General features: G+C 69.5%; 47 protein-coding genes (1 of these 47 running past the window's edge). 25 read left to right on the top strand and 22 right to left on the bottom strand.

Features of this window, described 5'->3' with window-relative positions:
• Nucleotides 1-238: 238 nt before the first annotated feature.
• The 5 genes from QHF85_RS04985 to QHF85_RS04965 are packed head-to-tail and all read left to right on the top strand — an operon-like array spanning nt 239 to nt 3,445.
• On the top strand, nt 239-1,252 hold the full coding sequence (locus QHF85_RS04985) for a hypothetical protein (RefSeq protein ID WP_281325887.1): 1,014 nt from the start codon (nt 239-241) through the stop codon (nt 1,250-1,252).
• Nucleotides 1,249-1,518 (top strand): hypothetical protein, encoded by a 270-nt coding sequence (locus QHF85_RS04980; RefSeq protein WP_281325886.1) that lies wholly within the window; start codon nt 1,249-1,251, stop codon nt 1,516-1,518. The genes QHF85_RS04985 and QHF85_RS04980 overlap by 4 nt, the downstream gene beginning before the upstream one ends.
• Nucleotides 1,502-2,689, top strand: coding sequence for a radical SAM protein (locus tag QHF85_RS04975; RefSeq protein WP_281325885.1), 1,188 nt, complete (start codon nt 1,502-1,504; stop codon nt 2,687-2,689). The genes QHF85_RS04980 and QHF85_RS04975 overlap by 17 nt, the downstream gene beginning before the upstream one ends.
• A complete protein-coding gene (locus QHF85_RS04970; protein WP_281325884.1) occupies nt 2,673-2,981 on the top strand; it encodes a hypothetical protein in 309 nt (102 codons plus the stop codon). The genes QHF85_RS04975 and QHF85_RS04970 overlap by 17 nt, the downstream gene beginning before the upstream one ends.
• A complete protein-coding gene (locus tag QHF85_RS04965) occupies nt 2,978-3,445 on the top strand; it encodes a hypothetical protein (RefSeq protein WP_281325883.1) in 468 nt (155 codons plus the stop codon). Before QHF85_RS04970 ends, QHF85_RS04965 begins: the two co-directional genes overlap by 4 nt.
• On the opposite strand, the gene QHF85_RS04960 is transcribed toward QHF85_RS04965, so the two are convergent.
• From QHF85_RS04960 to QHF85_RS04950, 3 genes are all read right to left on the bottom strand, one after another.
• Entirely contained in the window at nt 3,446-4,237 is a 792-nt protein-coding gene (locus tag QHF85_RS04960) for an RMD1 family protein (RefSeq protein WP_281325882.1), read from the bottom strand.
• A gap of 105 nt (nt 4,238-4,342) precedes the next feature.
• A complete protein-coding gene (locus QHF85_RS04955; RefSeq protein WP_281325881.1) occupies nt 4,343-4,954 on the bottom strand; it encodes a hypothetical protein in 612 nt (203 codons plus the stop codon).
• Nucleotides 4,955-5,075: 121 nt separating this feature from the next.
• Complete coding sequence (locus tag QHF85_RS04950; protein ID WP_281325880.1) at nt 5,076-5,312, bottom strand: hypothetical protein; 237 nt, start codon at nt 5,310-5,312, stop codon at nt 5,076-5,078.
• A gap of 267 nt (nt 5,313-5,579) precedes the next feature.
• Between QHF85_RS04950 and dapA the strand changes: the two genes are divergently transcribed.
• Together dapA and dapB are read left to right on the top strand one after the other, a co-directional pair.
• Nucleotides 5,580-6,500: a 4-hydroxy-tetrahydrodipicolinate synthase gene (gene dapA / locus QHF85_RS04945; RefSeq protein ID WP_281325879.1), complete on the top strand. Its 921-nt coding sequence runs from the start codon at nt 5,580-5,582 to the stop codon at nt 6,498-6,500.
• Between the two features lie 29 nt (nt 6,501-6,529).
• On the top strand, nt 6,530-7,279 hold the full coding sequence (dapB, locus tag QHF85_RS04940; protein ID WP_348652717.1) for a 4-hydroxy-tetrahydrodipicolinate reductase: 750 nt from the start codon (nt 6,530-6,532) through the stop codon (nt 7,277-7,279).
• Here the strand turns inward: dapB and QHF85_RS04935 are convergent, their stop codons facing one another.
• Complete coding sequence (locus QHF85_RS04935; RefSeq protein ID WP_281325877.1) at nt 7,280-7,987, bottom strand: TetR/AcrR family transcriptional regulator; 708 nt, start codon at nt 7,985-7,987, stop codon at nt 7,280-7,282.
• Nucleotides 7,988-8,022: 35 nt separating this feature from the next.
• Here QHF85_RS04935 and QHF85_RS04930 point away from each other — a divergent pair, with 35 nt between their 5' ends.
• The 8 genes from QHF85_RS04930 to QHF85_RS04895 all read left to right on the top strand — a co-directional run bounded on the left by QHF85_RS04930 (nt 8,023) and on the right by QHF85_RS04895 (nt 16,690).
• Entirely contained in the window at nt 8,023-9,243 is a 1,221-nt protein-coding gene (locus tag QHF85_RS04930; RefSeq protein WP_281325876.1) for an oxygenase MpaB family protein, read from the top strand.
• Nucleotides 9,244-9,449: 206 nt separating this feature from the next.
• Nucleotides 9,450-10,574, top strand: coding sequence for a hypothetical protein (locus tag QHF85_RS04925; protein WP_281325875.1), 1,125 nt, complete (start codon nt 9,450-9,452; stop codon nt 10,572-10,574).
• A 100-nt stretch (nt 10,575-10,674) separates the two neighbouring features.
• On the top strand, nt 10,675-11,523 hold the full coding sequence (locus tag QHF85_RS04920) for an ankyrin repeat domain-containing protein (protein ID WP_281325874.1): 849 nt from the start codon (nt 10,675-10,677) through the stop codon (nt 11,521-11,523).
• A 339-nt stretch (nt 11,524-11,862) separates the two neighbouring features.
• Complete coding sequence (locus QHF85_RS04915; protein WP_281325873.1) at nt 11,863-12,540, top strand: hypothetical protein; 678 nt, start codon at nt 11,863-11,865, stop codon at nt 12,538-12,540.
• 46 nt (nt 12,541-12,586) lie between these two features.
• On the top strand, nt 12,587-13,012 hold the full coding sequence (locus QHF85_RS04910; RefSeq protein ID WP_281325872.1) for a hypothetical protein: 426 nt from the start codon (nt 12,587-12,589) through the stop codon (nt 13,010-13,012).
• 130 nt (nt 13,013-13,142) lie between these two features.
• Entirely contained in the window at nt 13,143-15,227 is a 2,085-nt protein-coding gene (gene glyS, locus QHF85_RS04905; protein WP_281325871.1) for a glycine--tRNA ligase subunit beta, read from the top strand.
• A 53-nt stretch (nt 15,228-15,280) separates the two neighbouring features.
• Entirely contained in the window at nt 15,281-16,366 is a 1,086-nt protein-coding gene (gene rsgA / locus QHF85_RS04900) for a ribosome small subunit-dependent GTPase A (protein ID WP_281325870.1), read from the top strand.
• Between the two features lie 54 nt (nt 16,367-16,420).
• Nucleotides 16,421-16,690 (top strand): hypothetical protein, encoded by a 270-nt coding sequence (locus QHF85_RS04895; protein WP_281325869.1) that lies wholly within the window; start codon nt 16,421-16,423, stop codon nt 16,688-16,690.
• Between the two features lie 6 nt (nt 16,691-16,696).
• Here the strand turns inward: QHF85_RS04895 and QHF85_RS04890 are convergent, their stop codons facing one another.
• Genes QHF85_RS04890 through QHF85_RS04880 form a run of 3 tightly spaced genes read right to left on the bottom strand, consistent with a single transcriptional unit; the run spans nt 16,697 to nt 19,602 of the window.
• The gene (locus QHF85_RS04890; protein ID WP_281325868.1) at nt 16,697-17,578 is read right to left on the bottom strand and encodes an alpha/beta fold hydrolase; all 882 of its coding nucleotides are present in this window, start codon (nt 17,576-17,578) and stop codon (nt 16,697-16,699) included.
• The gene (rsmI, locus tag QHF85_RS04885; RefSeq protein ID WP_281325867.1) at nt 17,578-18,435 is read right to left on the bottom strand and encodes a 16S rRNA (cytidine(1402)-2'-O)-methyltransferase; all 858 of its coding nucleotides are present in this window, start codon (nt 18,433-18,435) and stop codon (nt 17,578-17,580) included. The genes QHF85_RS04890 and rsmI overlap by 1 nt, the downstream gene beginning before the upstream one ends.
• A gap of 3 nt (nt 18,436-18,438) precedes the next feature.
• Entirely contained in the window at nt 18,439-19,602 is a 1,164-nt protein-coding gene (locus tag QHF85_RS04880; RefSeq protein ID WP_281325866.1) for an RNA polymerase factor sigma-32, read from the bottom strand.
• A 96-nt stretch (nt 19,603-19,698) separates the two neighbouring features.
• Between QHF85_RS04880 and QHF85_RS04875 the strand changes: the two genes are divergently transcribed.
• The 5 genes from QHF85_RS04875 (at nt 19,699) to QHF85_RS04855 (ending at nt 25,040) form a co-directional block, all read left to right on the top strand.
• Nucleotides 19,699-20,385 (top strand): hypothetical protein, encoded by a 687-nt coding sequence (locus QHF85_RS04875; RefSeq protein ID WP_281325865.1) that lies wholly within the window; start codon nt 19,699-19,701, stop codon nt 20,383-20,385.
• On the top strand, nt 20,382-22,403 hold the full coding sequence (gene mutL / locus QHF85_RS04870) for a DNA mismatch repair endonuclease MutL (protein ID WP_281325864.1): 2,022 nt from the start codon (nt 20,382-20,384) through the stop codon (nt 22,401-22,403). The genes QHF85_RS04875 and mutL overlap by 4 nt, the downstream gene beginning before the upstream one ends.
• A gap of 104 nt (nt 22,404-22,507) precedes the next feature.
• Entirely contained in the window at nt 22,508-23,134 is a 627-nt protein-coding gene (locus QHF85_RS04865) for an RNA polymerase sigma factor (RefSeq protein ID WP_281325863.1), read from the top strand.
• Between the two features lie 5 nt (nt 23,135-23,139).
• A complete protein-coding gene (locus tag QHF85_RS04860; RefSeq protein ID WP_281325862.1) occupies nt 23,140-24,129 on the top strand; it encodes an energy transducer TonB in 990 nt (329 codons plus the stop codon).
• 38 nt (nt 24,130-24,167) lie between these two features.
• Nucleotides 24,168-25,040, top strand: a complete 873-nt coding sequence (locus tag QHF85_RS04855; protein WP_281325861.1) for a hypothetical protein — start codon at nt 24,168-24,170, stop codon at nt 25,038-25,040.
• 7 nt (nt 25,041-25,047) lie between these two features.
• Here the strand turns inward: QHF85_RS04855 and QHF85_RS04850 are convergent, their stop codons facing one another.
• From QHF85_RS04850 to QHF85_RS04815, 8 genes are all read right to left on the bottom strand, one after another.
• The gene (locus QHF85_RS04850; protein ID WP_281325860.1) at nt 25,048-25,905 is read right to left on the bottom strand and encodes a S1-like domain-containing RNA-binding protein; all 858 of its coding nucleotides are present in this window, start codon (nt 25,903-25,905) and stop codon (nt 25,048-25,050) included.
• 21 nt (nt 25,906-25,926) lie between these two features.
• Nucleotides 25,927-26,982, bottom strand: coding sequence for a hypothetical protein (locus QHF85_RS04845; protein ID WP_281325859.1), 1,056 nt, complete (start codon nt 26,980-26,982; stop codon nt 25,927-25,929).
• A 64-nt stretch (nt 26,983-27,046) separates the two neighbouring features.
• Complete coding sequence (locus QHF85_RS04840) at nt 27,047-28,048, bottom strand: NAD-dependent epimerase/dehydratase family protein (RefSeq protein WP_281325858.1); 1,002 nt, start codon at nt 28,046-28,048, stop codon at nt 27,047-27,049.
• A complete protein-coding gene (locus QHF85_RS04835; protein ID WP_281325857.1) occupies nt 28,045-32,838 on the bottom strand; it encodes an AMP-binding protein in 4,794 nt (1,597 codons plus the stop codon). The genes QHF85_RS04840 and QHF85_RS04835 overlap by 4 nt, the downstream gene beginning before the upstream one ends.
• 110 nt (nt 32,839-32,948) lie before the next feature.
• The gene (locus tag QHF85_RS04830; protein ID WP_281325856.1) at nt 32,949-35,159 is read right to left on the bottom strand and encodes a prolyl oligopeptidase family serine peptidase; all 2,211 of its coding nucleotides are present in this window, start codon (nt 35,157-35,159) and stop codon (nt 32,949-32,951) included.
• A 13-nt stretch (nt 35,160-35,172) separates the two neighbouring features.
• Nucleotides 35,173-35,598 carry a hypothetical protein gene (locus QHF85_RS04825; protein WP_281325855.1) on the bottom strand — a complete coding sequence of 142 codons (426 nt, stop codon included), beginning with the start codon at nt 35,596-35,598 and terminating at the stop codon, nt 35,173-35,175.
• Nucleotides 35,599-35,605: 7 nt separating this feature from the next.
• Nucleotides 35,606-37,285, bottom strand: coding sequence for a urocanate hydratase (gene hutU / locus QHF85_RS04820; RefSeq protein ID WP_281325854.1), 1,680 nt, complete (start codon nt 37,283-37,285; stop codon nt 35,606-35,608).
• 62 nt (nt 37,286-37,347) lie between these two features.
• Complete coding sequence (locus QHF85_RS04815; RefSeq protein WP_281325853.1) at nt 37,348-38,316, bottom strand: quinone oxidoreductase; 969 nt, start codon at nt 38,314-38,316, stop codon at nt 37,348-37,350.
• Between the two features lie 107 nt (nt 38,317-38,423).
• Here QHF85_RS04815 and QHF85_RS04810 point away from each other — a divergent pair, with 107 nt between their 5' ends.
• Nucleotides 38,424-38,849, top strand: coding sequence for a hypothetical protein (locus QHF85_RS04810; RefSeq protein ID WP_281325852.1), 426 nt, complete (start codon nt 38,424-38,426; stop codon nt 38,847-38,849).
• 75 nt (nt 38,850-38,924) lie between these two features.
• On the opposite strand, the gene QHF85_RS04805 is transcribed toward QHF85_RS04810, so the two are convergent.
• Genes QHF85_RS04805 through QHF85_RS04795 form a run of 3 tightly spaced genes read right to left on the bottom strand, consistent with a single transcriptional unit; the run spans nt 38,925 to nt 40,783 of the window.
• Entirely contained in the window at nt 38,925-39,239 is a 315-nt protein-coding gene (locus QHF85_RS04805) for a hypothetical protein (protein ID WP_281325851.1), read from the bottom strand.
• 10 nt (nt 39,240-39,249) lie between these two features.
• Complete coding sequence (gene mce, locus QHF85_RS04800) at nt 39,250-39,663, bottom strand: methylmalonyl-CoA epimerase (RefSeq protein ID WP_281325850.1); 414 nt, start codon at nt 39,661-39,663, stop codon at nt 39,250-39,252.
• Nucleotides 39,664-39,694: 31 nt separating this feature from the next.
• Nucleotides 39,695-40,783 carry a MaoC family dehydratase gene (locus QHF85_RS04795; protein ID WP_281325849.1) on the bottom strand — a complete coding sequence of 363 codons (1,089 nt, stop codon included), beginning with the start codon at nt 40,781-40,783 and terminating at the stop codon, nt 39,695-39,697.
• 230 nt (nt 40,784-41,013) lie between these two features.
• Here QHF85_RS04795 and QHF85_RS04790 point away from each other — a divergent pair, with 230 nt between their 5' ends.
• The 3 genes from QHF85_RS04790 (at nt 41,014) to QHF85_RS04780 (ending at nt 44,865) form a co-directional block, all read left to right on the top strand.
• On the top strand, nt 41,014-41,469 hold the full coding sequence (locus tag QHF85_RS04790) for a hypothetical protein (protein WP_281325848.1): 456 nt from the start codon (nt 41,014-41,016) through the stop codon (nt 41,467-41,469).
• Between the two features lie 58 nt (nt 41,470-41,527).
• A complete protein-coding gene (locus QHF85_RS04785; RefSeq protein WP_281325847.1) occupies nt 41,528-42,493 on the top strand; it encodes a hypothetical protein in 966 nt (321 codons plus the stop codon).
• Nucleotides 42,494-42,624: 131 nt separating this feature from the next.
• Nucleotides 42,625-44,865 carry a hypothetical protein gene (locus tag QHF85_RS04780; RefSeq protein WP_281325846.1) on the top strand — a complete coding sequence of 747 codons (2,241 nt, stop codon included), beginning with the start codon at nt 42,625-42,627 and terminating at the stop codon, nt 44,863-44,865.
• Nucleotides 44,866-44,957: 92 nt separating this feature from the next.
• Here QHF85_RS04780 and QHF85_RS04775 read toward each other — a convergent pair whose 3' ends face one another.
• Nucleotides 44,958-45,515 carry a protease complex subunit PrcB family protein gene (locus QHF85_RS04775; RefSeq protein ID WP_281325845.1) on the bottom strand — a complete coding sequence of 186 codons (558 nt, stop codon included), beginning with the start codon at nt 45,513-45,515 and terminating at the stop codon, nt 44,958-44,960.
• 211 nt (nt 45,516-45,726) lie between these two features.
• Here QHF85_RS04775 and QHF85_RS04770 point away from each other — a divergent pair, with 211 nt between their 5' ends.
• A complete protein-coding gene (locus QHF85_RS04770) occupies nt 45,727-47,901 on the top strand; it encodes a hypothetical protein (protein ID WP_281325844.1) in 2,175 nt (724 codons plus the stop codon).
• 3 nt (nt 47,902-47,904) lie between these two features.
• Here QHF85_RS04770 and QHF85_RS04765 read toward each other — a convergent pair whose 3' ends face one another.
• The 3 genes in view from QHF85_RS04765 to QHF85_RS04755 are tightly spaced (at most 46 nt apart) and all read right to left on the bottom strand, a layout consistent with a single transcriptional unit that may run on beyond the window.
• A complete protein-coding gene (locus tag QHF85_RS04765; protein WP_281325843.1) occupies nt 47,905-49,131 on the bottom strand; it encodes a cytochrome P450 in 1,227 nt (408 codons plus the stop codon).
• 46 nt (nt 49,132-49,177) lie between these two features.
• Nucleotides 49,178-51,214, bottom strand: coding sequence for an alpha-amylase family glycosyl hydrolase (locus tag QHF85_RS04760; protein WP_281325842.1), 2,037 nt, complete (start codon nt 51,212-51,214; stop codon nt 49,178-49,180).
• Between the two features lie 23 nt (nt 51,215-51,237).
• Nucleotides 51,238-51,900 carry the 3' end of an alpha-amylase family glycosyl hydrolase gene (locus QHF85_RS04755; protein WP_281325841.1) on the bottom strand. It continues 1,479 nt past the right edge of the window, so the window shows 663 of its 2,142 coding nt (coding positions 1,480-2,142); its start codon lies beyond the right edge, outside the window — the gene reads right to left on this strand; its stop codon occupies nt 51,238-51,240.

Genomic DNA, 51,900 nt, shown 5'->3' with positions numbered 1-51,900 from the left:
GCGGCGCGGGCACCGGCGGCGCGGGCGGCGCGGGCACCGGCGGCGCGGGTGGCATGATGGGCTCCGGCGGCGCGGGTGGCGCGATGACCTCCGCGAGCGCGGGCACGGGCGGCGCGGGCGGCGTGCCCTGATTCGCCAGAAAAACCCGACCTGATCGGCTCGTCGGCCTCCGGACGCCTCGTGCGTTCGGAGGCCGATGCGTTTTTCCAGAAGCACGAACCGCGCTAGGCTGCGCGTCGTGATGACGCGCCACGCGGGGGTGCTCGCCTTCGTGCTCGGGCTCGCCTCCGTGGCCTCCGCCGAGCCGGCCGCGCCGGACCCGCGCGCGAAGGCCAGGGCCACGTACGAGCAAGCCGAACGAGCGGCCACCGAGCTCAGGTTCGGTGAGGCGCTCGCGGGGTACGAGTCGGTCCTGTCGATCGATCCCTCCGCGCCCTTCGCCAAGACGGCCCGCGCGCGCGCCGCAGACCTCCGCGCCCACGCCGAGGGCGACTTCGCGCCCCTCGCCCGCCTCGAAGCCGTGCGCCGAGCCCCGGCGCCCGACCAAGCCACGATCGAGGCGCTCGAGCGCGACGCCGCGACCTTCCCGCCCGGCCGCGTGCGCGCCGAGGCGCGGCTCATCGTGGCCGAGGCGTTCTGGCATCGCTTCGGCGATCCGAGCCGGGCCGCAACCGCGCTCGGCGAGGTGATCGCGGATCCCTCGGCCGACAAGCTCACGCGCGCGCTCGCGATGAACGAGATCGTGGCGCTCGAGCGCGAGCGGGGCGATCTCGCGGCGGCCTACCGCGCGGTGTCGCAGGCTCCGGAGCTCGTCCCGAGCCTGTACGCCGAGATCGGGCGGCTCGTGCGTCGCGCCTTCCTCGCGCGGGTCGCGGCGGGCGTGCTCGGCGCGCTCGGGCTCGTCGGGGCGCTGTCGATCGCGCGGCTCTTCCGGAAGCCGGGCGCTGATCCCGAGGCGATCGTGCGCGCCGTGATCCGACCTTCGTCCGTGGCCTTCGCGCTCTACCTCGGGGGCGCGGCGTCGATCCTCGTGCGACATCACGGCGAGGGCGACGTGCGGCCGTTTTTGTGGCTCGGGTTCGGCGTGCTCGGCGTGGACATCGTGGCGCGGGCGTGGCGGCTCGGGTCGCGCGACGGGCGCGCGGCCGCGCGGGTCGGTCGAGCGGTCGTGTGCATGATCGGCGTGCTCGCGGCGGCGTTCCTGTCGCTCGAGGGCGCGGACGCGGGCTACCTGGAGAGTTTTGGGCTGTGAAGGACGAACGCGATCCGGAAGGCGCGGTGGAGATCGGGCCGGGGCCGATCGAGGCGGACGAGATCCTCGTTCTGCGCAGGGGCCCGGGGGCGAACTGCTCGTCGGTGGGGAGCGCGCTCGATCTCTTGTTCCTCTCGGCCGTGGCCGCGGGCGTGGTGATGGCGGGGGTCGCGGCGGCGTTCGGGACCGGCGCGGAGAAGGGCAAAGAAAAGGGGCGCGAACGCGACGGTACACGCGACGAGGGTGGTGATGCGGGCGCGCGTTGAACCGTTCGGCGCGTGGGTGCGGCTCGACGACGGCACGCTCGTGGCGATCGGTCGCGGCGCGGCCGAGCGGCTCGGGCTCGCGGGCGGCGCGCTCTGGCAAGACGCGGAGACGACACGCCGGGCGAGGCCGCTCGAAGCCCACGTGGCCGTGACGTCGCGGTGCGGGGCCGGGTGCAAGGGGTGCTACCTCGACGCGCGGCCCGACGGCGAGAGCCCGCCGTTCGAGGTGATCACGGCGCGGCTCGCGGCGCTCGCGGAGGCCGGCGTGTTCACGGTGGCGTTCGGGGGCGGCGAGCCGCTCGCCCGGCCCGACCTCGGCGAGCTCGGCCGCGCGGCGCGGCGCCTCGGGCTCGTCCCCGTGCTCACCACGAGCGGCATCGGCATGACGGGCGAGCGGGCGGAGGAGCTCGCGAGCTTCGCGCAGGTGAACGTGAGCTACGACGGCGAGGGCGCGGCCTACGGCGAGGTGCGCGGCTGGGACGGCGCGCGCGTCGCGGAGCGGGCGATGCGGCTGCTCGCGGAGGCGGGCGTGCCGTTCGGGATCAACGTGGTGCTCACGCGAAAGACGTTCGACGCGCTGGCCGAGACGGCGCAGCAGGCGGCGTCGCTCGGCGCGCGTGAGCTTCAGCTTCTTCGCTACAAACCCGCCGGGCGCGCGGCGGACGTCTCGTACCTGGCGACGCGGCTCTCGCCCGCGCAGGTGGACGCGCTCGGGTCCACGCTCGAAGCGCTCTTCGCCGCGACGAACCTCTCGATCCGCGTCGACTGCTCGCTCGTACCGCTCCTCTCGAACCACGTGCGCGACGCGGCGGCGCTCGCGCGGTTCGGCGTGCTCGGCTGCGAGGCGGGGCGTTACCTCGCGGCCGTACGGATCGACGGAGCGCTCGCGCCGTGTAGCTTCGCGCCGGCCGCGGGCGCGCGGGCCGAGGACGCGTGGAAAGGCGGCGCCGGCGCGGCCTGGGCGACGGACACGACGCTCGAGGCCTGGCGCGCGCCGCACGACGCCGAGCCCTGCCGTTCCTGCCCGATCCGCTCGGTGTGTCGGGGCGGATGCCGCGTCGTCGCGACGCACCTCGGCGGCGCGCTCGGCCCGGATCCCGAGTGCCCGCGCGTCCGCGCCCACCACGCGCGGGAGCGGGCAGAGGAGCACGCGCGTGTCGGCGACGCGTAGACGCCTCTTCGTGGCGCTCGCGTTCGGCTTCGCGGGGGCGACGCTCGCCTACGTCGCGCTCCGGCTGATCGAGTCCCTGTGGTTCCCCGAGCCCGACCCGGCGATCGTCATCTGGTCGGATCGAAGCCGCTTCGTGTGGCGCGGGCTCATCGCGGCGTATGCCGGCGGCGCGGCGATCTTCGGCGGCCACGCGCTCGCCTCACGATCGTTCGAGGCCGCCGCCGTCTGGCTCGGTCGCGTCGCCTTCGCCGCCGCGATCGCGCTTGCCCTTCAAGGAGCACTCGTCCCGTGACGCCCGAGCTCCTCCGCCGCGTCGCGCTCGTTCATGGCGTCCTCGCCTGGATCTCGGCCGTCGCCCTCGTCGCGCTCGCCGTCATCCTCGTACGCCTCCGCAAGGACGCGCGCCTCTCGCGCGGGATCCACCTCGCGGCCCTGGCGACGACCACCCTCGTCACGGCCGCCTTCGCGACGGGCGCCTGGCTCGATCTCCCGTACCGCGTCCACCTCCGCCAGCGCCTCTTCCTCGCCTCGCGTGCGCTCGGCTGGCTCTTCGAGCGCAAGTTGCACCTCTCCTTCGGCGCGCTCGTCTTTGCTGGCCTCGCGCTCGTGGCCCTCTTCGCGGCCGGCCCCGACGGCCACGACGAGAGCTCCCGCGCCTTGCGCCGCGCCTCGCGCCTCGGCTACGTCGCCTCCGCGATCTTCGCGCTCGCCGCGTGCGTCATCGGCACCGTCGTCGCCACGCGTGCCCGGTTCTGATCAGTTCAGCTTCCACAAACTGAGCAGGATCTCGAACACGATGAGCACCACGATCGAGCCTTCGAGGAAGAGCATGCGGCGCGTCTGGCTGAACTCGATCAGCGTCCCGAGCGTCTCGCGGATCGTCGACAGCTTGATCTCGAGCGCCTTGTGCCGCTCCTGGATCTCGAGGTTGCTCCGCAGCTTGTCGTGCAGCCGATCGGCGGCCTCGTTCTCCCAGGTGAGGTCGGGTTTGTCGAGGAGCGAGATCGCCGTGATGATCTCGACCTGCGAGGCCATCGCCGTGCCCACGAACCGCACGAAGTCCCGCGTCCTTCCGAGCGGCCGCCCTTGCCGCCCGACCTCGCCGGCCACCGCGCCCACGCGATCCAGGATCGCCTGCACGTCTTCGTCGTAGTAGTCGATCGCCACGGACTGGGCGAGCACCGTGGCGATGACGTCGAGCGTGGTCGAGTCGACGTCCGGCACGACGACCCGATCGAAGCGGACCTCGACGGCCGAGCCGGGACGCACCTCGATGAGAAAGCTCTCGCGCAGCGGCGGATGCGGCTCGTGCGGCAAGAGCTTCTTGTTGAACGTGTCGACGATGCGCTCGCGCTCGGCGTCGGGGACGTTGACGAACACGATCGCGCCGAAGTCGAAGAGGTAGGCGAGCCGGTCCCCGTCGAGCGTCACGACGAGCTGCGTCTTCGTCGAGCGGATGCTGCCATCGGGCGGCAGCCAGGCTTCGACCTCGCGCAGGTTGAAGCGCGACGCGTACGAGTAGCCTTCGACGGGATAGATGCGGGACATGGCGGTTTCGGGCCCGCGCCGCGCGCGCCCGCCTGCCTCAGTGTCCCCGTCCCGACGCTCCCGCGCAACGTGCCATCGAGGCACGTCGCGGACGCCCGGACACGCTCAGAAGCTCGCCTGAAAGACCGGGATTTTCACCTCGCGCGCCTGCGCGACCCCGAACTTCGCCATCTCTTCCTGACTGTACACCGGGCGGATCTCCACCGCGGGCACGCCGAGCGCGAGCCGCCCTTCGTGCATGTCCACGAACGACATCGGCACGTGCACCGGCCGCTTGCTCGTCCGTGGCAGGGCGGGCTCGCCTGCGGGCTGGTTCTGCACTGGCTCGTTCGGGTAGTTCTCCGGCGCCTTGTAGAGCGTGGCGTTCAGCGTGACGATGATCGTCGGGATCACGAGCGCCATGCCACCGGCCAGCATGTAGAGCGGCACCTCGGCCGGCGGCGCAGCCTGCTCGATGAAGTAGCCGCCGATCCCGCCGCCCACCGCGGCGAGCGGGGGGAACACGAGGTACGGCCAGCCCTTGCTCACGCCGAACGCGCCCATCCCGATCGCGACGATCTCGCCGCCGAGCAAGGCGCCGCCCACGATCCCCTTCCCCGTGCCGACGACCGGCTCGGCCGCGGCTTCGCTTGGCTGCCCCGTGAGCGCCGCGATCCCGAGCGCCGTCGCAGAGGCCCACGCTCCGATCCTGGTCCGACCGTGGGGCAGACGCCCCACACCATTTCGTGCCGTTCGACCCAAAGCCATGCTCTCCCGCGCCCGTCCGCCGGAGGGCCGGGCAGCTAGCTCATCCGGTGCGCGAGCCTAGCATGGTATTCGAAACGCTCGTGCCCCCTCGTTAGTTGAGCAGCTTTCGCGACAGCTGGCGCACGGCCTCCCGCGCCGCCCGCTGCATGGCCCGCTCGACCTGCTTCGACGTCGCGTCGCCTCGCACGACGATGGCGCAAGAATCGCCCTCCATCTCGAACTTCGCGGCAGGCTCTGCCGAGGAGGCCTCCCCAGCCGCGCGGATCGGGATCTCGACCTTGAGCGAGCCCACCTGGAGCTCGACGTATCCCATCAGAGCTTTGTCCATGAGCGACTGCATGGTCGGAACGTGCGTCCATGTCCCCCGCTTGGCAAGGTCGCGTCCGCGCCGCGGAGCAGGCTCCGTTCCAGCGCGCCGGCTCGTACGGCCAAAGGGCCCTCGACCTGCGCATGCTCGATCCGACGCGCGATCCTTCGCCGACCCTGCTTCCCCGTCCTTGTTTCTCCGCGTTCCTCCGTCCGTCCTCGCCGCGACGTGCGGCCAGGACCGCGGAAACTTGACGAGCCTCGCGAAGCCATCCAAGGTCGCGCGCTGATGCAAGCCCTCACGTTCACAGGCACGTTCACAGCGCTCGTCACGCCGTTCACGGCCGATGGCGACGCCGTTGATCTCGCGGCGCTCGACGCGCTCGTCGAGGCGCAGATCGCGGGTGGCGTCTCGGGCCTCGTGCCTTGCGGCACCACGGGGGAGTCGCCGACGCTCTCGGACGAAGAGCAGGTCCTCGTGATCAAGCGCGTCGTCGAGGTCGCGAAGGGACGCGTGCCCGTCGTGGCCGGAACGGGAACGTTCTCCACGAAGAAGACGATCAGCGCGTCGAAGGCGGCGCTCGCCGCGGGCGCCGACGCCGTGATGGTCGTGATGCCGTACTACAACAAGCCCTCGCAGGACGGCATGCGCGAGCACGTCCTCTCGATCGCGCGGGCGGTCCCCTGCCCCGTCGTGCTCTACAACATCCCGGGCCGCTGCGTCGTGGATCTCTCGGCGGAGACGACGGCGCAGATCTGCGAGCGCGCGCCGAACGTGGTCGCGCTGAAGGACGCGACGGGCAACGTGCTCCGCTGCCAGGAGCTCAAGCGCAAGCTCGGCGACCGGCTCACGGTGCTCTCGGGCGACGACGCGCTCACGCTGGCGTTCGGCGCCGTGGGCGCGAGCGGGGTCATCAGCGTCAGCTCGAACGTGAGGCCGCGCGAGGTCAGCGAGGTGACGCGCGCGCTCCTCGCGAACGATTTTGCGCGGGCGCAGGCCTGCCATTTCGCGCTCCTCGATCTGCACAACGCGATGTTCGTCGAACCAAACCCGGCGCCCGCGAAGGCGGCGCTCGCGGCGATGGGGCGCATGACGCCCGCGGTGCGGCAGCCGCTCCTTCCGGCGAGCGACGCGACCCAGCGCAAGGTGGCCGACGCGCTTGCTTCTCTCGATGCGTTTTTCCCGAAAGCGGGGGCTTCCGCGTCGTGAAGCTCGCGATCGCGGGCGCCACGGGGCGCATGGGGCAAAGCATCGTGCGCCTCGCGGCCCAGGAGGGATTCTCGATTGTCGGGGCCATTGCGTCGCCGCAATCACGCCACCTCGGCCGCGACGTCGGTGAGGTGGCCGGCGCGGGCACCCTCGGCGTGGCGATCGGCGACGACGTTTCGTCGGGGCTCCTCGGCGCGGACGTCGTGATCGACTTTTCGCGCCCCGAGGCGCTCTCCCGCGTGCTCACGGTGGCGCGGCGGCAGAATGTCGCCGTCGTGAGCGGAACGACGCGGCTCGACGCGGACACCGAAAAGAAGCTCGACGAGGCGGCGCGGTCGGTCCCGGTGCTCTGGGCCCCGAACACGAGCATGGGCGTGCAGGTGCTCGCCGAGATCGTGGCGGAAGCGGTGCGCCGGCTCGGCCCTGGATTCGACGTGGAGATTGTCGAGACGCACCACAAGGCGAAGGTGGATTCGCCGAGCGGGACGGCGACGCGGCTCGCGGACGCGGTGCGCGACGCCCGAAAAGGATTGCGGACCGTGACCGGGCGCGAGGGCAACGTGGGGCCGCGCGCGGAGGATGAAATCGGCGTCTTCGCGGTGCGCGGCGGCGACGTGATCGGCGATCACACGGTGCACATCCTCGGCCCGGGCGAGCGGCTCGAGCTCACGCACCGGGCGACGAACCGGGACCTGTTTGCCCGGGGGGCCTTGCGCGCGGCGCGGTATCTCTTCGGAAAACCGGCGGGGCGGTATTCGATGGCGGACGTGCTCGGCTGATCATTCCCTCGCGGAGGCGGCGCCCGGCGCGCGGAGCATCCGCATCACGAACACCGTCAGGTCATCGAGCTGGGTCGCGCGGGACAGGCCCTCCGGCGGCGCGAGCAGCATCGCGAGATACGCGCCGCGCAGCATGTTCGCCAGGAGGAAGAAGGCCGAAGGCAGATCGTCGAGCGCGATCTCCTCGCGCCGATGGCTCCCGCCCGTGGCGGCAATGGCGACGAGCCGCGCCGGAAACTCCTTCGCGATCGGCAGACGGCCCAGGAACGGCACGCCCGTCAGCAGCACGGCCACGAGGGCCCGGCGTGATTCGAGCTCCGCGAACATCGCCTCGAGCCAGATCCGCATCGCCACTTCGAGCGGAAGATCATGCAGGCCGGCCATGCTCGCCTCCAGCGCCGCGAGCACCCGGCGCGCTTCGCGTTCGACGAGGACGGCGACCAGCGTCTCGCGGTCGGGGAAATACTCGTAGAGCGTCCCGATGCTCGCGCCGGCGCGCGCCGCGACCCCGTTCGTCGTCAGCTCCTCGTAGCCGCGGTCTTCGAGAATCCGAGCGGTCGCGTCGAGCAGCGCATCGAAGGTGGCCCGCGACCGCCCCTGCCGGGGCCACTTTCGCGGCCTTGGATCAAAGACTTTTTGGGACATGTCGAGCGCGCCGCGGATGCGTGGCGAGAAATCCGAGCGGATCCGAATGATCGCTCGGATCATGATCCCGAGCAACCACGAGCTCGAGGAGACTCTGCATGAAGACCGCCCTCGCGGGCGCCCGCGCCGTCCCGACCCGATTTCAGGACCCTCGCGTGAAAGAAAGCATGCGCTTCGCGCTCTTCCGCAGGGCGTTCCGGCTCCCGCCGCCGAGCGAGGAGCACATCGCGCGCTTCCGAGACCCCCTGCTCGACGGCGATCCGCTTGCGGACGACGTGGTTCGGCTCTTCGCAGAGCTCCCGCGCGGCGAGGGTCATCAGCTGCTCGCGCGCGCCATCGATCATGGCATCGACAGCATTCCCGAGGCGCCCGCGCCGCTCGTCGCCCTCTTCGCCGAGCTCGACGCTCGGCCGGATTGGGTCGACGACGCCAAGCTCGAGCTCGCGGCGCGCACGGCGGATCGCGTGGGGATGAGCGGGGAGCGGGTGCTGAGCTGTGTTTGCCTGACCGGCGGCTATCGCTCGTCGGCCGCGAACAAGCCGATTGCGCTCACGGGCGCCCTGGAGTCGATGGCGTACCGTCGGCTCGCCGAGACCTCGAAATTCGTCTTCGACCTCTACGACGCGCGGACGCTGGCGCGCGACTCGGCCGGGTTTCGCGGCGCGGTCATGGTCCGCCTCATGCACGCCATGGTCCGCGTGCGGCTCGCGGACGATCCGCGCTGGCGCATGGAGGATTGGGGCCTGCCGGTGAACCAGGCCGACCTACTCGCCACGAACCTCCTCTTCTCGACGGTCTTCGTCATTGGCCTCCGCGCATTGGGGCACATCGTCACGCGACGCGAGGCCGACGCGCTCGTGCACTTCTGGCGTTACGTCGGGTATCTGATGGGAATCCGCCTCGACATCCTCCCGCACGATTTCGAGGAGGCGTGCAGGCTCGTGTATCTGTCGGGCGCCACGCAACCGCCGGGGGACGAGGACAGCCGAAAGCTCGCCGCGGCTCTGCTCGCCGTGCCGGTGACGCCGGATCTGCCGCGCCCGCTCGTCTACATCGACGCGCAATGGCGCGCGGGATTCTCGCGCCTCGTCCTCGGCAACGCGTGGGGGGACGAGCTCGGATTGCCGAACAACCCGTGGAAATGGCTGGTCCTCGGGAGCGCGGCCTGGAACCTCGCGACCGAGGCCCTGAGGCTCGTCCCTGGAGGCGAAGCGCTCCTCGTGCGCATCCGCCGAGCGCGGGTCCGGCGCAACGTCGAACGCGCGCTCGAAGGCAAGCCCCCCGCATACCGACCTTACCCGCCTCGAAGCGAGGCGTAGGCGGCCGACGCCTGGTTTGGCGCGACATCATCGGACATTGTTCGTCCCTCACGAGAGGAAGACGCCTTGACGCCGAGGGGGAATTTCCTATTCTCCCGGCGCGCTGAAGGAGCCGCCCCTCGCCTGCGTTCGTTCTTCGAGAATGGGCGCCGAAGCTCGCGTTCGGCGAGCAGCGCGAGGGAGCAAAGACGCGCAAGGAGTCTCTCATGAACGGTGTTCGAATGGTCGCCGCCTGCCTCACGACCTTTTTCCTCGCTGGCTGCGGAGCCGACGGCGCGCACGAGCAAACGCAGGAGGAGGACCTCGCCCAGTTCGAGTCCATGCGCGAAGAGCTCGAAGGAAAACGCACGGTCTTCATCGAGACGCCGGCACAGGACTTCCTCGCCACGGGGAGCACGCTCTACTGGGTCGAGGTCGGGAGCGGAAACCCGCTCCTCCGCAGCTTCGACGACAGCAAGAAGCAGCGCACCGATTACACCTTCAAGGTCTACCTCACGGGCGTCTCGAACCCGAATCCGGTGGACAACATCAATTTCGCCGCGTCGAGCACCATGGTCGCATCGATGAACCAGCTCGACGGCGCGAACACCTACGCCGCCGGTTCGCCCGAGACGCCGCGCGACAAGTTCGTCCTGCCCGCCCCGCCCTTCGGCCAGAAATGGTGGGCCTATTCGGTGACGGGCGACGATCTCTACGTCACGGTGATCGACGCCGCCGGCAAGTTCGTGCTTCAAAAGTGGGCGCCCGGTCAGGCGAGCCCGACGGACGTGGCCGTGCTCGACGACCTCATCGCGCCGAACGTGATGGGCGAATTCACCAATTTCTCCGTCGACGGCACGACGCTCATGTTCGCCGAAGGTGGCCGCCTCTGGCTCGCGGAGCTCACCGATGCGAAGGCGAAATGGGTGCAAAACGACGTGCGCGTCGGCGGCGCCGACTTCTATCCCGGCGGGGCCGTCTACTCGCAGGAGCGCGAGTTCTTCCGCTACGACAAGGCCACGGACACCCGCGAGAACATCACGGACAAGATCAAGGCCGCCTACTCGATGAACAAGACGTTCACCGAGGCGCATCACCCGGGCCACGACATGACGTGGTGCAAGTACAAGAACAAGATCGTCTACGAGGGCAACTTCGGGATCTTCGCCTACGACCTCGATAACGAGACCGTGACGCCGCTCTTGCTCGACGCGCGCGACAACAGCGTCGTCTACAAGTACCCGGTGGCGGTCGGCACCGGGACGCTCTTCGTCAAGGGGCTGGAGAGCGAGAGCGGAGCGACCGGCGCGGACGGCCCGATGTTCTCGCTCGCGGCCGCGAATCTGCTCTGAGCGGCCGAGGACGGCGGCTGCGCCTCGTCATGTCTTTGCGACCAGCGTTCGCACAAATGCATCATGACACCCGGGGCCATGGGTGATTTGGTAACGTAAAATGATCGCGCCCGCCGGCTTCGCCCAGGCCCTCGCCGCCGCCTTTCGTCAGGATGATCCGAGCGCCCTCGGCGCGCTCCTCGACGACCTCCCCGCAGACAGCCCGCCGCTCGTGCCGATGGCCGTTTTGGCGAAGGCCCACAGGTCGCTCGATTTGCTCCTTTCACGGGGCTTTTCGGCCAACGAGACCCGCGTCGATCGTTTGGCGGGGCTCCACCTCGTGAACGACGCAAAGATGGTCCGGACGCTCGTGGCCGCGGGCGGCGACGTGAACCTCGCGTCGGCGGGCGGCACGCCGCTCCACCTCGCCGCGGCGAACGCAACGCCGCCCGTCATCAAGGCGCTGCTCGACGCCGGGGCCGACCCGAGCGCCACCCGCGATGACTCCGTCACGTGCGTCACCCCGCTCGAGGTCGCTTGCGAGCTCGGCCGCACGGCAGCCGTGAAGGCGCTGCTCGCCCGGCCGCCCGGGCACGCCACCTGCTTCTTCTTGACGGCCGCATTCGTCACGCGAAAAGGAAAAAAAGAACTCGCCGTTCTCGACCTCCTGCTCGCTGCATTCGGCGCCGACATGGAGCCGCCCGCCGGCTACGATTTTCTGCTGCACATCGCCTCGAAGGCGGGATGCCTCGACGGGGTCGAGCGCTTGATCGAGCGTGGCGCGGCCATCGATCGCCCGGATCGCGAGGGGCGGACGGCCGCCTTCCTCGCGATGGCTGGACTCTTCCCGCGGCCCGAGCACGTCGAGGTCTTCCGACGGCTCGCGGCCGCCGGAGCGAACCTCGACCAGCGCTCGGGCAACGTCACGCCCCGCGACCTCGCCCAGCGGCACGGCGTCGCGCTGCCGTGAGGTGGGCGTGACGCGCATACGTGGCTCAAACCCCATTCTGCGCGCCACGCTTGCTCCCGACCCTCCTCCCCGCGCTCCCCTGCATGCCGCGGCCTGCACGAAGGCCTCGCGGGCGCTTCCTCCGCATGCGGGGAACGACACGAACGCTCCTTGGCGCACGTCCCTGGATGCGGGGACGTGCCCCGAACCCGTCCGAGCACCTTCCCCGCACGCCGCGGCCCGCACGAAGCGCCTTCGGTGTACGTCCCTGCACGCCGCGGAGGCTTTCGAACGCCCTCTGCGCCGTCCTCGACGTGCGGAGCCTTGCACCGAAGAAGCGCGCCAGCGTACTCTGCACGAATGGACAACCCGCGTGAGGACACACCCACCGACCAGTACCGCACGCGCGGTGCCTTTACCCTCTCCGGCGTCCGCGCGGACGCCGAGACCCAAGGGATGGAGGCCGGCTTCGCGGCGGTCCATGTCGAGCTCAAGGCGAAGGCTCGCGAGCAGGAGGACATGGAAGAGAAGGTGCAGGAACACGAGGCCGTGATCTCCGGCTGCGATCGTGTCGTCGACCGGATCGTCCGCTCCTTCGATCTGCGCCTCTTCGACCTCTGCGACAAGAATCGGGACGCCCCGCGTTATCGACGTTATTTCCCCGAAGGCCTGCGCTCCGTGACGGAGGCCGATGCCCGCGAGGTCGAGCCCAAGATGGTTCGCGACATCCTCAAGGCCCTCGACGAGGACAAGGACAAGCCCGGCATGAAGCCGCTGCACGAGGAATACTTCGCCCGACTCCTCGGCGCCGTGGAGGCCGTCGAAGTCGCGGACGCCGCGTGTACGAAGGTGGAGGAGCAGCTCGCTTTCCTGAAGGAAAAGACGATCCCGGACGTGAAGCGCCGCTGGGTCGAGGAGCGGATCAAGCTGCACGCGGACCTGACGAAAAAATTTCCGAATGACGCGGCGCGGGTGGAGTCGTATTTCCGTCGGTTCGCGAAGCCGAGGAAGAAAAAGGGCGCTCCGGTCGAGGGTTGATATCCGTGGCGAGGAGCCGCGGGGAGCGTTTCGGAAGGTGATCGTCATGAAACAACTGGGTTGCTCGGTTTTGGTCCTCTGCCTCGTCGCCTGCGCTCCGGATTGGAATGGCACCTACGTCGGAGAGCTCTCGCAGAGTGGCGATTGCTCCGATGGTTCGTCCGTCCCGGAGACGGAGGAGGACGTGACGCTGACTTTGCGCGACGACGGCGATACCGTGACGTGGGAAGCTGCATGTGGCGCGACCGTCGTCGCCGAGGTGGACGGTGACGTCGCGAGGGTGCGTCAAACGACCTGCCCGGCCGAGACGGTCAACGGCACGACCCGAAGCTCCACGATCAACGACGGTACCCTCACGCTGAACGACACGTCGCTGCGCATGGAGCTCGATCTGACCGTGACGGTCTCGGGCGCCGTGACGGGGACGTGCGAAATCACAGCGCAGGGAAGACTCGCGCGGCTGGAGGAGTAGCCGCCTCGCGCCAGGGACGTACGCCCCACGCACGCGCGCGACGCCCACCCTCCTGGGGCCGCGCCATGCCGATCCGCCCGTCACACTCTCCCTGCCCCAAGCCGCCCGTTTGCGCTACCTTGCGCGCCCCATGTCCCAGACCCGCGACCTCCTGCTCGAAATCGGCTGCGAGGAGCTGCCCGCTTCGTTCGTCGACGCCGCGCTCCGCGCGCTCCCCGATCTCCTGAAGAAACGCCTCTCGGATCTGCGCCTCGCGCACGGCGCGATCCGCGCGCTCGGTACGCCGCGCAGGCTCGCCCTGCTCGTCTCCGGCATCGCCGAGCGCCAGCCCGATCTCGAAGAAGAGGTCACGGGTCCGCCCGTCAAAGCCGCGTTCAAGGACGGCGTGCCCACGAAGGCGGCCGAGGCGTTCGCGTCGAAGATCGGCGGCTCCGTGGCCGATCTCCGCCGCGTCGAGACGCCAAAAGGCGAGTACCTCGTCGGCACGCGGCGCGAAGCCGGCAAGCTCGCCGCCGCGCTCCTGCCCGAGGCCCTCGCGCAGATCGCGACTTCGATCCCCTTCCGCAAATCGATGCGCTGGGGCGCGGGCGATTTCTCGTTCGGAAGGCCGATCCACTGGCTCATCGCGCTCTTCGGCGAGGACGTGCTCGACGTCGAGGTCGCGGGCGCGAAGAGCGGCCGCGTCACCTACGGCCACCGCTTCCTCGCGCCCGGCGCGATCACGATCCGCTCCGCGGCGATGTACGTGGGCGCGCTCCGCGACGCGCACGTCCTCGTCGACCCCGAGGAGCGCGCGCGTGTGATGCGCGAGCGGCTCCTCCAGGCGGCCGCGTCCGCGGGCGGCACGCTCATCGAGGACGACTTCCTCATCGAGGAGAACCTCTCGCTCGTCGAGGAGCCGCACGTGATCGTGGGCGGCTTCGGCGACGAGTTCCTCGAGCTGCCCGAGCGCGTGATCCTCGCCGTCGCCAAAGGCCACCAGCGCTACTTCGGCATGCGCGGGCAAGGCGGCAAGCTCCTGCCGAAATACCTCTCGGTCGTGAACACCGCCGAGAACCCCGCGAACATCCGGCGCGGCAACGACAACGTCATGCGCGCGCGGCTCTCGGACGGGCGCTTCTTCTATCGCGAGGACGTCAAGGTCCCCCTCACCGAGCGGCGCACGAAGCTCGCCGGCATCGTCTTCCAGAAGCGGCTCGGCACGATGCTCGGCAAGGCCGAGCGCGTCGAGCGGCTCGCGCGCGAGCTCGGCCTCCTGCTCCAGCTCCCCGAGCCCACGATCATGGCCGCGGCGAGCGGCGCGCACATCGCGAAGTGTGACCTCGTCTCGCTCATGGTCGGCGAGTTCCCCGAGCTCGAAGGCGAGATGGGGCGCTCGTACGCGCTCGCGCAAGGCACGAGCCCCGAGGTCGCCGACGTGATCCGCGAGCATTACCAGCCGAAGGGCGCGCAGGACGCGACGCCGCCGTCGGACGCGGGCGCGCTCGTGTCGATCGCCGATCGGCTCGACACCATCGTCGGCTGCTTCGCCATCGGCCTCACGCCGACGGGCGCGGCCGATCCGTACGGCCTCAGGCGCGCGTGCCTCGGCATCCTGCGCACCGTGCTCGATCGTGGGTTCGACCTGCGCCTCTCGGACGCGTTCCGCGCGGCGTACGACGGCTACGGCGGCGTCTCGCTCGACCTCGGGCCGGGCGAGCTCGGGGACAAACTCGGCGACTTCTTCACCGAGCGCCTGCGCGGCCTGCTCGAAGCGAAGCTGCCGAGCGACGCGGTCGCGGCCGCGCTGCCCGTCGCCTCCGATCGTCCGCTCGACGCGCGGGCGCGGGCGACGGCGCTCGCGGGCCTCGACGCGGACACGCGCGCCCGCGTGGGCGAGGTCTTCAAGCGCGCCACGAACATCGCGAGCGGCGCGCCGGCCGGCGAGCCGACCCCGCCGCGGGCCGAGGATCACGCGAGCGAAAAGGCAGTCCACGACAGCTACCTCGCGCTCGCGGCCAGGCTCGTCGATCTGCGCCGCGCGGGCGACTATGCGGGCGCGCTGCGCGAGGTCGCGAGCTTCGCGCCGCTGCTCCACCGCTACTTCCTCGACGTGTACGTCATGACGGACGACATCCCCGTCCGCGAGAATCGCCTGCGCCTCATGCGGGCCATCAGCGAGACGTGCGCGACCCTCGCGCGGCTGGAGCTGCTCGGCGAGCGGAAAGAAGCCTGACGGAAGCCCGTCCTTTCCTCTGCTAAGGTCCCGGGGAGGCGACACCTCATCGCATGAACCCCGACCTCGTCCGACTCGGATTCACCCCCCATTTCGCCAGCCATTTCGCCGCGCACGCGGCCGAGCCTGCGGCCACGCGTCTGCCTGCCCGCGTCGTCACCGAGCACCGGGGCGCCTATCGCGTGCACGACGGGACGAGCGAGCGCTGGGCCGTCATCGCGGGCCGACTCCGCCACGAAGCCGAGAGCCCGCTCGACCTGCCTGCCGTCGGCGACTGGGTCGTCCTCGACGACACGCCAGACACCGAAGGACGCGCGGTCATCCAGGCGATCCTCCCGCGCCGCACCACCTTCGTTCGCCGCGCGGCGGGCCTCGACAAGAAGCCGCAGGTCGTCGCGGCGAACGTCGATTGGGCCTTCCTCGTGAGCTCGCTCAACCGCGACTTCAGCCCACGCAGGCTCGAACGTTACCTCGCGCTCGCCCGCGAGAGCGGCGCCGAGCCCGTCATCCTCCTCAGCAAAGCCGACCTCGCCGATCCCGGTCCTGCGATCGAGGCAGTCGCGACGATTGCGCGCGGCGTGCCCATTCATGCGTCGAGCTCCCAGACGGGCGAGGGCATCGACATCGTGCGCGGCTACCTGCGCGACAACACGACCGGCGTCCTGCTCGGCTCCTCCGGGGTCGGCAAATCCACGCTGATCAATCGCCTGCTCGGCGAGGACCGCCTCGCCACCTCGCCGGTCCGCGACGACGACGACAAGGGCCGCCACACCACGGTGCGGCGCGAGCTCGTGGTGCTCCCGATGGGCGGCATCGTGATCGACACGCCGGGCATGCGCGAGATCGGCCTTTGGGACACGGCGACGGGGCTCGACGAGACCTTCGACGACGTCGCGGAGCTCGCGGCGAGCTGTCGCTTCTCCGATTGCCGCCACGAAAAAGAGCCTGGATGCGCCGTGCAGAAGGCCGTCGCCGAGGGCGCGCTCTCGGCCGAACGGCTCACGAGCTACAAGAATCTTCAAAAAGAGGGCGATCGGATCGAAATCGCCAGCGACCCGCGGGCGCGCTCGGAGGAGATTCGCAAGAATCGCGTCCAGGCGCGCGCATTGCGAGCGCACCTCCAGAAAAAGCGCGGCTGAGCTTCATTCGCTGCCCCTTGCGCTCGCCCCGCGATCGGGGCGACCATACCGGCCATGCACGTTGCCTTCGTGGTGCACATGGTGAAGGGCGCAGGCGCCGACACGCTCCTCTCGGACGAGACCAAGCGCGAGACGCAGGCCGTCGTGATGTCGCTCGAGGACGCCGGCAAGATGGGCTTCTCCACGTCCGGGATCACGACGAAGCCCGGCCAGGAGGTGAACATCGTCATCGTCGCCAAACGCGACGCGCCCTGGGTCCGCCGTCAGGTCGAGGCCCACGAGCAGGTCGCGGGCTTCCACGAGGTCGACGTCAACCTCACCTGAAGCGCGTCACGCGAGGAACGACGAGACGAGCTCGGTGACGCGCGCCGCGCCCTCGATGTGCGGCGTGTGCCCGAGCCCCGGCAACATCACGAGCCGCGCGTGGGGCATCGCGGCCGCGGCGCCGATCGCGATCGGCGCGGGCAGCACCGCATCACGCTCGCCCCAGACGAGAAGCGTCTCGGCGTCGATTCGTTTGAGGTCCGACGAACGATCGTACGCGGGACCGACGAGCGGCAAGAGCGCGTCGAACGCACGCACCGGCGGCGCCTTGCCGCCGAGCACCGAGAAGAGCTCGACTTCGAGGCGCGCGAGGCGCTCGCTCCACGCGTCTCCTTGCGCCGCGCGCGGTGACTTCAGGGCGCCGAGCGTCCGCGCGATCCGCTCCGGCCCCAGCCGAAACAGCGCGCGCGCCCCGAAGCTCACCCAGGGACCGAGCCCCATCGAGGCGACGAGCGCGAGCTTCGGCGGCCGCACGTGACCCCCGAGCGCGAGCTCCAGCGCGACGAGCCCGCCGAGCGAATGCCCGACGATCGAAGCCTCCGCGAGGCCGAGCTCGCGCACGAGCGCGGCAACGGGCTCGACGAAAAAACGTACGGCCGCGTCGCGATCGTCCCCGCGGAACGGCGGTGACGACGAGTGACCGAACCCGGGCAGATCCACGGCGATCACGCGATGCGAGCGCGCGACCTCCGCGAGCACCGGCGCCCAGATCGTCCCCGCGTACCCGCGGCCGTGCAGGAAGAGCACCGGCGCGCCCTGCCCGCCTTCCAGCGTCCGCAGCGTCACCGGCGGCAGCGCCCTTCGCTTGACCTCAAACGAATCGCCGAGCGCCGCGAGGATCGCCGATTCGACCGGGCCCGGCCGCGACACCACCGCGTGGATGTCCATCACCGCTCGCTCTTCCGGGCGAGCACGCGCGTGTAGAGCTCGCGCCGCGGCCGGCCCGACACGAGCGCGAGCTCGTCGGCGATGTCCTTCGGCCGCCGCCCGCGCGCGAGGTGCTCGTCGATGAGCCGATCGAGCTCCTCCTCTCCGACGAGCGGGCCCTTCGGCGCTTCGCCCGGCCCGATCACGATCGTCACCTCGCCGAGCGTCTCGCGCTCGGCCGCGATGCGCGCGAGCTCGGGCAAGGGGCCGCGCAGGATCTCCTCGTGCACCTTCGTCAGCTCGCGCGCGACTGCGCCCGACCGGTTCGGCAGCGTCGTCGCGAGATCGGCGAGCGTCTCGGCCGTGCGCTCCGGCGACTCGAACAGCACCACCGACTCGGGCGTCGCGCGCACGAGCTCGAGCGCGTCGCGCCGCTCGGGCCCTTTGCGCGGCAGAAAGCCGAGGAACCGGAACGCGCCCGTGCACAGGCCCGAGGCCGAGAGCGCGGCCATCACCGCGCTCGGCCCCGGGATCGGCACGACCCGCGCGCCGGCCTCGGCCGCCGCGCGCACGAGGTCCGTGCCTGGATCACTCACGACGGGCGTGCCCGCGTCGGTCACGAGCGCGACGTCTTCCCCCGCGAGCAGCCGATCGACCACGCGCGCGACGTCGTGCGCGGAGGCGTGCGCGTCGAGCCTGTCGATCGGCTTTCCCGTGATCCCGAGGTGCGTGAGCAGCCCGCGCGTCCTGCGCGTATCCTCGGCGGCGACGCGGGCCGCGCTCCGGAGCGTCTCCGCTGCGCGTGGCGACAGATCACCGAGGTGGCCGATCGGCGTCGCCACCACGTAGAGCACCCCTCGCTCGGGCGCGCGGTTCACGGCCTAGCTCGCGCCGCCGACGGCGTCGCCGAGCTCTTCGCGCAGGTACTCGCGCAGCTTCGAGGTCAGCCGCGCTTCGAGCTGCCGCACGCGCTCGCGCGAGATGCCGAACTCGTCGCCGAGCTCCTGGAGCGTGAGCGGATCCTCGGCGGCCATGCGTTTGTCGAAGATGATGACGTCCTTGCCCTTCAGCGTCTCGCGGAACTTCGCGAGACGCTCGCGCACCATCTCGTCCATCTCCTGCGACTCGAACGCCGCGTCCGGGCCGGTCGTGTACGAGGGCATGAGATCGATCCGCGACACGGAACGACCTTCGCTGTCGCCGACGGGCGCGTCGAGCGACGCCTCGCCGCTCGAGAGGCGCCGATCCATGTCGACGACCTCGCTCTCGTCGACGGACAGGCGCCGCGCGATCTCGCCTGCGGTCGGCTCGATGCCCATCGCCGAGAGCCGCGCCTTCTCCTTGTTCAGGTTGAAGAAGAGCTTGCGCTGGGCCTGCGTCGTCCCGAGCTTCACGAGCCGCCAGTTGTTCAGGATGAACCGGAGGATGTACGCGCGGATCCACCACGCCGCGTACGAGGAGAGCTTCACGCCGCGATACGGATCGTAGCGCTTCACGGCCTGCATCAGGCCGATGTTGCCCTCCTGGATGAGGTCCATGATGTTCTTGTAGGCGCGGCGATACTCGTACGCGAGCTTCACGACGAGCCGGAGGTTCGCCGTCACGAGGCGCGCGGCCGTCTTCACGTCCTGCGTCTCGGCGTAGTGCCGCGTGAGCTTCTGCTCCTCCTCGGGCGTCAGCAGCGGATGGCGCTGCACCTCGCGCAGGTAGGCCTGCAGCGGATCGGTGCGCGAGAGCGCGGCGTCGCTGTTCTTCTGCGAACCCTTGCGCTCCGCGAGCGGCAACTTGTCGAACGAACCCGCGTCCGCGTCTTCGTCGACGACCTCGAAGTCGGCCTCGACGACCTCGGCGTCCGTGCCCTCGGCCTCGGCCGCGTGATCCTCGTCTTCCCCCGCGCCATCGGCGGCCTCGGCCGGCTCGACGCTCGTCGCGGGCCGATCGGCTTTCGCGGCGGCGGATGCGTCGCCCCGCTTGCCTCGCTTGGTCGCCCCGCCCGCCGAGGCGTTCGTCGTCTTTTTACCCGGCTCGGTCTTCTTGGTGGCCACCCGGTACCTCTTGCAGGCATTTTCTTAGTACACGTGGGCGGCTGCGCGCCACCTGTGGTTCGCGGCCCCGCAGGAACGTGCTAGAGCCCCCCTTGCGTGAGCACTTCCGCGCCGCCTCCGCCCCCGTCCGCGCAGAAGCGCACGCTTCGGCCCTGGTACCTCGTCGCGGCGATGATCCTCGCATGGCTCATCGGCGTGCAGGGCCTCTCCGACGCGTTCGCGACGCTCGTGTATCTGCGCGACGGCAACCTGCCCGATGTCGCGAGCTTGACGTCGTCCCTGAAGGACGCCGCCGAGCCGATCGAGACGCTCATGACCCTGCAGGAGGCCGCGCGTCTGCGCACGCTCGGCGAGGCGAGTCACCTCGCCTTCCCGCTCTACGCCGGTCGTTTCCTGCTCTCCGTGTTGCTCGTCATCGCGAGCGGCATGGCCATGAGCGGCAGGCCCGGGGCGCGCTCGCTCGCCATCCAGGCGCTGCTCGCGAACGCGGCGCTCGCGACCGCGACGTTCTGGCTGCTCCGTGACGCGCGGTACGCCTGGGTCGACTCGATCGCGCGCGTCGCCGACGTCCTGCCGACGCTGCCCGAGACCGCGCCCGCAGATCAGCGCGACGCGTGGCCGCTCCTGCTCGACCGCCGCCTCTGGCTCTGGCTGCCGCGGGCGCGGCTGATCCTGTTCGACGTGGGGGCGCTCGTGCTCGCGACGATCACGCTCACGAGCCCGCGCACGAAGGCGTTTTTCGAAGCGGTCGCGGCCGCCCAAGAGCAGACCGAGGACTCGTGACGCAGCCGCCCGGGCGTGTCCACGTCCTTCCGGACGACCTCGCCAACCAGATCGCAGCCGGCGAGGTCGTCGAGCGCCCCGCGAGCGTCGTGAAGGAGCTCGTCGAGAACGCGCTCGACGCCCGCGCGCGCAGGATCCGCGTCGACATCGAGGGCGGCGGCGTCACGCTCGTGCGCGTCACCGACGACGGCAGCGGCATGGATCGCAAGGACGCGACGCTCGCCGTCCTCCGCCACGCCACGAGCAAGATCGGATCGATCGACGACCTGCGCCGCATCCAGAGCTTCGGCTTTCGCGGCGAGGCCTTGCCCTCGATCGCCAGCGTCAGCCGCTTCTCGCTGCGCACGCGCACGCACGAGGACGACGAGGGCACGCTCGTCCGCATCGAGGGCGGCAGCCCCGCCGACGTCGGCCCGTGCGGCGTCGCGACGGGCACGAGCATCGAGGTGCGCGACCTCTTCTTCAACGTCCCGGCGCGGCGCAAGTTCCTGCGCGCCGTCAGCACGGAGAGCGCGCACGTCACGGAGGTCGTCGAGGCCGCGGCGCTCTGCCGGCCCGACGTCACGCTCGTGCTCGCGCGGGACGGTCGTGTCGCGCGCGAGTGGCTGCGCACGCAGAGCCGCGAGGAGCGCGCGCGCGACGTCTTCGACGACGAGCCGCTCGCGGCGTGCCGGGGCGAGCGAGGCCCGCTCGCGGTGGAGGCCTTCCTCTCGCGGCCCGAGCGAGCGCGCGCGGGCGCGACGCGGCTTTTGTTTTTCGTGAACGGCCGCCCCGTGAAGGACCGCACGCTCGCGCGCATGGTCGCCAATGCGTACGGCAGCGTGCTCGAACCGGGCCGTTATCCGGTCGGCGTCGTTCACGTCGACCTGCCGCCCGAGCTCGTCGACGTGAACGTGCACCCGCAGAAGGCCGAGGTTCGCTTCGCCGACGGCCGCGCGATCCAGGACGCGCTCTACAAGATCATCGCGGCGCCGCTCGCCCGCGCGTTTGGTTTGCCCGCGCCCGGCGCCTCGCCGTGGGCGCATTACCACAAGAATCGCGCCGACGAGCCGCGCCTCCCGGCCGAGCCCGCCGCGCCCCCGCCGCCGCCGACGGCGTTCTTGCCCGGACTCTTCGGCAAGGGCCCCGCCGTCGCCCCCGCCGATTCGTCCGGCCCCGCGCCCTTTGGCCAGCGAAAGCAAAAGCCGATCGACGAGGTTACGCCACCCCTCACGACCTGGAGTGGCTCGGGCGAGCTGCCTCCGCCGGAACATGGGAATGGTCATTCTGGACAAACCATTCCTTCCGCGCCGGAGCCGGAGCCCGACCCGTGGGGGCTCGCCGCGGATGCGCCTCTGCCGGTTCCGACGCCTGCGCCGCCGCCGACCGCCGCTCCCCCGCGCCCGATGCCGTATCCGACGGCCGACGAGCGCGCGCAGACGGCCGATCGACCGGGCGCGTTCGGCTCGCTCTCGTTCGTCGCGCAGGTCCGGCGCACGTTCCTCGTCTGCGAGGGCCAGGACGGCCTCTTCGTCCTCGACCAGCACGCGGCGGCCGAACGCGTCACCTTCGAGCGCCTGCGCCGCTCCTACGAGACCCGCGCCGTGGCCTCGCAGCGGCTCTTGATCCCCGAAATGGTCACGGTCACGGCCGAGGAAGCCGCGATCATCGAGGAAGCGCAGGACGCGATCGGCCGCACGGGCCTCGAAGTCTCCCTGCGCGGCGTGCGCGACGCGGCCATCACGGCCGTCCCGCAGATCCTCTCCGCGCGCGCGACGCCCGCCGTCCTTTTGCGCGACCTCCTCTCGGAGCTCTCGCGTGTCGGCGAGCGCGCGTTCTCGGGCGCGATCGACCTCGCCCTCGCCACGATGGCCTGCCACGGCTCGATCCGGGCGGGCGACGCCGTCTCCAAGGAAGAAGCCGAGGCGCTCTTCCGCGCGCTCGACGAGGTCGATTTCGCCGGCCATTGCCCGCACGGCCGCCCCGTCGTCATGCGCATCCGATGGGCGGAGCTCGAACAGAAGGTCGGGCGGCGGTGAACACCCGGACGAAGATCCAAGCGCTTTCGCGCATTTAGCGCCCGCTCGTTTTTTTTCTGTTGTCCCCGGCCGCCCTCCGTCGCCCATGGAGGGGAGGGCAACCGATGACACACGTGATCGCTGCGGGTCGGGTCAGCGGGTGGGGGGCGGCCGTCGAGGCGCCTCGGAAGCTCGGCCCGGACGAACGCGCCCAGGAGGCGCTCTCGTGCGGGGATCGCCGCGGCGCGCTCGTCCTCCTCATGCAGGAGTACGGCGCCGCCATCCACCGTTATTGCCACAAGGTGCTCCGCAGCCGCCCCCTCGCGGATGACGTGCACCAGCTCGTCTTCATCCAGGCCTTCGAGGACCTCGACTCGTTCTCGGGCTCGAACGGGTTCCGCCCGTGGCTTTATGCCATCGCGAACCACCGGTGCCTCGACGCGTTGAAGGCGAACCGCAGGTGGTTCTCTCGTTTCGTCTTCGGCGAGGAGCCGCCGGAGGAAATGGACGCGGCGCCGTCGGCCGAGACGCAGGTGGCCGCGCGCGACCTGCCCGAGGCGCTCGAAGCTTGCCTCGGCAAGCTGAAGCCGCACGTGCGCATCGCGGTCGTGCTCCGCCATCAGGAGGGTTTTTCGTACGAGGAGATGTCCCGCATCTGCCACGAGAGGCCCGCCACGCTCCAGGCGCGCGTCGCCCGCGCCATGCCCTTGCTCCGTCAATGCCTCGAAAACAAAGGGGTCGATCCGCGATGAATGCCATGGCTTCCTGCGACCGCTTCGAGCGTGATGGAATCCTCCAGATCGAGCGGGGACAGACCCTCGATCCGCATTTCGACGATTGCGCCTCCTGCACGACCGCGCGGCGCAAATACGAGCGCATCCTCGCGGCGCTGCCGCATGCCGAGCCCGAGGTGCAGCCCCCGATCGGCTGGCAGGCGCGCGTGCTCCGCGCGAGCGACGCGAGCAAGGCCCCTGCGCGGCCCAAAGCGCCCGCGTCGCGCCCCCTCGCGCCGGAGATCGCCTTTTCCTTTGGCGTCGCGGCGCTCGTCATCGCGGGCAGCCTCGGCGTGGGCAACCGCGACGTGACCGTGGAGGTCACGGGCGAGCCCGTCGTCGAGGCCAAGGTCATGGTCCTCGAAGCCGAACCGGACCCGCTTTTCGCGACGCCCGAGCCCCGCGCGCTCGCCGTGCCGACGGGGGACGGAAACGAGAATGCGGAGCGCCCGCCGGCGCCGAGGCCCGTGGCGCCCGCGCCTCCGAAGGCGACGCCGCCGCAAGACGAGCCTGTCCCTCCGCCGGCGCCCGAGGTGCGCGCCGAGCCCGATACGCGCAGCGAGGCGAAAGCGCCCGCGCCGGAGACCAAGGCGAACGTCGAGGAGCCGCAGAAGCCGAGCCGCACGCCTACGTACGTCCCGAAGATCGTTCGTCCTGCCAAGCTCTACGGTTTCCATTTGAAATACCCGCGAATGGCCATGCGGGCGGGTGTCCAGGGCGAGGTCAGCGTGCAGTGCACGATCCGCGCGGACGGGAGGAACACGAACTGCAGGATCCTGCGGGGCCTGCCTTTCCTGGACGAGGCGATCCTCCAGGCGTTGAGCGCGAGCCGGTCCGATCCGATCACGGTCGACGGCAGGCCCGTCGACAACAGCGATCACATCTGGCTCATCTCGATCGTCATCCGAGACCCGCCCGATCCAGGGACCAACGCCCGCGGCATGCCCATCGTGCGCTTCAAGACCGGTATTTGACGCCCCACGCGCGCTCGATGCGCGATACGATGGGCGCCATGTCCCGGCGCCTCCTCCTCGCCCTCGCCACGATTCCCCTCGCCGCCTGCGCAGGCGGCTCGGCCGAGCCCATGAAGACGCCGGAGGCCGGCGCGGGCAAGGACAGCACGGAAGGCGCGCCGGCCGCTGCCAAGGTCGCCGCGAATAGCCCGCTGGCGGGCAAGGACGAGCGGTTCGGCACGGTCCGCGCGTTCGCGGGCGACGATCCTGGAAAGACCGTGACCATTCCGGGAAAACGCGCCTGGACCGTGGGCGCCGGCGAATCGTGGACGATCGGCCTCTACGAATTCGTGCGCGCCGACGGCACGAGGAACGTCTTCAAGGGCCCCGCGGGCGAGCCTGATTTCGCGATTCCCGGGGCCTATACCCTCCCCGCCGCGCCGGCGCGCGGCCTCGCGAAAGGCGCCCTCGTGATCGTGCCCGTAGAGGAGTCGACCACGTGTGGTCGTGTCCTCGGCGCCTCCGACAGCGAGATCAAGGTCGCGCTCCTCGTCGACACGAAGAGGACCGAAAAAGCATTGCAGCCCGACCAGGTGTTGCCCCTCGACGGCAAGCTCGGCTTCGCCGCGCCCGTCGCCTACAAGCAGCAGCCCGATGCCAGGAGCTTCACGCTCGGCACGCTCGTCTACACCGACGGCACGACGGCCTGGCTCCAGGGCGCGACACGGGTGCCCGCTGCGCAGGTCAAACCGCTCGACGTCGCGCGCCCGTACAAGGCCGGCGACAAGGTCTTCGCGGTCCCCGCGGAGTCGGACGTCTTCGTGCCCGCCACGGTGACGAAGATCCTCGACGACGGCCTGCAATACGAGGTCAAGACGCAGGACGGCGCGACGAAGCTCGCCGACGTCTGCGCCGTGACCCCGTCGCTTTGACGCCGCGCTAGCGCCGGTTTGGCACAACAAACCCTTGCGCGTCGACCGAGACGGCGCGCGCCTTCAAGAGGTGCCCCACGGCCCGCTTGAAGGCCTTCTTGCTGAGCTGGAACATCGACCGGATCTGATCCGGGCTCGACCGGTCGCCGACGCGCGGCGCGCCCGGCCGCACGATCACCGCGAGTACGCGCGCCGCGTCGTTCTCGATTTCTTCGTGCGCGTGCCCGCGGAGCGAGAGTTCGACCTTGCCGTCGGGCAGGATGTTCGCGACGCGAAAGCGCGCCGCCTCCCCGCGCGAGAGCCCGTGCGGCTCGTACGCCGGGACGAGCCCGACGACCCGCCGCTCCAGAATGACGAACAATCCGATGTCGGGATCGTTCCGCCACGCCTCCCCCTCGATCCATTTGTCGAGATCGTAATCACCCTGGTCGCGCAAGAGCTCGCTCACGCGCATCGTCCCGGCGAGCCGCCCCCGATCGTCGAGGAACAGCCCAACCGGATGCCGCTCGCCCACGTGCACGTCGCGCGTCTGCTCGCCGTACGGGACGAGCAGCTCCTTCGGCAGGCCCCAATCGAAGAACGCGCCGTACCGATTGACGTCCGTCACCTTCAGGAAGGCGACCTCGTCGAGCGTGACCTTCGGGGTGCGTAATGTCGCGACGGGCCGGTCTTCCGAATCGAGGTAGACGAACACGTCGAGCTCGTCCCCTTCCTTCGTGCCCTCGGGCACCTCGCCCCGCGGCAAGAGCAAGACCGGCGCATTCGGCCGCAGATCCCTCGAATCGACGGCGAGAAACGCGCCCGGCGACGCGAGGCGCCGCACGGGCAAATTCACGAATCGGCCGAGGAGATCGTCGTAGGGCATGTGGTTTGTCGCGAACGGCCTTTACTTGGCCGGCTTCGCCTCCTTCGGGAGCGGCGCCACGGTGCCGAGGTCCCATTCCTCTTGGAACGGCTTCTCGTTGTCCTTGAAGGTCAGCACATACCCGAGGCCACCGTCGAACACCTGTTTGACCGTGCACGCCCCGAAGCGCACGACGTCCTCGGTGAGGCACGGCGCGCCCACCGTGAGGGGCTTCGAGACGTCGATGGGCGTCAGGTTCGCGGTCTTGACCTTGTGCACGCGCCGCCCCTCGCGCGCCCCGTAGCCATTGCCGAACTGCGTCTCGACCGTGACCCAGGCGTCCTCGCCGCTCACCGTGAAGACCTGCCCGGCGTACGACGTCTCGGCGTCCGGGCCACCGTCCGCGAAGCGCACCATCACATGACTCCCCATGCCGATCGGCGTCTCGAACGCGAGCACCTCGTCGAGCGGGAGTTTTTCCTTGCGCAGCTTCTTCATGAACCGGAGCGCGCACGTCGCCGTTTTCGCGTCCACGGCCTCGATGCGCCCGACCCAGTGGCTTTGGCCGAAATTGCAAATCGCGAACGCGCCCTTCTTGAGCCCCTTCGGCGGAGCCGCGGGCCGCGCGAGCGCCGCCGGCACCGCGTACTTGTTCCCCCGCTCCTCGTAGACGACCTCGTTCGCGTCGGCCTTCGCGACGGTGACGAGCTTGATCCGGACCGCGCCGAACGAATCCTTCGTCTCCCCGAGGCGGCCCAGGTTGGGCGCGACGACCCACGCCTTCGGCGTCGTGATGACCGCGCCCGTCTTCGGCCCATCCCAGAGCGCCCAGCGGCGAATGCCGTCGGGGCCATCCACGTCGTGGACGAGCCCCTTCGGCTTCTCGGGCTCGGCCGCGGGCTTGGCCTCGGGCTTGGCTTCGGGCGCCGCGCTCGGGGTCGCCGTCGGAGCGGCCGAGGGCGCGTCGCTCGGCGTGGGGGAGGTGGCCTTCGCCGGGTCGGCCGGGGGCGGGTTTTCCGCGGCGGGGCCGCCGCAAGCGGCGACCGCGAGGGCGAAGGACGCGACAATCGTGGGAGAAACGAGCTTGGCGTAGGACATGTCGCCCGCGGACCCTAGTCGAGAGGGGCGCACATCGCAATGGCCCCCGAGGGGTCGTCCTCGCCTACTCCTTCGGCCAAACCACCCCACGCGCTCGCAGGTCCGCCACCGTATCGGCGAGCGTCTCGATCGCGTCGCGCGGCGAGAAACCGAGCTCCCGCGTGGCCTTCTTCGCGTCGAGGTACCAGTAATGCTGGCTCATCTCCGCGCTCACCCGGTCGATCGGGCTCTCGGTGTTCATCCGCTTGGCGATGCGCTCCATGATCTCGGCGCCCGCCTGCGCCAAAAGCAGGCTCTTCGGCGCCTTCACGCTCGGGCCCTTCACGCCCGTCACGCGCTCGAGCATCCCGAAGAACGCCTCGAACGTCAGGTTTTTCGCGCCAAGCAAGTATTTTTCGCCCGCCCGGCCCTTCTCCATCGCCGCCGCCATCGCCGCCGCGGCGTCGCGCGCGTCCACGAACGAAAGGCCGCCGCTCGGGATCATCGGCACGCGCTTCTCCATGAACTTCACGACGTCGCCGGTCGACGAGCCGAGCACGTCCCCGGGGCCGAGCAGGAGCGAGGGATTGACCGACACGACCTCGAACCCGGGCGCGTTCCGATCGAGCGCCGCCTTCTCGGCATAGAGCTTCGACCGGTAATACGGCCAGCGCGCGATCACGTCCTGCGGCGCGAGGGCCGTCTCGTCGATCACCTTGGCCTCGCGGCTCACGGCGATCGTGCCGCTCGTGCTCGAAAGGACGACGCGCCGCACGCCCACGGCCCGCGCCGCGTCGAGCGTGATCTTCGTCCCCTCGACGTGCACCCGGAAGAGCGCCTCCGCGTCCTCCGGCCGCCGCGAGACCCGGCCCGCGCAATGAAAGAGCCCCTCGCAGCCCTCGGCCGCGCGCTTGACGCTCTCGGCGTCGAGCACGTCGCCGCGGGCGACCGAAAAGCCCTCTTTTCCGGCGAAGCCCGTGGGCTCCTTCCGGCAAAGCGCCACCACCTGGTGACCGCCCGAGAGCAGCACCGAGACGAGGTGACGTCCGAGAAACCCCGTGGCACCCGTGACGAGATAGCGGCTCATGCGAGATCGAATACCTTCTGGAAGGTCAAGAGCAGGGAGATGTCGTTCGATTTCACGGCGCCCGACATGAACTCCATCGGGCTCGGCGTGTAGGCCTCACGCACGATCTTGAGGAAGATCTCGGGCGACGTCTTCAGCACGCAATCGGCCGCGGCGCCCTCGGGCTTGCCCATCTTCGCCTCGCACCGGTTCGGCTCGATGCGCAGCGTCCACTTCGCCTCGTTTTCGTTGCCGAGCGTGAAGTAATACGTGACGGGCGCATTCACGCGGCCCGGGACGAACTTCGTCTCGAGGTCGCGGAACAGGACGACGAGCGGGTGCTCCTGCTTCGGCGTCGCCTCCTCGATCCGGTCGATCTGCCGGATGTCGAGCACCTTGCCCTCCTTGAGGAGGACCACCGCCTGCCGCGTCAATTCCGCGACCTTGCGGCACGCCACGGTCGTCTTCATCCCGGCCGTCAGGCGCTTGAGCTCGCGCACTTCGAGCGGCGGGCCGACCCGCGCCACGAGATCGCGCTTCTTCGGGAAATTCGCGCCCTTCGGCAGCGCCTCGTAGGTTCCGCCCAGCCAAACCGGCAGGATGTCCACCTCGTGATGCAACGCGAGGTGGCCGATCGCCGCGCCAAACTCGTGAATCTGGCCGTCGGTGCTGCGCGTGCCCTCCGGGAAGATCAGGATCGTGTTGCCCTGATCGAGCAGGTCACCCGCCTGGCGGAGCGCCTGCCGGAGGCCGCCCTTGCGATCGAAGGGCGCGAGGTTCGTCAGGTTCTCGAACCACGCGCGGCGCCATTTCCCCGACTCGAAGAAGTAGTCCTGCGCCGCGAGCGAGACGAGCTCGTCGCCGTACGCGCCGAGGGCGTACTTGACGAACCCCATGTCGAGGTGGCTCGCGTGGTTCGAGGCGACGATCGTGTTCCGGTTGTGCGGGATGTAGGCCCTTCCGTAGACCTTCGGGTGCATCACCCGGTCGTAGAAGTTCGCCTGGGCCTTGCCGAGCAGCTGCTTGGCCGCGTCGGCGAGCGGCTTCGGGAGCTTGATCGGCTCCTCCTCGCCCTCGTCGACCTTCGCGAGCTCGACCTCGTGCGCCGCCTCGCCGCCGAGCTCGACGACGAGCGCCTCCACGTCGCCCACCGTGTCGCAACGCGAGAGCCGGTCGGTGTCGATCGCCCGGCCCGTCTGCGCTTCGAGCGCCGCCGCGAGCTCCATCGCCATGAGCGAGTCGAACCGGAGATCCCCCCGGAGGCTCATCCCCGGCGTGAGATCCGCCGACTTCTTGTTCGCGATCGTGGCGATCGCGTGGCGCGCCGACGCGCTCGTCGCCTGCCCACCGCCCTCGCCCGCGGGCATGGCCGACGCGCTCGCGAGCTTCGCGAGCACGCTCTTCACCTCGCTGCGCTTGACCTTGCGCGTCGCGGTGCGCGGCAGGTCGTGATCCCAGAGGTGCACGACCGACGGCTGCGCGACCTTCGGCAGCTTCTGGAACGCCTCGCGCAGCGCCTTCATCGCCTTCTCGTGACGCTCGGCGCGGGAAGGACGCTTCTCGCCTTCCGCAGGCTCGCCCTCGTCCCGCTCGGGCACGGCGAGGCACGCGACGCGCTCGCCGCCCTGCCCGTCGTCGATGCCCACGATCGCGATCTCGCGGACGTGCGGCGTGCCGCCGAGGATGTCCTCGACGTCGTCCGGATACACGTTCTCGCCGCTCGCCGTGACGATGACGTCCTTCTTGCGGCCGACGATGACGAGGCGGCCCTTCTTGTCGAGCTTGCCGAGATCGCCCGTGTGCAGCCAGCCGGCCTCGTCGATCGCGGCGCTCGTCGCCTCCTCGTTGCCCGCGTAGCCGAGCATCACGTTCGGCCCGCGCGCGAGCACCTCGCCGACGCCGCCCGCGTCGGGTTTGTCGATCTTGATCTCGACGTTCGGGATCGGCTTTCCGACCGTGCCCGGCTTCAGGCTCGGCGAGGCCTTGGCCACGGTGAGCACGGGCGCCGCCTCGGTCAAACCGTAGCCCTCGCTGAGGGGCAAACCGAGGCCGCGGAAGACGTTCGCCGTGTCCTTGGGCAGCGCCGCGCCGCCCGAGATCAGGAAGCGCACGTTGCCGCCGAGCGCCTTGTGCACCGTGCCGAAGAAGAGGCGGCCGAGGTTCAAGCCAGCCTTTTCACCGAGCAAACGGTTGAGCTCGAGGGCCCAGTCGAAGGCCGCCGCGGCCGCGGGCCCCTGCTCCTTCACGCGCGAGGTCACGCGGCGCTCGAGCATCTGCCAGAGCGCGGGCACGCCGACCATCGCCGTGATGCGACCCTCCTTGAGGCCCTTCGAGACACGCTCGCCGCTGAGCTCGCCGATGTAGATGATGCGCGTGCCGCGCGAGATCGGAAGGAGCAGGCCGCACGTGAACTCGAACGTGTGGTGCAGCGGCAAGACGCTCAGGATGCGGTCGTGCTGCGCGAGCGGGAAGATCGGCGCGAGCGCGGCGAGCAGCGCCGTGAAGTTGTCGTGCGAGAGCATGACGCCCTTCGGATCGCCCGTCGTGCCGCTCGTGTAGATGATGCTCGCGATGTGCTCGCCCTTGATCGTGACCTCGGGCGCGGACAGTTGTTCGTGCGCGTCGGGGTCGGCGAAGCTCGGGAGGTCGTAGACCCGAAGCTCGGGGTTCGAGGCGCGCGCGCCCTTGCCGCCCTTCTCCTCGACGAACCGATCCCAGAGCGCGACGCGCGCCCCCGACGAGCGGAGGATGTTCGCGAGCTGGCGCTCCTCCAGCGCGGGATCGACGGGCACCGCGACCGCGCCGGCCCGCAGGATGCCGAAGTACGCGACGGGCCACGCGGGCTGGTTCTCGCCCGCGAGCAGCACGCGATCGCCGGGCCGAACCCCGACCGCCGCGAGGCGCGCGGCCGTGGCGAGCATGCCGTCCCGCAGCTCGCGGAACGTGGTGCGCGTGAGGCCCTCGTCCGTGAGGAGCTGCAGCGCGACGGCGTGGTCGTGCCGCTCGGCCATCTCCTCGATGAGGTCGATGAGCTGGTCGTACTTGCGCAGGGCCTTGAGCTGTTTGTTCTGCTTCTCGTCGATGAGCGGGAAGACCCACTTTTCGAGGCCCGGGATGTGGATCTCCCACATGAACCAGCGCCAATCGAGCTTCTCGGGCTCCCAGTAGAACTTCGCGCGCTCGTCCTCGGGCATGCGCGCCATCGCCGCGCGCGTGTTCGCGCAGGAGAACACCCAGTCCGCCTCCGCGACGAACGGGAGGAAGATGTCCATCACGCCGGCCATCTTCTCCTCGGCTTTCGCCGCGGTGAGAAGCATGTCCGACGCAGGCTTGAGCAGCGGCCGCACTGGTCCGCCCGCGAGCTTGCCGAGCACGCCGCCGAGCGTGTTCATCGCCTTCGCGATCTGGTGCGAGCCGCGCTGCTCGTATTGCTTCTTCGTGAGGCCGACGGGCTCGAAGTACGCCTTGACCCAGTCGAAGAGCGCGCTGCGCTTGCCCTCGTACGCGAGCTTGCGCTTGTAGAGGCCCATGAGCTCGTAGTACCGCGTCATGCGGCAGCCGTTCGTGTCCGTCGTGCCGTACTGGTACACGGCCGGCGCCTTGCCCTCGAGCAGCTCGCAGAGCGAGGCGATCATGCCGCTCGTGACCATGTCGCAGGGGATGATGTCGAGGTGGACCCGGTGATCGCCGGGCATCTGCACCTGGCCCTGCATGGCCATGTAGATGAACGGCGCGCTCGTGTTGATGCCCTCGTTCCAGCCGGGGAACGGATAGACGCACGAGGACTCGATGACGGCCGGACGTACGATCGTGTACGGCACGCCGCTCGCCGCGAGGACCTGCTCGCCGATGCTCTTCGTGTACGTGTAGATGTTCGTCCAGCCCCAGAAATGCGCGCGCTCGGTGCCGGCCTCGGTGAGCTGGTTCTCGATGAAGCGGCGCTTGACCTTGGCGAGCTCCGCGTCGAGCGCCGTGCCGCGGCCAGGCTCGCCGCGCGCCTGGAGGTTCTCCTTGGCCTCGTCGAGGAACGCGCTCTGCCGGAACGCGTCCTCGCAGCGGTGGCGCGCCTGCTTGACGAGATCGAGGCACTCGTCGATCTCGCGCTGCGGATCCCAGTGCGAGCGATCGAGCGTGCGCTCGGCGATGCCCGCGCCGAACCAGGTCTCGCCCTCGGCGCGCGGGAACGGCACCTCGCGCGGGTCGACCTCCTCGATGAGGCCGGAGCGGTAGCCGGCGACGTAACACGTGCTCGTGTGCAGGATGGGCGCCTGGAGGCGGCGGGCGAGCGAGACGAGGTTCGTCACGCCGAACGCGTTGACCTCGAGCGCCTCGTCGAGCGGCGGGTTGAAGTCGACGACGCCCGCGACGTTGACGACGGCGTCGATCGTGCCGTCGATGCGCGCGAGCAGGTCCTTGTCGAGGCCACACTCGTGGTGGACGATGTCGCCCGCGATCGCCGTGATCTTCTGGGCGATCCAGGCCTCGAACTCGGCGCCCGGGTGCGCTTCGCGGATCGGGTCGAACGAGGCGGACGTGGCGATCTGCGACCAGAACCGCTCCTCGGCGGACTGGCCCGCCTTGGGCCGGACGAGCAGGTAGAGATGGCCGATCTCGGGGAACCGATGCAGGAGCATCGAGACCCAGACCTTGCCGAGAAAGCCCGTCCCGCCGACGACCACCAGCCGCTTGCCGGAGAGGACGCGCGAAGGGAGCAGCGGGGTAATTGTAGCGGCTCCGTTCATCGCTTGGGGGCTACGCCCGGCCGCGCCGGGCTGCGCCCCCAAACCCCCGTTCATCTCCGTCTCGCTCATGGAATTCGCCTCGTATCCCCCCGTGAGAGGGAGAGGATTTCGGGTCCTTGGCCGATCAAGTCAAGCTCGAGTTGCCGCGAAGATGGATTCGCAGCGGATTCGCACCACGTTCACGGCTTCTTGATGCCGAGCACGTGAAATAGAAATGTGTAGACGTCCACGGCCTCGAGCACCGCGCTGTCGAGCGGCGTGCCGACGCCGCGGCCCGTGTCGCCGCTCGAACGCAGGAGGATCGGCGCCTTCGCGCTCGTCGCCGCGAGCAGGCGCGCGGCCATCTTGCGCGCGTGCGACGGATCGCCGCGCGGGTCGTTTTCACCGGTGAGCAGGAGCGTGGCCGGGTAGGGCTTGCCGTCCTCGACGCGGTGATACGGCGAGTAGCCGTAGAGCGCCTTGAACTGCTTCTCGTCGGCCGTCGAGCCGTACTCGGGGACGTCGTACGCGCCGTTCGTCGTGCCTTCGAGCCGCAGCATGTCGTAGATGCCGCCACGCGCCACGACGGCGCGGAACATGTCGGGCCGTTGCGTGAGCGCCGCGCCCATGAGCAAGGGCGCCTGCGGCGCGCCGAGCAGCGCGAGCTTGTCGTTCTTCGTCACTTTGAGCTCGAACAATCGCTCGGCGCAGGCGAAGAAATCGTCGAACACGTTCTGCTTCTGCGTGAGCATGCCGGCCTTGTGCCAGCCGTCGCCGCCCTCGCCGCCGCCGCGCAGGTTCGCGACCGCGACGATCCCGCCGACGTCGAGCCAGGCGCGCCGCGTGGGGTCGTAGTCCGGCGCGACGACCACGCCGAAGCCGCCTTGTCCCGTGAGGATCGTCGGGTTTTGCCCGTCGAGCTTCGCGTCCTTGCGGCGCAGGATGCTGAGCGGGATCTTCGTGCCGTCCTTCGAGGTGCACGTCTCGCGCACGACGGTCGCGTCGCTGAAATCGGCCGTCGCCGGCTGCGCCATCGCGGTCTTCTCGACCTTGCCGCTCGACGCGCGGAAGCGATACCAGGCCGAGGCCTCGGTGAAGCTCTCGTTCTCGAAGTAGAGGTCGTCCTCCTGGAGGAGCACGACCTCGTGCACGCCGGAGACGGGCAGGATCGGCACGACGCCGCCGGGTTTGCCCTTGATGTCGAACCAGCGCATCTCGGTGGGCCCGCCCGCGCTCGCGCGCACGTAGAGCCGCTGGAGCGTGGGGAGCACGTCGAGCAGCACCGACTCGCCCTCGGGCACGACGACCGTGGCCTTCGCGAGCTGCGGCTTCCACGCCGACGTACGCAGGACCTTGCCGCGCGGCGCGTCCTTCTTCGAGATGATGTAGAGGTCGCCGTCGGGGCCCGCGACCGTCCGCTCGACCTCGTCGACAGCGTCCGCGACCTTGGAGAAACCGCCGCCCTGGCGGAAGACGTGATGCTCTTTCGGCCCGCCGTAGCCGCTCTCGACGCGCGCCGTGACGAATTTGCCGTCGCCGCTCGTCTCGAGGTCGATCTGCGCGAGGCGCGGCAGCTTGTCGATGGAGGGCGCGTCGTCCTTCACCGGCGTGTAGAGCTTGTGGAAATAGACCTTCTGGAAAAACCCTCGGTCCTCGGGTTTGCCCTCGCCCTCCGCGGGATACCGCGTGTAGAAAAACCCGGTGCCGCCCGCGTTCCAGGCAATGCTCTTGCCCTTGTAACGGCCGGCGCCCTGCGGGACGACCTCGGCGATCTCGCGGCCCGAGCCCACGTCGAAGACGCGAATCGAGCCGCCTTCGCGGTCGCCCTTCGAGAGCGAGACCGCGACCTTCCCGCCGTCCGGCGAGGCGACGTAATAATCGATCGAGGTATTGCCCGAAGGGTCGATCGTGGTCGGATCGAGGAGGACCTTCTCGGCGTTCGGCTTGTCGACGGGCGTGAGCGTGACCAGGAACGGCTGCTGCTTCGGCGGCCGCGAGCGCATCGAAAAGAGGACGTTGCCCTTGTGCTGGAGCGCGTAAAACGCGGGCGAGCCGTATTCGACGAACTTGCGCACGCTCGTGTAGAGCGCCTGACGGCCGGGCAGGATGTCCAGGAAGGCCCGCGTGCGCCGGTTGTGGTCGCCGACCCAGCTCTTGACATCGGAGCTCGTGCCGTCTTCGAGCCACTGGTAATCGTCGGCGACGCTCTCCCCGTAATATTCCTTGAACACGGCCTTCTTGGGCGTGGGCGGGGGCGGATCGATCGCGAGGTCAGGCGCCTCGGTGGACGCGGAGGCCGACGCGGCAGGGCCGGCTTTGTCCTTCGGGCCGGTGACCGGCGAGGTGCCGGGGCAGGCGAGCAGGAGGAGCGCGAGGGGCGCGAGCGCCGCGAACGAACGGGCAGGGCTCATGGCGGGGCGGAGGTTACGACGTTCCGGACGATCTGTCAGGTCCGGATGTCGCGCCGCAAGCGACGCACCCCTCGGCGCGGAGCCACGCCCGGGCGCTCGGCTCGTCGTCGAAAAAGACGAGGTCGAACCGGGTCCGCGCGAGCACACGCGCGGCGGTCAAGACGAGCTGCGCGATCACGCGGGCGCCGAAGCTCGCGCCGACCACGGCGTTGGCCAGGCGTGGAACGCCGCGCATCGCCTCGATGAAGGCTTTTCGGCCCTTCGCGCCCATCGCCATCTCGCCCTCGACGAGGCTGAGAATGAAGGCGCCTCCGGCCCCGGATTGCGCCTTCATGGCCGCGCCGAAGGCCTCCGCAGCCGCGGGGTCGATCTCGCCGCGGATACGAAGGACCACGAGATCCGGCTTTTCCACGTCGATGTCGTGTTCCCCCACCTTCACGACGACCTCAGCCTTTCGCTCGATGTGGCACCCGGACACCCTTCTCCTCGGCGACGCGCAATGCCGTATCGTACCCCGCATCTGCATGACGGATCACTCCCATTCCTGGGTCGATCGTCAATACCCTTTCGAGCCGCCGCGCTGCCGCGTCCGTTCCGTCCGCGACGATGACCATTCCCGCGTGCAGCGAATTGCCGATGCCCACGCCGCCGCCGTGATGGAAGCTCACCCAGGACGCGCCGCCCGCCGTGTTCGCGAGCGCGTTCAGGATCGCCCAGTCCGCAATCGCGTCCGAGCCGTCCTTCATGGCCTCCGTCTCGCGGAACGGGCTCGCCACCGACCCGCAATCGAGGTGGTCGCGGCCGATCACGATCGGCGCCTTCACTTTGCCCTGACGAACGAGCTCGTTGAACACGAGGCCGACCTTGGCGCGATCGCCATAACCGAGCCAGCAGATGCGCGAGGGCAAACCCTGGAACTTCACGCGCTCCTCGGCGAGCTTGATCCACCGCGCGAGGTCGGGGTCGTTCGGAACGGCTTCGAGCACCGCGCGGTCCGTGACCAGGATGTCCTCGGGATCGCCCGAGAGCGCGACCCAGCGGAACGGGCCCTTGCCCTGGCAAAAGAGCTCGCGAATGTACGCGGGCACGAAGCCCGGGATGTCGAACGCGCGCTCGCAACCGGCCTCCATCGCGCACGTGCGGATGTTGTTGCCGTAGTCGAAGACCTCGGAGCCGCATTGCGCCATCTCCAGCATGGCCTCGACTTCGAGCCGCATGGAGCGCTTCGCCCGCGCCACGTACTCCTTCGGGTTCGAGGCCCGGAGCGCGGCCGCCTCCGCGAGCGAGAGGCCCTCGGGGATGTAGCCGATCAGCGGATCGTGCGCGGCCGTCTGCTCGGTGACGAGGTCCGGCACCACGCCGCGCCGCACGAGCTCGGGGAAGATGTCGGCCGCGTTCGCGCAGATCGCGATCGACGTCGGCTGGTTCTTCTCGACGGCCGCCTCGATCGCGGCGAGCGCCTTTCCGAGGTCGTCGATGCGCTGATCGACGTAACGCGTCTCCAGGCGGCGCTCGATGCGGTGCGGATCGATCTCGACCGCGAGGCAGGACATGCCGGCCATCGTCGCGGCGAGCGGCTGCGCGCCGCCCATGCCGCCGAGCCCCGCCGTGAGCACCCAGCGCCCGCCCTCGCGGCCCGAGCGCGCCTCGTGCGCCTTGCGCGCCGCGACGAACGTCTCGTACGTGCCCTGCAAGATGCCCTGCGTGCCGATGTAGATCCACGAGCCCGCCGTCATCTGCCCGTACATCGTCAAGCCGAGCTGCTCGAGCTTGCGGAACTCGTCCCAGTTCGCCCAGCGACCGACGAGGTTCGAGTTCGCGATGAGCACGCGCGGCGCATCGGCGTGCGTGCGGAACCGACCCACGGCCTTGCCCGACTGCACGAGGAGCGTCTCGTCGTCCGCGAGATCCTGAAGCTCGCGCACGAGGACGTCGAACGCCTCCCACGAGCGCGCGGCCTTGCCCGTACCGCCGTACACGACGAGATCGTCCGGACGCTCGGCGACCTCGGCATCGAGGTTGTTGTGGAGCATGCGCAGCGCGGCCTCCTGCACCCAGCCCTTACACGTCAGGGTGGAACCGCGGGGCGCGCGGACGGGACGGGGACCTGATTGGCGGGTCGACATGCCCCCCCGTTTAGCACGACAGCCCGAAGGATTGGGGGCCCGCGCGGCGCTCTGCGAGATCGCTAGGGAACGAGCAGGAGCTTGCCCGTCGTCTCGCGTCCTTCGAGGCGGCGGTGGGCCTCGGCGGCGTCCGCGAGCGGCAGCTCCGCGTGGATGCGGACGGAAAGCGCGCCCTCGGTGATCCGCGCGAAGAGCTGCGCGGCGCGCGAGGCGAGCTCTTCACGCGTGGCCGTGTAGTCGCCGAGGCTCGGCCGCGTCAGGAAGACCGAGCCCGCTGCGGAAAGACGCTGCGGATCGAAGGGCGCGACGGAGCCGCTCGATTGGCCGTAGAGCACGAGCATGCCGCGTCGCTTGAGGGCCCCGAGGCTGCGATCGAACGTGTCTTTGCCGACGGAGTCGTACACGACGTCGACGCCCGCGCCGTCCGTGTGGCGCCGGGCCTCGGCGGCGAAATCGACGTCGCGGTACAGGATGACCTCGTCGGCGCCCGCGGCGCGCGCGAGGGCCGCCTTCTCCGCGGTCGAGACCGTGCCGAACACGAATGCGCCCGCATGATCGGCGAGCTGGCACAAGAGCAGGCCCACGCCGCCCGCGGCCGCGTGCACGATGCACGTATCGCCCGGGCCGAGCGGGTACGTCGAGGTCACGAGGTATTGCGCGGTCATTCCTTGCAGCATCACGGCCGCGGCCGTCTTCGTGTCGACGCCGTCGGGCACGACGACGAGCTTGTCCGCAGGCGCGATCACGTGGCTCGCATACGAGCCGGGCACGCCCGCCCACGCGACGCGCTGGCCTGGCGCGATCGACGTGACCTCCGGGCCCACGGCCTCGACGACGCCGGCGCCTTCGAGGCCGAGCCGCCCGGGCAGGGCCATCTTGTAGAGACCGGTGCGCTGATAGACGTCGATGTAGTTGACGCCCGCGGCTTCGACGCGGACGCGGACCTGACCTGGGCCCGGCGTAGGGGTGTCGATCTCGGCGAGGGAGAGAGCCTCCCGGCCGCCCGGCGTGGAAACGACGATGGCACGCATGTGCTGCAATTCGCCGAGGTGGCCTCGAGCGTCAAGGGCTCGATGTGTGGGCGAGAACGAGCGGCCGCATTCCAAAGCCGATCGGATTCTGGTATTGCGGGGGAGCCATGGCCCTCGATCGCCCGACCCCCGTGACCTTCCATGCCCCGACGGTCCTCGCCGTGGGCCTGCCGCCCGACACCCTCTCGCGGGCGGGCGTGGTGCTCGAGCCCTCCGGCGTGGGGCTGCGGGTGACGAACCTGCTCGACCTGCGCAGCGACTCGGCGCGGTTTCGTCCGCTCGTGCTCCTCGTGGACGCCGAGCTCTACGACCTCGATCCCGAGGCATTCGACATGGTGGCGAAGGACGTGGGCGCCAAGCTCGGGGTCGCGGGCAGCCCGCGCGAGGCCGAGGTGACGCTCGGGCAGCTCCTCGTCGTCGTCACCCGGAAGAGCGCGCTGCCGCCCCCGCCGAGCAGCGCGGACGCGGCGACCGACAAATGGGATTTCTCCGAGGTGGTCGCCGCCGTCGCCGCCGCCGAGGGCCGCGAGTAACGGTAGGGACAATCGTAGGGAAGGACAAACGGGTTCGTCCGGGCAATTCGATCGGCCCCGACGAACCGTCCTTTCCTACTTCTTGTCGCGGAACATCGTCACGAGCAGCACGAGCGCGGGTTTTCCCTCCACCTCGTGCACGACGTGGGCGTCGAGCGGGACGACGACGCCCGACGACATCGGGACGACCTCCTCGCCCACGCGCAGCTCGCCCTGGCCTTCGAGGCAATGGATGGTGATCGGGTGGATCGCGTGGTGCGCGGCGAGCACGGCGCCCTCGCGCAGCGCGATGAGCACGAGCTTGCGGCGCTCGTCGGCGAGGACCGTGCGGACCTCGCGCTCGCCTTCGCCGCGAAGCGCGTCCCTGAGCTGGATCGGGGTGATCGTCATGGCTCGCTCGTCAATGCGACGGCTCGGGCTCGACGAGCTCGACGAGCACGCCGCCCGTCGCGCGCGGGTGCAAGAACGCCACCTTGTGCCCGCGCGCGCCGATGCGCGGGGTCTCGTCGATGAGCGGGACGTGGAGCGATTTCAAGAGCGTGAGCGCGGCCTCGATGCCCTCGACCTCCACGGCGATGTGATGCAGGCCGGGGCCTCGTTTTTCGAGGAACTTTTGCAGCCCCTCGTTGCCCTTCGGCTCGATGAGCTCGACGTTGCTTTCGCCCACGGGCAAAAGCACGGCCTCGGTCTTCTGCGAGGAGACGAGCTCCCGCACGCCGGGCTCGAGGCCGAGCGCCTGCTGCCACTTCACGAGCGCGTGATCGATGTTGTCGACGGCGATGGCGACGTGATCGATGCGCTTGATCTTGATCATGATGCTCTCCAGGCCGGTGGATGAATGCAATTCACGTGCGACGCCGCACGAGCAGCGTCCGGGTGATCTCGACGGCCTTCTCGGGCACGCGGCCGGCCGTCTTTCCGAGCTCGGGCGAGAACAGATCCGCGCCGCGTTCGAGCAGGACCCGCGCCGGCGTGTTCTTGAGCCCGATCACGCGCAGGACCACGATCCCCGCGTCCTTGCCGCGTTCTTCCTTCGCGACGACCGACGACGCGGCGTAGAGCGTATCGCCGGCGAGCACGCCGCTCGGGTGCGCGCCGTCGTCGAGGCCGAGGTCCCAGACCGCGTTTCCCGCGGTGTCGCGGCTCGACAGCGAGAGCACCCAGGCGAGCACGAGGCCGCCGAAGACGACGCGCGTCTTGGCGAACGAGCTCTTCTGGCAATACCGCTCGTCCACGTGCATCGGATGCGAGTTCCGGAAGAGCGTCGTGAGCTGCATGTGCTCGGCCTCGCTCACGGTGCGCCCGCCCTCGTGCGCGTACACGTCGCCGACCTCGAAATCGTCCCAGAACGTCGGAAACACCGCGCGGCGCGGCGCCGGCAGATCCCCGAGGAGCGAGGCGGGCGCGCGGGACCTGGGGGAAGCGGCGGCGCGCTCGTCCCCCGGGTTTTGCGGGGCGATCGTGGCCCGCCCGGCGACCTTGCCGACGCGCACGAGTACTTTGCGCTCGAACGAACAGACGACCTCGCCGTCCTGGTTCGAAACCTCGGTGCGCACATGCACCACGCCCTTGTCGCCGGTCGAGACGGGCCGCGTGCCGATGACCCGCGACGCGGCAACCACGGTATCGCCCGGGTAACATGCGTTCGGGAAGCGCACGTCCATGTATGCGAGGTGAGCGATCGCCTGCTCGCTCACGTCGTGCACGCTGAAGGACAGCCCGAGGTTCAGGAGCAAGAGTGGGTGGACGGGCCTGTCGCGGAGGCCGAGCTCCTCTGCGGCGCGCCGGCTCGCGTAGGTCGGGATCGCGTCCTGGAACGAGGCGGCGAAGAAGGCGAGCATGCCCTCGTCGACCGTCACTTCCCACGGATGGGCGTAGATCGAGCCGGGAACGAAATCGTCGAAGAGCCTACCGTGGCGGATCGTGTGGAGCATTCGGGGAGATCGAGGCGCCGTGGACGGACGGCGCGAGCATGGCACGAGTTGGGACGAGGGGCGAAGCGAAGGGCGTTTCCTCGTGTCGGACCCAAGGCGCCGGCGATGTCAGGTGACTTCTTACTCGCACTTGCTGTCGGGTGCTCATGCAGCTGGAGTACACTGAAATTTCGACGGAGGAAGTGCTGCCTGATAGGGTGCACATTCCGCCGAGGGGTGCGGGAGAGCGCATGTCGAGCACGCACAAGGACCTGAAGGTCCGCATGGTCCAACAGCTCGCCGACGTCTTCGGCCGCGCCGTCGGCCTGAAGCGGGCAGGACGGCTCGACGAGGCGGTGGAGCTCATCCAATCGACGGCGCTGCATCTGTTCGGCCCGATGTGGGAGACGCTCACGCGGCATGACGCTTCGAGCGCGGCGATGATGCTCGGCAGCCGCGAAAAGGTTTCGGCGTGCGCAATGCTCACCCAGCACCGCGCCGAGCTCGACGATTTGCGCGGCGAGGTGTGGAAGGCGCAGGCGGGGTACAAGCGCGCGCTCGAGCTTCACCTCGAAGCCGCGCGGCTCGGCGCCGACGTCGACGTGCCGACCCGATCGGCGCTGAAGGCCCTCCGGCCGCGGGTCGACGAGTCGAAACTCTCGAAATCGTACCAGATGCAGCTCGATCGAATCGCCGGCCTCCGCTGACGCGGAAGCGCTTGACAGGACGGAGGAACTTCCGTGTCCTCGCGTCACTCACCTCGCCATGCTGAGCGCTCGTCTCCTCCCGCTCCTTTGCCTCGTTTCCCTGGCCGCGTGCCGCGCGCCCGACAGCGCCTCGCCCCCGCCGCCCGCGACGGCCTCCGCCGCGCCGCCCCCGAGCGCCGCGCCCGCCCCCGTCCCGAGCGCCGTTCCTGCCCCTTCCGCGAGCGCCGCGGCCGTCCCCGCGGCCCCGCCCGAGCCTTGTGGCGAGATGGGGTGCCTGCTCTACGACACGCCCGAGGCCGCGTTTGCCGCGATCCTCGCGGAAAACCCGCTCATCCTCGGCATCGGCGAGTCGCACGCGCAGAAGGGCAAGGAGGGCATCCCCACGGCCACGAAGCGCTTCACCGACACATTCCTGCCCATGGTCGCAGGCAAGGCGAGCGACATCGTGCTCGAGATCTGGGTGTCCGAAGGGAAATGCGGCAAGGAAAAAGAGGCGCAGGTGGCGGAGCAGCAGAAGCCCGTCACGCAGGGCCAGGCCAAGACGAACCAGAACGAGTTCGTCACGCTCGGCGACGCGGCGTACGCGCTCGGCGTGAAGCCCCATATTCTGCGCGCGAGCTGCGCCGATTACGACGCGATCGTGAAGGCCGGGCCGGATTCGGTCATCGTCATGCTGGAGATGATCGCGCGGCTCATGGATGAAAAGGCCAAGGCCCTCGCCTCCCGCAACGCGAATGCCGGCGCGGGCAAGATGGTCCTCACGTACGGCGGCGCCATTCACAACGACCTCGCCGCGCGCCCCGGACGCGAAAAGTGGACGTTCGGGCCGGATCTCGCGACCGCGACGGCCGATCGGTACGTCGAGCTCGATCTCGTGGTGCCCGAGTTCATTCAGGACAACGACGCGTGGAAGGCGCTGCCCTGGATGCCGCATTTCAAGCGGGACGCCCATCCCACGAAGACCACGGTCTTTCGGCCCGCGAAGGGCTCGTTCGTGCTGATCTTCCCGAAGACGGGACAGTAACAAAGGTCACATCGTAAAAGCCTCCGGACGGCGCGCATTTCTTGCCTGGCCTATTGTACGCGGGCCCCAATTTCGTAGATGATGCGCTGCATTTGGCTTCGCAGCCCCTTGCCGTTCCGGAGGTTCATTCCATGTTGCATCGGCGTCACCTTGCTTCGTTCACATTCACGTCCCTCGCCGTGATCCTCGGCGCAGGCCTCGCGGGCTGCGGCGACGATGGGCCCCCGATCACCCCGGGCTCGGGGTCGAGCAGCTCGAGCGGCACCGGTGGACAGGGCGGCGGCGGCACCGGCGGCGTCGGCGGCGTCGGCGGACAAGGCGGACAAGGCGGACAGGGCGGCGCGGGCGGCGGCATGGGCGGGACCGGCGGCGTCGGCGGAATGGCCTGTGAACCCGTGCCCGAGGTCTGCGGCGATAACAAGGACAACAACTGCGACGGCGAGGTCGACGAGGGCTGCTGCGCGCCGGGCAGCACGCAGTCCTGCTACACGGGCCCCGACGGCACGATGGGCGTCGGCGCCTGCATGGCCGGCGTCCAGACGTGCAACCCCGACGGCCTCGGCTACGGCCCGTGCGTGGGCGAGGTCGTCCCCGGCACGCAGACGTGCGGCCTGACGGACGAGGATTGCAATGGCGTGGTCGGCGACGGGCCGGGCTGCCTCTGCACGCCGGGCACCACGATGCCCTGCTACACGGGCCCGGCGGGCACGCAGAACGCCGGCATTTGCAAGGGCGGCACCGCGACGTGCGCGGCCGACGGCCTCTCGTACGGCGCGTGCTTGGGCCAGGTCCTGCCGCAGGCCGAGACCTGCAATGCCCAGGACGACGATTGCGACACGTTCATCGACGACGGCGCGAACTGCGCGTGCGCGCCGAACTCCACGAAGGCCTGCTACACGGGCCCGATGGGCACGTCGGGCGTGGGCCTGTGCAAGATGGGCGTCGAGACGTGCGCGCCGGACGGCTCCGGATACGGGCCGTGCACGGGCGAGGTCCTGCCGTCGCCGGAGAACTGCGCGACCGTGGGCGACGACGATTGCAATGGCCAGGCGCCTGCGTGCACCGGCGACACGAGCTGGGCGCGGGCCTTCGGCAACAACCAGGCCCAGATCGCGCTCGCCGTGGCGACCGACGCGCAGGGCAATGGCGTCGTGGTCGGCCGCTTCAACGGAGCGATCACCCTCCCCGCGCCGATCGGCACGCTGACCGCCACGGGCAACGACAACATCTTCGTCATCAAGTACAACGCGGCGGGCACCGTCGTGTGGGCGAAGAAGTACGGCGACGCGGCCGGGCAGGACGTGGGCAGCGTCGCGATCGACAGCGCGGGCGACGTGCTCATCGCGGGCGAGTTCCTCGGCACCATCAATTTCGGCGGCACGGCGCTGACGAGCAACATGGGCTCGAGGGACATCTTCGTGGCGAAGCTCGCGAGCGCCACGGGCAATCACATCTGGAGCCAGGCCATCGCGAACGCCTACACGCAGGAGGAGGCGAGCGTCGCGGTGGACGCGGCGGACAACGTCTACGTCTCCGGCACGTTCTCGGCCCCCCTCACGATCGGCGCGAACGTCCTCACGCCGAGCGCGATGGGCGGGCTCGAGGTGTTCGTCACGAAGATGGACAAGAATGGCACGCCGCAATGGGCGAAGGCGATCACCGGCCCGGCGACGCAATACGCCTACGACCTCGCGGTCTCGCCCGCGGGCGAGATCGCGCTCGCCGGCGCGTTCCAGACCAGCATCGATTTCGGCGGCGGCAAGACGCTCACGAGCGCCGGCGGTTATGACATCTTCGTCGCGAAGCTCGACGCGATGGGCAACCCCATCTTCGTGCTCGGCGCGGGCGACGCGGAGCTCCAGCGCGCGAACGCCGTGGCGATCGACAGCGCGGGCAACGTGCTCGTGACCGGCGAGTACAACGGCTCGATGGACCTCGGCAACGGCACGGTCACGAGCGGCGGCGTGGAGGACGTGTTCATCGCGAAGTACAGCCCCTCGGGCTTCCACATGTGGAGCAAGGTCATGGGCGGCGTGAGCACGCAGCGCGGCAAGGACATCGCGGTCGACGCGTTCAACAACGTGCTCGTCACGGGTCAATTCTGGGCCGGCACCGATTTCGGCAAGGGCGTGCTCTCGTCGAACGGCGAGCACGACATCTTCGTCGCGAAGTACAACCCTGCCGGCACGGCGGCCTGGACCAAGAAGTTCGGCGGCGGCCTGACCGAGTCCGGCGAGACCGTCGCCGCGGACAGCTCGGCCAACGTGTGGCTCGCCGGCAGCTACCGGAGCAACAACATCCTCTTCGGCGACGGCAACTTCACGGCGAACGCGGGCCTCGAGGACGCGTTCGTCCTGAAGCTCGCGCAGTGATCGGAATGTAACGGAAAGACATACCCTTCCACGCACGCCCGCGGCTCGCCGAAGGCCGCGGGCGTGCGCGCTTCGCTCACCCGTTCACGCGTTCACTCGCTCGGCGCCTCGACGTCGGGGGTCGCGAGCATCGACGCCGACAAGCAATCCCGCACCTCCGTCACGTGGCTGAAGACCACGCTCCGCGTGCTCTCCGGCCGCGGGAACCGTACGAGCACGTACGGATTCGTGAGCGCCTGTGTCACGAAGCAATGGGCGCCCGGCTCGAAGAGCCGGGTCTCGATCGTGAGCGTGCGCCCGTCCGTCGATCGCCCGATGTACGAGATGTCGGCCACGTAGCCGCCGGTCGGCATCGTGCCGGGCGCGTACAGGATCACCCATTCACGCTGGAAATCGAGGTCTTCCGGCGGCGGGCTGCCCACGAAAGCCTGGTACAACCGCGGCGACGTCAAGAGCGTCCGCAGCTCGCCGCGCGGCCGGCCCGACGCGCGCACTTCGAGTTCCGAGAAAGGCACGGCGATCTCGCCCGGGTTCGGCGCCCGCGTTGGACGTCCGCCACCTTCCCTCGCCACGGCGTCACCGAGGGCCGTGCACGAAACGATCGCCACGAGAGCCCAGCCGAGCACGTTCTTCCGGGAAAACGTCTTCATGATTCCCCCGGGGCGAGCTGCCCGGCAAGAGCCGGGCCGACCGGGCCGGACCCCGCTTCCGCTTTTCCAGCTCCCGGAACGTGGAATTGGTATGCATTCCGAATTGGTAGAATCTCGGGGCTCGGATCGGCGCGCCCGCGGTGGCCGTGGACGGTCGAGGCGCCGCGCGTTAGGCTCCGCCTGCTCGTCGACCGGTCTGGAGGACACCCTGATGATGATTTCGCGAGGCAAGCGGCTTTCCATTGGCCTCCCGGCCGCGCTCCTCTGGCTCGGATGTAGCGCCCCGAGCGCCGTGCCCACGAAGAGCGAGACGGCCCCGGCTCCCATGACGCCCGAGCAGGGCCAAGGCCCCACGCAATCGCCCTTGGTGGCCGAGGGGCCGCCGCCGTCCTCGTGCGCGCACGGGCTCGAGAAGCTCTCCTCGGTGGATATCGTCGGCGGCGCGCCCGCTTATTTCTACGCGGACCGGCCCTCGCTCGGCAGGATCGATGGGGGCGCCGCGTACGTGTATTTCGATCACGATTCGCAAAAGGGGTTCATCGCGCGGCTCGAAGCCACGGGCGCCGCGAAGAGCGTGCACGAGATCGTGTTCCCGGACAAACACGAGCGCTCGCACGTCGTGGGGGCCTACCAAGGGAGCGACGTCGTGGTGGCGTCGGTCGTGTATCACGCGCAGCAGGAGGCCGATATCGAGCTCATGCGGCTCGACGCGCAGGATCGGCCGGTCTGGTCGGCCCGCATCGACCCCTCGCCGCAGCTCGACGGCACGCCCGCGATCGCGTGGGGCAACGACGAGATCGCGGTCGCGTGGACACGCGGCCCTTATCCGATGCACCATTCGGTGCACGTCGCGCTCGTCGACGCGAGGACGGGCAAGGTCTTTCGCACCTTCGAGCTTGCCACGGGGGAAGACCCCGGGACCCCCTCGATCGTGTGGGACGGCGAGGCGTACTGGGTCGGCTGGCATTCCCGCGAGACGCACGGCACCATCGAGATCCGGCGGCTCACGAAGGAAGGGGTCACGGGCCTGGGCGCGACGATCCAGGGCGGGCTCAATCCGTTCCTCTTGCCCACCCCCGCGGGCCTCGCCGTCGCCTGGGATCAGGACCACAAGATATGGTTCGCGATCCTCGACGCCGCGGGCAATCCGAAGCTCGCGCCGCGGTTCGTCGCGACGCACCCGGATCCCATGGCGACGCCACGCAAGCCCATCCTCGCCTGGGACGGCGCGCGGTTCGCGGTGGCCTACGAGGCGCTTTTCCACGGGTCGGTCGTGGTCGCGCGAGATCCGGAGGCCCTGATCACGGTCGTGGATCCGAATGGCATCGCCGCGACGCCGCTGCCGCTCCACGACGAGACGTCCTCCGGGGAAATGCCGGCCGTCCTGTGGACCGGGAAGGAATGGCTCGTCGTGTACAATCGGGATCGATTGCAGAAAGGGAAAAAGCCCCAGGTCGTGGCCACCCGCCTCGCCTGCCGGCAAGCGGCCGCGCCGAGCGAGGCTGCCCCGCAAGGCCCGTGCGACGCGCGCACGCGCCCCGCGCCCCAGGCCTTGCGCTTCCGTTCGCGCGCAGGCACGGCCTCCATCTTGCGGCTCGACGACGGCGGATTCGCGGCTCTCCTCTTCGAGCAGGACGAAGCGATCTTCGCGCGCGTCGATCGCGCCGGAAAAACCACCACGCACGCCGTCCTCCCCGCGGCGGCAGGCCGACGCGAACCGACGCTCGCGCGCATGCCCGACGGATTCGCGGCGGCGTGGATCGACGCAAATGGCGACGTCGAGGTCGGGCGAATCGACGAGGCCGGCGCCATACGGAAAACGACGCGCCTGCCCGGCGACCCCATGACGAGCCAGCCCGGGCTCGCCTGGACGAGCAAGGGCCTCGTGGTCGCGTATGGGCGCGGGGACGCGGTCGTGACGGCATTGCTCGACGGCGCTGCGCGTATCGTCTCGCAGCCCGCCGCAGCGGTCCGATTTCCCTTCAAGCCCGGCGATTGCGCGCTCGGCCACGGTCCGAAGGGTCTGCTCGTCGCGTGCGCGACCGGCACGGACCGGACCGAAACCAGCGTGATCCGCGTGTCGCGCCTCGACGACGCAGGAAAGGCGATCGGCGCCCCCTCGCTCGCGTCCGGGCCCTCCGCCCTGCTGCGAAACCCGTTCGTGGTCGGCACGGCCGACGGCTTCTTGATCGCCGCGACCGGACCCTTCGCGCGCGAAGTGGTCACGATCGAGCTCGGGCCGAACGGCGAGGTGCAAAAGCCCGAGCGGAAGCTTTTGTCGAGTTATGGGTATGTCGCGATCGGCGCCGCCGTGACCGGCAAGGACATCGCGGTCTTCGGGCTCGACGGGGAGACGCTCGCGGAGCGGACGGTTTGTCCGGAATGAACGTCAGGCCGAGGCGCTGACGCGGAGGGGCAATCGATCCATCGTGCGCATGATCGGGTGGTTGCCCCAGACCGGCTCGCCGGCGAGCTCGATCTTCGGGTACCGCGCGAGGAGGCTCTGGAGCGCGATCTCGGCCTCCATGCGGGCGAGCGAGGCGCCGAGGCAGAAATGGGGGCCGAGGCCGAACCAGTGGGTCCCCGTGTGCTGACGACGAATGTCGTACACGTTCGCGTCGGGGAGATACTCCGGATCCCGGAACGCGGACATCAGGAACATGAACACGGGCTGGCCGCGCTGGATGGAGACGTTCGCGAATTCGAATGACTCGGTCGCGTACCGAGGGAACGGCATGCGGCCGAACATGTTGTAGCGGAGGGTCTCGTCGAATGCGTTGCGGGCGAGGCTCGGCTCCGCGCGCAGGATCGCGAGCTGCTCCGGGTTCTGGAGCAGCGAGAGAATCGTCTGATTCGTCCCGTGGTACGTGGTGTCGGTGCCGCCGACCAGAAGCCCCGCGACGAGCGAGACGAGCTCAGGGTCGCTCAGCCGATCCTGCTCGTCACACGCGTTGATGAGCTGGGTCATGAGGTCGCCTTCCATCGGGTGCACCCGGCGGTCGGCGATGATGTCGCGCACGAGCGCCATGCCACGCGAGACCGGCGGCATGCAAGCCGCGAATCGCTCGGGGGGGAGCCCCGGGATGATCGTGGAAATGAGGCTCTCCGCGAAGGCGATGAACTCCGGCTCGTGGTTCGGCGGAATGTTGAGGATGCTGGCGATCACGCGGACGGGGTATTGCCGCGTGTAATCCGAGGAGACGTCGATCACGCCCTCGAGAGGAAATTTCTCGAGCAGCGCCTCGATGATGGCCTTCACCTTCGGGCGGTGCGCCTCGACCGCGCGCGGGCCGAACGTGGGGTTCAAGAGCTTGCGCAGCCGCGCGTGCGACTCCGAGGGGACCATGAAGAGGTCATTCTCGCGCAGCGCGACGAAATCGGGGTACGCGGCCTTCAATTCGGGCGGGAAGCCGGCGCCGAGGGTGGGATCGTGTCCCAGCCTGGCATCCCTCATGAGGGCAATGACATCCTTGTAACGAAAGAAGACCGGCCCGCCGCCCTGCTCCCAGTAGTAAACGGGAGCCTCTTCGCGAAAGCGGGTGAGCAAGGGGTACGGATCCTTGACGTACGAAGGATCCATCGGATCGTAACGCAGAGCGGGAAGCGTCGTCGTCATGGCGCTCTTCATAGCACGCCATGACGCGCCGGCCGGACGTGGAAAATTATTGTACGAGGATCATCGAGCTGCGCGGCGGCAAATTCACGGTGGGACCACTCACGGCCTGACCCGTGAGCAAGTTCGTGAGGTTGCCGCTCGGCAGGTTTCCGACGGATCCCTGCGCGTCCCCGCGGTTGATGGCGACGTAGACCGTCTCGGTCGAGTGCACCATCTTGTAGGCCATCGTATCGGGCGAGGCCCAGAGCGACGAGCGCTTACCCCGGCGGAGCGCGACGTGATCCTTGCGGATCTGCCCGAGCTTTTCGAGGTGCGTGCGGAGCAGGGTCTGGCCGACGGAGTATCCGTTCCATTGCATGAAGCGCCGGTTGTCCGGGTCACCCGCGCCGGGCAGGCCGATCTCGTCCCCGTAATAGATGAGCGGGACGCCGCGCGTCGTCATGATGAGGGTGAACCCGTTCGCCATGCGCTCGAATGCGTCCACCCCGGAGGGCAATCCCGGCTGGTTTTGCCAGTTCATGTTCTTGCCGCCATCCCAGGCGTCGCTCCAGAGCGGGTTTTGCTGGGCCAGGTGAATGACGCGCGGCAGGTCGTGGTTGCCGATGAACGTGCTCATGACGCCATTGCCGTAGGCGTCATCGTTGCCGTCCAAGAACCCTTCGAGCTGCTGCATCGTGCCCTGCCGCATGAGGATCTTCGAGCATATCTCGGCGCGGAGCGGGAAGTCGAACTGGCCGTCGAGCATGGTGGACGGATTGACGTATTTCTTGATGAGCGCTTTGTCGCCCGTGTACGTCTCGCCGACCATGTAGAAATGCTTGCCCGTGACCGAGTCGATGTCGGCGGTCACGCGCGAGCGGAGCTCGGTCAGCCACGAGATGTGCATGTGCTTCAGCGCGTCGAGGCGGAAGCCGTCGATGCCCGTCTGCTGCCACCACCAGACCATGTTGTCGATGCTGTACTTGCGCGCCGCCGCGTTCTCGTAATTGAAATCGGGCAAGTAGGGCGTGAACCAGCATTTTTCGGTGGTGGCCCCGTCCCACGAGCAGCCCTCGCCGCAGACGCAGTTGCCGCCGCTGCCGTTCGAGTTCGGCCAGAACCAGCTCGCGTTGTCCTTGTAGACCTGCGCCGAGTCGTGCGCGTGGTTCGCGGCGTAATCGATGAGGACGGTGATGTTCACCTTGTGCGCCTCGTCGACGAGCTCCTTGAGCTTCGCCATCGTGCCGAAGCGCTCCTCGGCCTTGTAGAAATCCTTCGGCCAGTAGCCGTGGTAGGCGCTGTAGTTCTTGCCGTCGTTGCCGAATCCGGCGAGCTCCGTGTTGTCGATCGGGACCGTGAGCCAGAGGGAGTTCACGCCGAGCTTCGTGAAATAGCCCTCCTTGATCTTGTTGATGACGCCCTGCCAGTCGCCGCCCTGGAAATTCGACGCCGTCGGGACGTTCGCAACGGGGCTGCCGTTGTTCGAGGCATCGCCGTCGAGGAAGCGGTCCACGAAGACGAAATAGAGGACCGCGTCACGCCACGCCTCGACGGGGCTGTCCTCCGGGGGATCGTCGCACGTCCAGGGATCACAGGTCGTGGGGGTGACGAGGCTGTTTTTCCCGCCAAACCCATCGTCGATCGTGTTCGGGTTGCCCGGATCGTTGATCCAGTTGTTCCCGTCGATGACGAACTTGTACTGGACGGGCTGGTTGTAGGGGATCGGGACCGTGGCCTCCCATTGCCCGTTCGCCTTCGTCATGGAGACGCCGACGTCCCAGCCGTCGGCCGCGAAATTGCCTCGCACGACCACGCTGGTCTGGCCCATGTCGGCGAGGGTGAACAGGTAATCGCAGCGCTTCAAGCTATCGTCGCACATGGGCGGGCCCGGGGGCTCGCCGCCGCCCGCGCCGCCCTGGCCCGGGCCGCCCGCACCGACGCCGGAGCCGGAGCCGCTGAGCACCGGGGGTTTTTCCCCTGGATCGTAGCCGCCGATTCCGTCGGGCGGCTGATATCCATTGAGGTCGTCGCTCGAGCAGGACGCCGCGCCGAGCAAAGGCGCGACGAGGAGGCCCGAGAGGGCGAGCAAAGTGAACGTATTCATCGAAGTTTTCATTCGGAGGCCCGTCAAGGTGAGGGGTTACGGCAAGGGCTCCCCGCGCGCACGAGCACGCGGAAGGAGAGGGCTTCGAGCGGAACGGCGCCGCCGGCGGTGATCTCGATCGTTTCGCCGGAGACGACGTCGACGTAGCTGCCGAGCGGCACGGCGCCGGTCGGCACGGAGACCGGCGCCGTCTTGCGCGCGAAAAACACGAGCACCGGGTCCCCGTCCCCGGCGTCGCGCAGATAAGCATATTCGTCCTTCGTCGCCACGATGGGCCTGCGCGTGCCCGTGCGGAGCGCGGGCGAGCAGCGGCGCAAAGCCCCGAGCTTCCGGACGAGATCCCGCACCTCGGATTGCAGAGGCCCGATCGCCGCGGGATCCGGCATCACCCGGCGCGAGTCCGGATCGCCCGCGCCCGCGAGCGCGATCTCGTCGCCATAATAAAGAACGGGCAGGCCGTGGAGCGTCAGGATGAACGCGAGCGCCATCTTCGCCCGCGCATACACGATCGGTTCGGCGGGCTGCGCGGGTTTGTCGTACCAGGGGTCGTTCGCGGCGTCGCCCGTGACCTCGGAGACGAACCGCGCGGTGTCGTGGTTGTCGATCATGCGGCCGAGCACCGAGCCCGAGCCTTCAATGGCGGCGTCGGTCGAGACGAGGATGTCCTCGAGCTCGGCGAGGCTGCC

Origin of the sequence: Polyangium sp. 6x1, assembly GCF_029946515.1 — a bacterium.
Classification (GTDB): domain Bacteria; phylum Myxococcota_A; class Polyangia; order Polyangiales; family Polyangiaceae; genus Polyangium.
Note: the sequence above shows the minus strand (reverse complement) of the source record. Positions and strands in the feature narration are given on the sequence as shown.

What these genes read in the sequence shown, in the direction of transcription:
- QHF85_RS04975 (WP_281325885.1), top strand. Translation starts at nt 1,502, where the DNA reads ATGCGGGCGCGCGTTGAACCGTTCGGCGCGTGGGTGCGGCTCGACGAC.
- QHF85_RS04960 (WP_281325882.1), bottom strand. Translation starts at nt 4,237, where the DNA reads ATGTCCCGCATCTATCCCGTCGAAGGCTACTCGTACGCGTCGCGCTTC.
- QHF85_RS04950 (WP_281325880.1), bottom strand. Translation starts at nt 5,312, where the DNA reads ATGGACAAAGCTCTGATGGGATACGTCGAGCTCCAGGTGGGCTCGCTC.
- dapA (WP_281325879.1), top strand. Translation starts at nt 5,580, where the DNA reads ATGCAAGCCCTCACGTTCACAGGCACGTTCACAGCGCTCGTCACGCCG.
- dapB (WP_348652717.1), top strand. Translation starts at nt 6,530, where the DNA reads ATGGGGCAAAGCATCGTGCGCCTCGCGGCCCAGGAGGGATTCTCGATT.
- QHF85_RS04935 (WP_281325877.1), bottom strand. Translation starts at nt 7,987, where the DNA reads ATGATCCGAGCGATCATTCGGATCCGCTCGGATTTCTCGCCACGCATC.
- QHF85_RS04930 (WP_281325876.1), top strand. Translation starts at nt 8,023, where the DNA reads ATGAAGACCGCCCTCGCGGGCGCCCGCGCCGTCCCGACCCGATTTCAG.
- QHF85_RS04925 (WP_281325875.1), top strand. Translation starts at nt 9,450, where the DNA reads ATGAACGGTGTTCGAATGGTCGCCGCCTGCCTCACGACCTTTTTCCTC.
- QHF85_RS04920 (WP_281325874.1), top strand. Translation starts at nt 10,675, where the DNA reads ATGATCGCGCCCGCCGGCTTCGCCCAGGCCCTCGCCGCCGCCTTTCGT.
- QHF85_RS04915 (WP_281325873.1), top strand. Translation starts at nt 11,863, where the DNA reads ATGGACAACCCGCGTGAGGACACACCCACCGACCAGTACCGCACGCGC.
- QHF85_RS04910 (WP_281325872.1), top strand. Translation starts at nt 12,587, where the DNA reads ATGAAACAACTGGGTTGCTCGGTTTTGGTCCTCTGCCTCGTCGCCTGC.
- glyS (WP_281325871.1), top strand. Translation starts at nt 13,143, where the DNA reads ATGTCCCAGACCCGCGACCTCCTGCTCGAAATCGGCTGCGAGGAGCTG.
- rsgA (WP_281325870.1), top strand. Translation starts at nt 15,281, where the DNA reads ATGAACCCCGACCTCGTCCGACTCGGATTCACCCCCCATTTCGCCAGC.
- QHF85_RS04895 (WP_281325869.1), top strand. Translation starts at nt 16,421, where the DNA reads ATGCACGTTGCCTTCGTGGTGCACATGGTGAAGGGCGCAGGCGCCGAC.
- QHF85_RS04890 (WP_281325868.1), bottom strand. Translation starts at nt 17,578, where the DNA reads ATGGACATCCACGCGGTGGTGTCGCGGCCGGGCCCGGTCGAATCGGCG.
- QHF85_RS04865 (WP_281325863.1), top strand. Translation starts at nt 22,508, where the DNA reads ATGACACACGTGATCGCTGCGGGTCGGGTCAGCGGGTGGGGGGCGGCC.
- QHF85_RS04860 (WP_281325862.1), top strand. Translation starts at nt 23,140, where the DNA reads ATGGCTTCCTGCGACCGCTTCGAGCGTGATGGAATCCTCCAGATCGAG.
- QHF85_RS04855 (WP_281325861.1), top strand. Translation starts at nt 24,168, where the DNA reads ATGTCCCGGCGCCTCCTCCTCGCCCTCGCCACGATTCCCCTCGCCGCC.
- QHF85_RS04850 (WP_281325860.1), bottom strand. Translation starts at nt 25,905, where the DNA reads ATGCCCTACGACGATCTCCTCGGCCGATTCGTGAATTTGCCCGTGCGG.
- QHF85_RS04845 (WP_281325859.1), bottom strand. Translation starts at nt 26,982, where the DNA reads ATGTCCTACGCCAAGCTCGTTTCTCCCACGATTGTCGCGTCCTTCGCC.
- QHF85_RS04840 (WP_281325858.1), bottom strand. Translation starts at nt 28,048, where the DNA reads ATGAGCCGCTATCTCGTCACGGGTGCCACGGGGTTTCTCGGACGTCAC.
- QHF85_RS04835 (WP_281325857.1), bottom strand. Translation starts at nt 32,838, where the DNA reads ATGAGCGAGACGGAGATGAACGGGGGTTTGGGGGCGCAGCCCGGCGCG.
- QHF85_RS04830 (WP_281325856.1), bottom strand. Translation starts at nt 35,159, where the DNA reads ATGAGCCCTGCCCGTTCGTTCGCGGCGCTCGCGCCCCTCGCGCTCCTC.
- hutU (WP_281325854.1), bottom strand. Translation starts at nt 37,285, where the DNA reads ATGTCGACCCGCCAATCAGGTCCCCGTCCCGTCCGCGCGCCCCGCGGT.
- QHF85_RS04815 (WP_281325853.1), bottom strand. Translation starts at nt 38,316, where the DNA reads ATGCGTGCCATCGTCGTTTCCACGCCGGGCGGCCGGGAGGCTCTCTCC.
- QHF85_RS04810 (WP_281325852.1), top strand. Translation starts at nt 38,424, where the DNA reads ATGGCCCTCGATCGCCCGACCCCCGTGACCTTCCATGCCCCGACGGTC.
- QHF85_RS04805 (WP_281325851.1), bottom strand. Translation starts at nt 39,239, where the DNA reads ATGACGATCACCCCGATCCAGCTCAGGGACGCGCTTCGCGGCGAAGGC.
- mce (WP_281325850.1), bottom strand. Translation starts at nt 39,663, where the DNA reads ATGATCAAGATCAAGCGCATCGATCACGTCGCCATCGCCGTCGACAAC.
- QHF85_RS04795 (WP_281325849.1), bottom strand. Translation starts at nt 40,783, where the DNA reads ATGCTCCACACGATCCGCCACGGTAGGCTCTTCGACGATTTCGTTCCC.
- QHF85_RS04790 (WP_281325848.1), top strand. Translation starts at nt 41,014, where the DNA reads ATGTCGAGCACGCACAAGGACCTGAAGGTCCGCATGGTCCAACAGCTC.
- QHF85_RS04785 (WP_281325847.1), top strand. Translation starts at nt 41,528, where the DNA reads ATGCTGAGCGCTCGTCTCCTCCCGCTCCTTTGCCTCGTTTCCCTGGCC.
- QHF85_RS04780 (WP_281325846.1), top strand. Translation starts at nt 42,625, where the DNA reads ATGTTGCATCGGCGTCACCTTGCTTCGTTCACATTCACGTCCCTCGCC.
- QHF85_RS04775 (WP_281325845.1), bottom strand. Translation starts at nt 45,515, where the DNA reads ATGAAGACGTTTTCCCGGAAGAACGTGCTCGGCTGGGCTCTCGTGGCG.
- QHF85_RS04770 (WP_281325844.1), top strand. Translation starts at nt 45,727, where the DNA reads ATGATGATTTCGCGAGGCAAGCGGCTTTCCATTGGCCTCCCGGCCGCG.
- QHF85_RS04765 (WP_281325843.1), bottom strand. Translation starts at nt 49,131, where the DNA reads ATGACGACGACGCTTCCCGCTCTGCGTTACGATCCGATGGATCCTTCG.
- QHF85_RS04760 (WP_281325842.1), bottom strand. Translation starts at nt 51,214, where the DNA reads ATGAATACGTTCACTTTGCTCGCCCTCTCGGGCCTCCTCGTCGCGCCT.